Source organism: Lactobacillus sp. 23-2 (assembly GCF_044902225.1).
GTDB lineage: Bacteria > Bacillota > Bacilli > Lactobacillales > Lactobacillaceae > Lactobacillus > Lactobacillus absianus.
The window spans coordinates 1-48,484 of record NZ_JAOQBX010000012.1; the positions used below are offsets into that span (position 1 = coordinate 1).

Annotated in this window: 44 protein-coding genes, 5 pseudogenes and 1 other annotated feature; of the genes and pseudogenes, 28 read left to right on the top strand and 21 right to left on the bottom strand. The window is 48.0% G+C overall.

Features of this window, described 5'->3' with window-relative positions; genetic code table 11:
* Positions 1-195: 195 nt before the first annotated feature.
* Positions 196-765 (top strand): NADPH-dependent F420 reductase, encoded by a 570-nt coding sequence (locus tag OCH80_RS05835; protein WP_404538833.1) that lies wholly within the window; start codon positions 196-198, stop codon positions 763-765.
* An 81-nt stretch (positions 766-846) separates the two neighbouring features.
* Here OCH80_RS05835 and OCH80_RS05840 read toward each other — a convergent pair.
* Positions 847-1,464, bottom strand: a pseudogene (locus tag OCH80_RS05840) (gfo/Idh/MocA family oxidoreductase); the annotation flags it as partial.
* Between the two features lie 172 nt (positions 1,465-1,636).
* Here OCH80_RS05840 and OCH80_RS05845 point away from each other — a divergent pair.
* Complete coding sequence (locus OCH80_RS05845; RefSeq protein WP_404538835.1) at positions 1,637-3,343, top strand: RNA-guided endonuclease TnpB family protein; 1,707 nt, start codon at positions 1,637-1,639, stop codon at positions 3,341-3,343.
* A gap of 340 nt (positions 3,344-3,683) precedes the next feature.
* Here OCH80_RS05845 and OCH80_RS05850 read toward each other — a convergent pair.
* Positions 3,684-4,052, bottom strand: a pseudogene (locus OCH80_RS05850) (Gfo/Idh/MocA family protein); the annotation flags it as partial.
* Complete coding sequence (locus OCH80_RS05855; RefSeq protein WP_404538838.1) at positions 4,045-4,695, bottom strand: ribose-5-phosphate isomerase A; 651 nt, start codon at positions 4,693-4,695, stop codon at positions 4,045-4,047. The gene OCH80_RS05855 and the pseudogene OCH80_RS05850, both read right to left, overlap by 8 nt.
* A 203-nt stretch (positions 4,696-4,898) precedes the next feature.
* On the opposite strand from OCH80_RS05855, the gene OCH80_RS05860 reads away from it, so the two are divergent.
* The 11 genes and pseudogenes from OCH80_RS05860 to OCH80_RS05910 all read left to right on the top strand — a co-directional run bounded on the left by OCH80_RS05860 (position 4,899) and on the right by OCH80_RS05910 (position 15,674).
* A complete protein-coding gene (locus OCH80_RS05860) occupies positions 4,899-5,738 on the top strand; it encodes a MurR/RpiR family transcriptional regulator (RefSeq protein ID WP_404538840.1) in 840 nt (279 codons plus the stop codon).
* Positions 5,739-6,084: 346 nt separating this feature from the next.
* Complete coding sequence (locus OCH80_RS05865; RefSeq protein WP_404538842.1) at positions 6,085-6,903, top strand: hypothetical protein; 819 nt, start codon at positions 6,085-6,087, stop codon at positions 6,901-6,903.
* A 34-nt stretch (positions 6,904-6,937) separates the two neighbouring features.
* A complete protein-coding gene (locus OCH80_RS05870) occupies positions 6,938-7,243 on the top strand; it encodes a hypothetical protein (protein ID WP_404538845.1) in 306 nt (101 codons plus the stop codon).
* 46 nt (positions 7,244-7,289) lie between these two features.
* Positions 7,290-8,063 carry a hypothetical protein gene (locus OCH80_RS05875; RefSeq protein ID WP_404538848.1) on the top strand — a complete coding sequence of 258 codons (774 nt, stop codon included), beginning with the start codon at positions 7,290-7,292 and terminating at the stop codon, positions 8,061-8,063.
* Positions 8,064-8,518: 455 nt separating this feature from the next.
* Positions 8,519-10,522, top strand: coding sequence for an AAA family ATPase (locus tag OCH80_RS05880; protein WP_404538851.1), 2,004 nt, complete (start codon positions 8,519-8,521; stop codon positions 10,520-10,522).
* A complete protein-coding gene (mcrC, locus tag OCH80_RS05885) occupies positions 10,515-11,582 on the top strand; it encodes a 5-methylcytosine-specific restriction endonuclease system specificity protein McrC (RefSeq protein WP_404538854.1) in 1,068 nt (355 codons plus the stop codon). Before OCH80_RS05880 ends, mcrC begins: the two co-directional genes overlap by 8 nt.
* A gap of 546 nt (positions 11,583-12,128) precedes the next feature.
* Positions 12,129-12,659: a GNAT family N-acetyltransferase gene (locus OCH80_RS05890; RefSeq protein ID WP_404538857.1), complete on the top strand. Its 531-nt coding sequence runs from the start codon at positions 12,129-12,131 to the stop codon at positions 12,657-12,659.
* Positions 12,660-12,993: 334 nt separating this feature from the next.
* On the top strand, positions 12,994-13,563 hold the full coding sequence (locus OCH80_RS05895; protein ID WP_404538859.1) for a ribonuclease H: 570 nt from the start codon (positions 12,994-12,996) through the stop codon (positions 13,561-13,563).
* Positions 13,564-13,773: 210 nt separating this feature from the next.
* Positions 13,774-14,415 (top strand): annotated as a pseudogene (locus tag OCH80_RS05900) (IS607 family transposase); the annotation flags it as partial.
* A 54-nt stretch (positions 14,416-14,469) separates the two neighbouring features.
* Positions 14,470-15,156: pseudogene (locus OCH80_RS05905) on the top strand (viroplasmin family protein); the annotation flags it as partial.
* Between the two features lie 209 nt (positions 15,157-15,365).
* A complete protein-coding gene (locus OCH80_RS05910) occupies positions 15,366-15,674 on the top strand; it encodes a rhodanese-like domain-containing protein (RefSeq protein ID WP_404538862.1) in 309 nt (102 codons plus the stop codon).
* Positions 15,675-15,738: 64 nt separating this feature from the next.
* Here the strand turns inward: OCH80_RS05910 and OCH80_RS05915 are convergent, their stop codons facing one another.
* Genes OCH80_RS05915 through OCH80_RS05925 form a run of 3 tightly spaced genes read right to left on the bottom strand, consistent with a single transcriptional unit; the run spans position 15,739 to position 19,696 of the window.
* Positions 15,739-17,508: an ABC transporter ATP-binding protein gene (locus OCH80_RS05915; RefSeq protein WP_404538864.1), complete on the bottom strand. Its 1,770-nt coding sequence runs from the start codon at positions 17,506-17,508 to the stop codon at positions 15,739-15,741.
* Positions 17,508-19,235 (bottom strand): ABC transporter ATP-binding protein, encoded by a 1,728-nt coding sequence (locus OCH80_RS05920; protein ID WP_404538867.1) that lies wholly within the window; start codon positions 19,233-19,235, stop codon positions 17,508-17,510. The genes OCH80_RS05915 and OCH80_RS05920 overlap by 1 nt, the downstream gene beginning before the upstream one ends.
* Positions 19,232-19,696, bottom strand: a complete 465-nt coding sequence (locus OCH80_RS05925) for a MarR family winged helix-turn-helix transcriptional regulator (RefSeq protein ID WP_404538870.1) — start codon at positions 19,694-19,696, stop codon at positions 19,232-19,234. The genes OCH80_RS05920 and OCH80_RS05925 overlap by 4 nt, the downstream gene beginning before the upstream one ends.
* A 203-nt stretch (positions 19,697-19,899) precedes the next feature.
* On the opposite strand from OCH80_RS05925, the gene OCH80_RS05930 reads away from it, so the two are divergent.
* Together OCH80_RS05930 and OCH80_RS05935 are read left to right on the top strand one after the other, a co-directional pair.
* Positions 19,900-20,127, top strand: a complete 228-nt coding sequence (locus OCH80_RS05930; protein ID WP_404538873.1) for a hypothetical protein — start codon at positions 19,900-19,902, stop codon at positions 20,125-20,127.
* Complete coding sequence (locus tag OCH80_RS05935; RefSeq protein ID WP_404538876.1) at positions 20,111-20,311, top strand: hypothetical protein; 201 nt, start codon at positions 20,111-20,113, stop codon at positions 20,309-20,311. The genes OCH80_RS05930 and OCH80_RS05935 overlap by 17 nt, the downstream gene beginning before the upstream one ends.
* A 93-nt stretch (positions 20,312-20,404) precedes the next feature.
* On the opposite strand, the gene OCH80_RS05940 is transcribed toward OCH80_RS05935, so the two are convergent.
* Positions 20,405-22,678, bottom strand: coding sequence for a hypothetical protein (locus OCH80_RS05940; protein WP_404538879.1), 2,274 nt, complete (start codon positions 22,676-22,678; stop codon positions 20,405-20,407).
* A gap of 425 nt (positions 22,679-23,103) precedes the next feature.
* On the opposite strand from OCH80_RS05940, the gene OCH80_RS05945 reads away from it, so the two are divergent.
* Positions 23,104-23,436 (top strand): hypothetical protein, encoded by a 333-nt coding sequence (locus OCH80_RS05945; protein WP_404538882.1) that lies wholly within the window; start codon positions 23,104-23,106, stop codon positions 23,434-23,436.
* A 60-nt stretch (positions 23,437-23,496) separates the two neighbouring features.
* Positions 23,497-24,342: a Fic family protein gene (locus OCH80_RS05950; RefSeq protein ID WP_404538885.1), complete on the top strand. Its 846-nt coding sequence runs from the start codon at positions 23,497-23,499 to the stop codon at positions 24,340-24,342.
* A 42-nt stretch (positions 24,343-24,384) separates the two neighbouring features.
* Here OCH80_RS05950 and OCH80_RS05955 read toward each other — a convergent pair whose 3' ends face one another.
* Positions 24,385-25,023 (bottom strand): NAD(P)H-binding protein, encoded by a 639-nt coding sequence (locus OCH80_RS05955; protein WP_404538888.1) that lies wholly within the window; start codon positions 25,021-25,023, stop codon positions 24,385-24,387.
* Positions 25,024-25,092: 69 nt separating this feature from the next.
* Positions 25,093-25,989 (bottom strand): LysR family transcriptional regulator, encoded by an 897-nt coding sequence (locus tag OCH80_RS05960; protein WP_404538890.1) that lies wholly within the window; start codon positions 25,987-25,989, stop codon positions 25,093-25,095.
* A gap of 109 nt (positions 25,990-26,098) precedes the next feature.
* Between OCH80_RS05960 and OCH80_RS05965 the strand changes: the two genes are divergently transcribed.
* From OCH80_RS05965 to OCH80_RS05985, 5 genes are all read left to right on the top strand, one after another.
* A complete protein-coding gene (locus OCH80_RS05965; RefSeq protein ID WP_404538892.1) occupies positions 26,099-26,323 on the top strand; it encodes a hypothetical protein in 225 nt (74 codons plus the stop codon).
* 15 nt (positions 26,324-26,338) lie between these two features.
* Positions 26,339-27,331: an alpha/beta hydrolase gene (locus OCH80_RS05970; protein ID WP_404538950.1), complete on the top strand. Its 993-nt coding sequence runs from the start codon at positions 26,339-26,341 to the stop codon at positions 27,329-27,331.
* Between the two features lie 23 nt (positions 27,332-27,354).
* A complete protein-coding gene (locus OCH80_RS05975) occupies positions 27,355-27,846 on the top strand; it encodes a cyclophilin-like fold protein (RefSeq protein WP_404538894.1) in 492 nt (163 codons plus the stop codon).
* Positions 27,847-27,937: 91 nt separating this feature from the next.
* The gene (locus OCH80_RS05980; protein ID WP_404538897.1) at positions 27,938-28,189 is read left to right on the top strand and encodes a DapH/DapD/GlmU-related protein; all 252 of its coding nucleotides are present in this window, start codon (positions 27,938-27,940) and stop codon (positions 28,187-28,189) included.
* A 328-nt stretch (positions 28,190-28,517) separates the two neighbouring features.
* Positions 28,518-28,889, top strand: a complete 372-nt coding sequence (locus OCH80_RS05985) for a hypothetical protein (RefSeq protein ID WP_404538900.1) — start codon at positions 28,518-28,520, stop codon at positions 28,887-28,889.
* A gap of 57 nt (positions 28,890-28,946) precedes the next feature.
* On the opposite strand, the gene OCH80_RS05990 is transcribed toward OCH80_RS05985, so the two are convergent.
* From OCH80_RS05990 to OCH80_RS06005, 4 genes are read right to left on the bottom strand one after another with little or no spacing between them, the layout of a single operon-like run.
* A complete protein-coding gene (locus OCH80_RS05990) occupies positions 28,947-32,693 on the bottom strand; it encodes an SbcC/MukB-like Walker B domain-containing protein (RefSeq protein ID WP_404538903.1) in 3,747 nt (1,248 codons plus the stop codon).
* Positions 32,677-33,648, bottom strand: coding sequence for a hypothetical protein (locus OCH80_RS05995; RefSeq protein ID WP_404538906.1), 972 nt, complete (start codon positions 33,646-33,648; stop codon positions 32,677-32,679). The genes OCH80_RS05990 and OCH80_RS05995 overlap by 17 nt, the downstream gene beginning before the upstream one ends.
* Positions 33,636-35,156 carry a hypothetical protein gene (locus OCH80_RS06000; RefSeq protein WP_404538910.1) on the bottom strand — a complete coding sequence of 507 codons (1,521 nt, stop codon included), beginning with the start codon at positions 35,154-35,156 and terminating at the stop codon, positions 33,636-33,638. The genes OCH80_RS05995 and OCH80_RS06000 overlap by 13 nt, the downstream gene beginning before the upstream one ends.
* Entirely contained in the window at positions 35,143-36,207 is a 1,065-nt protein-coding gene (locus OCH80_RS06005; protein ID WP_404538912.1) for a DUF2399 domain-containing protein, read from the bottom strand. The genes OCH80_RS06000 and OCH80_RS06005 overlap by 14 nt, the downstream gene beginning before the upstream one ends.
* Positions 36,208-36,390: 183 nt before the next feature.
* Here OCH80_RS06005 and OCH80_RS06010 point away from each other — a divergent pair.
* Positions 36,391-36,969 (top strand): annotated as a pseudogene (locus OCH80_RS06010) (histidine phosphatase family protein).
* Between the two features lie 138 nt (positions 36,970-37,107).
* Positions 37,108-37,809, top strand: coding sequence for a TIGR00266 family protein (locus OCH80_RS06015; protein ID WP_404538915.1), 702 nt, complete (start codon positions 37,108-37,110; stop codon positions 37,807-37,809).
* A 255-nt stretch (positions 37,810-38,064) separates the two neighbouring features.
* Here OCH80_RS06015 and OCH80_RS06020 read toward each other — a convergent pair whose 3' ends face one another.
* Both OCH80_RS06020 and OCH80_RS06025 read right to left on the bottom strand, forming a co-directional pair.
* Entirely contained in the window at positions 38,065-38,970 is a 906-nt protein-coding gene (locus OCH80_RS06020) for a proline-specific peptidase family protein (RefSeq protein WP_404538917.1), read from the bottom strand.
* Positions 38,971-39,002: 32 nt separating this feature from the next.
* Positions 39,003-40,622: a peptide ABC transporter substrate-binding protein gene (locus OCH80_RS06025; RefSeq protein WP_404538920.1), complete on the bottom strand. Its 1,620-nt coding sequence runs from the start codon at positions 40,620-40,622 to the stop codon at positions 39,003-39,005.
* Between the two features lie 60 nt (positions 40,623-40,682).
* Positions 40,683-40,898 (bottom strand) — a binding site (T-box leader).
* Between the two features lie 148 nt (positions 40,899-41,046).
* Here OCH80_RS06025 and OCH80_RS06030 point away from each other — a divergent pair.
* Positions 41,047-41,796, top strand: coding sequence for a class I SAM-dependent methyltransferase (locus tag OCH80_RS06030; protein ID WP_404538923.1), 750 nt, complete (start codon positions 41,047-41,049; stop codon positions 41,794-41,796).
* 61 nt (positions 41,797-41,857) lie between these two features.
* Here the strand turns inward: OCH80_RS06030 and OCH80_RS06035 are convergent, their stop codons facing one another.
* From OCH80_RS06035 to OCH80_RS06050, 4 genes are all read right to left on the bottom strand, one after another.
* The gene (locus tag OCH80_RS06035; RefSeq protein ID WP_404538926.1) at positions 41,858-43,672 is read right to left on the bottom strand and encodes an ABC transporter ATP-binding protein; all 1,815 of its coding nucleotides are present in this window, start codon (positions 43,670-43,672) and stop codon (positions 41,858-41,860) included.
* A complete protein-coding gene (locus OCH80_RS06040) occupies positions 43,665-46,019 on the bottom strand; it encodes an ATP-binding cassette domain-containing protein (protein ID WP_404538929.1) in 2,355 nt (784 codons plus the stop codon). Before OCH80_RS06040 ends, OCH80_RS06035 begins: the two co-directional genes overlap by 8 nt.
* Positions 46,006-46,410, bottom strand: a complete 405-nt coding sequence (locus OCH80_RS06045) for a MarR family winged helix-turn-helix transcriptional regulator (protein WP_404538931.1) — start codon at positions 46,408-46,410, stop codon at positions 46,006-46,008. The genes OCH80_RS06040 and OCH80_RS06045 overlap by 14 nt, the downstream gene beginning before the upstream one ends.
* 199 nt (positions 46,411-46,609) lie before the next feature.
* Complete coding sequence (locus OCH80_RS06050; protein ID WP_404538934.1) at positions 46,610-46,906, bottom strand: hypothetical protein; 297 nt, start codon at positions 46,904-46,906, stop codon at positions 46,610-46,612.
* 4 nt (positions 46,907-46,910) lie between these two features.
* Here OCH80_RS06050 and OCH80_RS06055 point away from each other — a divergent pair, with 4 nt between their 5' ends.
* On the top strand, positions 46,911-47,033 hold the full coding sequence (locus OCH80_RS06055) for a hypothetical protein (RefSeq protein WP_404538937.1): 123 nt from the start codon (positions 46,911-46,913) through the stop codon (positions 47,031-47,033).
* Between the two features lie 45 nt (positions 47,034-47,078).
* On the opposite strand, the gene OCH80_RS06060 is transcribed toward OCH80_RS06055, so the two are convergent.
* Positions 47,079-47,273 (bottom strand): hypothetical protein, encoded by a 195-nt coding sequence (locus OCH80_RS06060; protein WP_404538940.1) that lies wholly within the window; start codon positions 47,271-47,273, stop codon positions 47,079-47,081.
* A gap of 77 nt (positions 47,274-47,350) precedes the next feature.
* On the bottom strand, positions 47,351-47,650 hold the full coding sequence (locus tag OCH80_RS06065; protein ID WP_404538943.1) for an MATE family efflux transporter: 300 nt from the start codon (positions 47,648-47,650) through the stop codon (positions 47,351-47,353).
* A 27-nt stretch (positions 47,651-47,677) separates the two neighbouring features.
* Here OCH80_RS06065 and OCH80_RS06070 point away from each other — a divergent pair, with 27 nt between their 5' ends.
* A complete protein-coding gene (locus OCH80_RS06070) occupies positions 47,678-47,923 on the top strand; it encodes a MerR family transcriptional regulator (protein ID WP_404538945.1) in 246 nt (81 codons plus the stop codon).
* A 17-nt stretch (positions 47,924-47,940) separates the two neighbouring features.
* A complete protein-coding gene (locus OCH80_RS06075; RefSeq protein ID WP_404538948.1) occupies positions 47,941-48,150 on the top strand; it encodes a hypothetical protein in 210 nt (69 codons plus the stop codon).
* Positions 48,151-48,484 lie beyond the last annotated feature (334 nt).

Here is a 48,484-nt window from a genome sequence, read left to right on the forward strand (position 1 = left end):
ATCTTACCGACAGGTGTGTGACTTGACACCCATCAGTAAGAAATATTATAGAGCCGAATAAACCTAATCCAGTCCACTTTCGGGCTGGATTATTATTTTGCTAACTTTTTGTAATAAAAAAGCTTGACTTTCTTTTGGCAAGCTTGTATTCTTATGATTAACAACTTACAAAAAGAAAGTAGCGAGGTAAAAACAATGAAGGTAACAATTTTTGGCAAGGGCAACATGGGGCAGGCAATCGGCAAGAACTTTGAACTGGCCGGCAATCAAGTAGAATACTTTGGTAGTAGCGACAAGGCAGAAAAGCTTGGCGACCTGGTAATCATGGCTGTGCCATTCAGCGCTTTGGAAAGCATCGCTAACCAATACAAGGACGAGCTGAAGGGTAAAATCGTCATCGACATCAGCAACCCGCTGAACTTCGACACTTGGGACGAATTGGTCGTGCCAGCTGACTCATCCGCGGCGCAATTGCTCCAGTCCTGGCTACCTGACTCCAAGGTAGTCAAGGGCTTCAACACGACTTTTGCCGCAACTCTGCAAAGCGGAAAAATTGGCGACCTGCCAACCACGGTTCTTCTGGCCGGTGATGACCAGGAAGCCAAGGCAACCATTAAGGAAGCTTTAGCTGGCAGTCCTTTGCGGGTCCTGGACGCCGGCGCCTTAAAGCGGGCTAGAGAACTGGAAGCAACTGGCTTCCTGCAAATGACCCTGGCAGCTAGCGAACAAATTGCCTGGACTGGCGGCTTCGGCATCGTTGAATAAGAGCAAAAAAGAGTGGGTTCATCGAACTCACTCTTTTCTTGTACCCAAATTTTTGAGAATAGGAATACTTATCAGATTAAATTAGTCCTGGTCATCTGGAAAACGCATCCCCCATTGCCCTCTAACTGCCGTCAAAATGTGCATCACTTCCCGGGAAGTCTGCAGTTCGCCATCGTCATGGCCCTGCTCTACGTACCGCTGCATGTCGGCTACTTCATAGTCCAGAGCCAGACCGCTTTCCCCAGCCGTGATTGTCTCTTTGCGTTCTTCATGAGCTGAGGCAGTGTAGGTAACTTCCGCCTGCATGGCCCGCGGGTAGTTGCTGATCTCGACATAGCCTTTAGTCCCGGAAATGACGCCCCGTTTTGGCTGCTTGGCCCGCATCGACAGCGCCATCACGGCCAGCTGCTGGCGGTCGTTTTTCAAAATAATGCCGGACTGTTCGTCCACGCCCGTTTCAAAAAACTTCACCGTCGTCAAAATATTGTTAGGCATCTCATCAAGGAAGGTCCGGGCAAAAGCCGTAGCGTAACCCCCGATATCTAAGAGCCCGCCGCCAGCCAGGTCCTTTGAGAAGAAACGGTTGGCCGGATCATAATCCTTCAAACTGCCGAAGTTGACTTGCACCAGCTGGATCTGGCCCAATTTGCCAGAAGCGATCAGCTCCTTGACCTTGCGGTAAATCGGCATGTGGTAGAGGGGAGCCAACAGCTGCAAAAATATGTAATCAAAAATATCAATTTAAGTTTACTAGTATCTATTAGTAGACTTTTCTATTCTAGATCGTGTTTTTAATGTTTTAAGACGAGTTTTATGATAAACTATGGTTGAATGCGAACACATGATCGTGATGAGAAAGCAGGTTCCAAAAATGACCAGAAAAACGAAAAGAACTCAGACTAAAACGATCAGAGCTTATACCGTAAAGCTGACTGATGAGGAAATTAAAGAGCTGGATGAGCTGTTTGCTGGCTACGGCAGATGCAAGGATTTGCTCTATGCTCAGCTGTGCGGCATCAATCACATGACGGACGTCAAACAGTGGCACGGCCCTAGAGACAGAATCCGCAAGCACGACGGTGAAATCAAGAAGGCTCGCAAAGCGGTCAAAGACTGGAAAAAGGTCTATAAGAAGAATAAAGCTCAAGGGCTGAAATCACCTGACGCAAGAACGGTCAGACTTTCAAAACAAAAGCTTCTGAATGAGCAGTTTGGAATTCAAGGCCGCCATGCAACGGAAGCAGTTAAAGACGTGTGCATGAACCTCAATTCCATGTGGTCAAATCTTGGCTTAAAACTGAAAAAGCAGGTGCAAGCCAATGAAAGATTGGCTAGCGCTGAGCGCCAGTATCTTAATTACGTCTTTACTTCACCATATTACTGGCAGCTTATTCTGCAGGGACGCGAAAACGAGGCAAAGCCAAACGAAGAAGTTAGCCAATATCCTTCGTTAAGAACATCTCTAACCGAAGAACAGCTTCGGCATTGTGCTGGATACATCAGACGACTTACCAGAAAGCATAAGCCATACCCTCATTCAAGTTCCGCACGATGCATGCTCTGTGATGAAATAATGTGGCGTGTGGTCAAAAAAGGCGGCTCAAGCTATTTGGAAATCATGACGGCAAAGCGCGGAAAGAAAAAGCAGTTTAAGCTGACCGGACCATACTGCTATGCCAACAAGAAGAAGCGTGGCGACATTCAGCTAATTCTTGACAGAAACAAGAAGCGGCTGGAAGTTCATCGCGCTATCGAGTCGGTTGTGAGCAACAAGCGCAATCTACATAAAAAACTGGGCATGGACAAGGGTCTGGCCACTCTTATTTCGTGCAGCAGCGGTCAAGAATACGGAGCAAACTTCAGCAAGCTTGTAAGTGCCGAAGCCGAACGGATCAATCGCCGCAATACGAATCGCAACAAATACATCCAGCCAGCAAAAGAATTGAGACGGCAAGAATCAAACTTGCAAAAGAAACTGGCAGGTACTCATTCTGCCAAGACAAACAAGCGCATCAGATGCCAAATTGGCAGCATTGAGCGACAAATCGCTCATTTGGAAAAGCACCACCTCGGCAATAAGCTTTATCGTCGGCAACATGAGAGAAAGCAAAACAACATGGAACGGATGATGAACGTAAGCATTAGACAGATGCTTATAACCGAAGAACCAGACGTCCTTGTCAAAGAAGATCTGAGCTTTACCAAAGAAAAGCTGCCAAAAGCATCAAGCCGCTATGAGGCAAAGGTAAGGCGCAAGCTGTCTTCATGGGCAAAGGGAACATTGGACAAGCGCATCGAGTATCTGTGCGCCAGTCAAGGCATTAAGACGGTCGATGTCAACCCAGCATATACGTCACAGTTCTGTCCAAGATGCGGCGCACACTTTACCGAAAGAAAAGGCATGCATCATGAGACCGCAGTCTGTCCAAATTGCGGAGAGATGAATGCAAATACGGCTGCCGCCGTAAATATCTTGCGAAGGATGGATGACAAAGAAATAACGCTGTACACCCCATATCGGAAGGTTGAAAAGATTCTTGAAGATCGTTATGCAAATAAGCAGGCAGTGATGGCATAATCCATCAGTCAAAGCGTCACAAGCGTGGGCTCGCCCCTGCTTCAAGTCTAGGACTGGGCGCTGCCCTAGAGCCTCGGCACTAGGGAAAATTAGGACATATTCCTGCTTGCTTTACAGACATGGCCTCTGGGCTTTGCTTGTGAAGCATGGCGAACTCTTTGACTGTGCGTATGATAACAACATCAGAAGCTAGGGAGCAACTTTAGTGGAGGTGCGTATAACTGAGCGCACAAGGCATTTCCTCGTGAAAAAGCCTAAAAAAATCCTCCGGCTTCGGCTGGAGGACAAGAATGTAGTCATTAATGTTCACTTGAATATTAATGGATATATTTTTGAATTCGGTAAGGCCTTCTGTTAAAATCAAATTCTTTTCTTTAGCCAGGCTTGCCAGGTCTTCCAGCTGCTTTTCATTGATCGTGATCGCTTTTTCGCAAAAAACATGCTTGCCAGCCAAAAGTGCCTGCTTGGCATATTGGTAGTGGAAGTTGTGAGGGGTGGCGATATAAACGATATCTACGTCAGGATCCTTGATCATTTCATCTGGGTCAGTATAAAGATGTTTGATTCCCTTTTCCTGACCAAAAGCTTCCAAAGCCTCTTTATGAGGGTTGGTGGCAGCGTAAACTTCGCCGTTGACCCGCTTTAATGCGTCAGCCATTTCTCCGGCAATCCAGCCAGTCCCGATAATTCCCCAATTGTATTTAGTCATGATCTTCTCCTTTTCCAATTTCAACTGCCTTGCCATCTTGAACAGTGATGACGGAAGTAACTTCTCCTGCAAAAAGCGACGAGGCAACAACTCCATTAAAGGCAAGCAGTTGCTGGTTTACTTCTTCGATCTTGTCCCAATTTTCCGCGTATAGATCAACTAGCTTGTTGCCCAAAATTGATTCGTCTTCTCGGACACTGGCCTTCAAAGCCAAGCCTTTAGCAAACCTAAGCAAGGATTTAACAGCTGGAGCAGCTACTTCAAGGCAGAGCTGGATATCTGGGTCGAGCTTTTCTCTTAGCCGGCCTTCTGGCAAAAGAAGGATATATTCATCAGCCTCTTGCGCGGCGATTTTTTCAAAAAGATGGATTCCGCCCTTGCTCTTGAGTGCCCTTAAGGAAAAATCAACGCTGTCTGCTCCGTCAAAGGCCAGGTCAAGCTGGTCTGCTTCTTCTGCTGTCTTAATTGCCAGGCCGAGACTGTCCCCTAACTGCCGGGTAGCCGGGGCAGGGGAGTAGAGGTCAAGGGCTAGCTTGGCCTTGGCGATTGCCCGGGTCAAGTCGGCCACGTTGCTTCCGCCGCCAAGGGAAACCCTCTGCCCTGGCTGAATCTTCTTCAGCGCGAAATCTGAAATTAAAGTCATCACATTCTCCTTCTAAAAAAACTGTAAATTATTTTCTACATCGCCAGCTTAGCCGAAATTTATTTGCAAGACCATAGTAAGCAAAAGACAGGGAAATGTCAATAAATAAATTTACAAGATTTTAAAACCGATGAAATTAATTTACAAGAGATGCTATAATAGCACTGTAGAATCAAGAAGGAACAGGAGAAAGACTGGTAAACATGGAAAACGAAGAGAGCATCATCGAGCAGATCCTCCGCCAGAAAAATGGTATGTCCCCAAGTGACCAAAAGGTTGCCCAGATTATATTAAACAAGCCAGAGGAAGTGGTTAACTACACGATTTCCCAGCTGGCCCAAGCAGCAGACGTTAGCGGGGCATCAGTGACCCGCTTTTGCCATAATTTGAATTTATCGGGCTTTCACCAGCTGAAAGTCAGTCTGGCCCGGGTAAAGTCACCCGTCTCAAGCTTGGCATCCCTGAACCAGGATGATGTCTCCCAAGCCCTGGACCAGATCGCGACCAGCAAAGAAGACGAAATCGACCGGACTATTCGCCGCTTGCCAGCTGCTACTCTGAAAGAAGTCCTGGGTCTCTTGGAAAATAGCCGCTTGATCCAAGTCGCGGCTGAAGGGGACACCTATCCAGTCGCTGAAGACGCGGTCTACAAGCTGAACCAATTGGGCTTATTGGCTATTTCCAGTCCGACCATGGAAACGGTAATCGGCCAGACCATGAATATGAGCAGCAGCGACTGCCTTTGGCTGATTTCCAACTCTGGTGAATCATCTGGCTTGTTAAAACTGGCTGATTTGGCCAAGGAAAAAGGCATCAAGGTCGTAGCCATGACCAACCGGCCAGACTCGCCCTTAGCTGCTAAGAGCGACTACCATCTGACAACTGCAATTGGCCAGACGGTCTTGCAGGAAGAATACCTCTTTTCCCGCCTGGCATCATCGTCTTTGGTTGAAGCAATCTTCCTCTTGCTTTTAAATCGGGACAAAAAGCGTCTGTCCCACATCCAGGCGCATGAAAAGCTGATCGCTGACCGGAAGGTATAAGGCTATCTATTGATGCGATTTGCTGGAGACATCCCCACGTGGTAATCGGCATCGGGCTGATTTACCTGGTCATGGCTGGAAATATTGTAAGAACTAAAAAGGGCTCTTTAAGGCAAAATAAATACCCGCTGGCTTGTTTTTAGCAAGCTGGCGGGTATTTTTTAGTCACCCTTGTTAGGCATAACATCTTGAGTAGCTACTGACACTTCTGTATAATACATAGTAAGAAGGGCTCCTTGTGTTTTTGTCGTTATTAACATTGTAAGGGACAACCCTTCTTTTTTTATTGCCTATTTTCTATTTACACAAGAATTTATACTGAACCTTTTTTAAAAGAAAAGAGCAGATGATGCAAAATTCAGTATTAACAAAACTTAAGCAAGCTGGTTTCTCAGCTGAGCTGATTGATTTTCTTCTTCAGTTCTATATCGGCGCGGTTAATGTCTACGGGATCATTTCACTGGATGACCTGTACGATCTATTTCAAAAGATCAAAGAGCACAATGCTGCCTACCCAGAAATCACTTCTGAACAGTTTATCAGCTTTGGCGAGCTTACGGGCGGTCAATCAGGAACTCATTATCTTGTTTATAATCCTGCAGTTTTTGACAAATATTCCAAGCAAGTTGACAATCCGCTGACTAGCCCCTTGTTGGTTAACAAGAAAGTTACCTGGACAGAAATAAACATCCAGCAAATTTGGAATCTTTACCTGGAAATTTGCCAAGAGTGCGGTCGACTTTATCTGACTCCTGAAAATCTCCTCGATTACGCAACGCATGAAGAAAATGAAGATGAAAAGAATTTCCGGCAGGCTCTCTCAGAGCTGAAGCTTGACGGAAAAAAGTTGGATAAAGTTGCCAGTCGAATTATACCGGGTGATACGGCCGTAAACGAGATAATTGATTTGGTAACTTACATCTATCAATCAGGCGCTGGTGTCTTATATGATGCCGAGAATGAGCTGCAGTTTGCTTTTGAGTACTATAAGCTCAAGCTCAGCCAACGTGAATTTAAAGAAATGTCCACGCTGATGAAGCAAGCTGTTTACGAGCAGCCTTGCTGGGGTCTTGGTGGTCGCTCTTATGTAGAAGTCAAAGGCTACGATACCGATGATGACTTTGATGAGACATTTTACGACGAAGATGATAACGACTTTTTTTGATTGGGAAGATGATGAGGGGCTCTTGGAGGAAGATGTGGATATTGACTCGAACTCACTGCATGACCTGCTATTAGGATTGGCTGACAGTGACCAGCCGCAGGACAAGACCGTGAATAAAGTCAGCTATCCCAAACGCTTGCTGGACAAAACCATGAAGAAGCGCTACGCCAAAGCTGCTTTTACGGAGGAAAAGCTGGACTTTTTGCACAAATTCTTCCAAGGGGCCGTCAACCTCTACGGCGTAATCGAGATCATTGACCTGTCACAAATCTATGCGGACATTCTACCCAAGGTGAAAAGGCTGAACAGCTTAAAGCCATGCCGGGACTGCTGGGCCTGATCGAAAAGGATAGTTAACATAAAAATCAGTATGCAGCAGAAAAGGAATGATCATTATGGGATGTTCTGTAACGAAACGGGCCAGACAGGTCAAGCAACCAAGGGGCGGATACCTTAATCCGCGTTTTTTTAACACAGAGTCGCTGGGTGAGGGAATGGCTGCGCTCAACCCTGAAGAAAACGTATCCCCCAACCTGATTGGCTTGACGGTAGATTACATGACGCGCTTCATGTCGGGAACTGCTATTGAAGAGGCGTTTAAGATCTCGCTGATTGGCGCGCTCTTTCTCGGTATGGCAGATAAGGCACGAAGACTTAGCTCTGGAATTAAAGGGCTGGATGATGATTCCATCAAAAATGCCGTAAAGCTGACCGGATTTGACGCATGTGCGCGGGCTGGGCTGATAGCCTATAAGCCTGTAGAAGAGATCAACCCAGACGTGGCCACGATCCAGAACGTGCGGACGATGGTAGAGCGGTCACTAAATTTTTTGGATGCCTATGGACCGAAAATTCTCGATAGCTTCACGATGGATGGCGGCTATACCGACACAGTTGATTCGGGGGATGGCGACTTTATTACCGCTGATACCCTGTGGGACTTTAAGGTGTCTAAGGCAAAAGTCAAGAAAGAGGCAACGTTGCAGCTGCTTATGTATTGGCGCATGGGGATGCACTCGATTCATCCTGAATTCAAGAAGCTCAAGTATCTTGGGATCTACAATCCGAGAAGCAATTTGCTTTCCCAGATTTCTGTAGCTGAAATTCCAAGCAATGTGATCCTTGAAGTTGAAAGAGATGTCATTGGATATGCTTCGTAGAGGTGTTTATCGCGTTTCAGAAGTAAAAATCCTGGCAGACAATATTAAAAAACGTCCTTGAGAACATTTCTCGAGGACGTTTTTAAGAAAGCGCAAAGCTGAAATGCCTGGCAAGCCCAACTATCTATGCGTACCCGCTACCCAGAAGGCAATCCTAGGCGCGTTTGGACTGGATGAGGAATGGATCAAGACACAGGCAAGACTGATTGGAAAAGATATCCAGAACGTCGCAATGTCAGAAGAACAGAAGGACGATGAAGAGTATTGAAACTAGTGAAGGTGAGATTCTCGTATTTCTAGAACCGCATGTGAAAATGTGAGAAGCCAGCATTAATTTACCGTGCTATTGAGCTGCTGCATTTTTTCTGTAGCTTAAAGTCCACTGAGTTAGGTCACTGAAGTACAATAGCTATAGAACGTTTTGCACAGTTAGAAATGTGATGAGGAAATTAGAAATGTTGGATAAGATCAGATTTAACGATTTAGTGGAAGAGTACCAAAAAGACTTTGAGTACAGGATTCATAGTGTCCATTCTTTGTGGCTGGCAATAGCATGCTTTCATAGCAATTGGAGTTTAGATGATCAAGATTTTGAAAGCATGTTTGTTGACGTTGTGCAGAATGTAGGAGACATTCTCAATCTTAATACGTTTACGTTTGACCATGATACCCTATTAGAATTGGTTGAGAGATCGCCTAAAATAGTCCGTCGGATGATGTTTAATCTGTTTGACGAAAATCAGGATCTAGTCAATCGAATCAAAAACTTTGAGCATCGAGCTAATGAATTGTTAGGTGGAGACTACGTTTTAGATGAAGAGACGATCAGTATGTTGCTCTGTCTTAATTCATCTAATAGATACAGTGTATTTAACTTGCGAGGCTGTCAAAGACTGGCTAGCTGGCTAAAATTAGACTATGAATTCGAGCAACCAGCTACTGTCAAGAATTTACAAAAATGGTTAGTCTTGGCCCAAGAAATTATTGAGCAATTATCTGATAATCAGCTATTGCTTGATGAGTATAAGTACTATCTTGAACAGAATACTGAAGGCGAGCCAAATTATCTATATTACCTGTGCGATAAGTTTGGATATGATTTTCAATGGTCTGCTGAAAAGGATTCTAATCTTTTTGTTTTAGCATCTGATATCAGCAATTATCTTGCCCAACATCGTGACTTGACTCCTGCAACTGGTCAAAAGCAGTACTGGTGGCTGAATGCTAATCCTAGTTTTTGGAACCTATCTGATTTAAAGATTGGTGAGGAGCGCTATTATACCCTTTATAGTGAAAGTGGCCATAAAAGACGGGTCTTCCAGCATTTCTTGGATGCAAAGGTTGGTGACAAGGTTATTGGCTATGAATCATATCCAAGCAGGAATGTTGTAGCTTTGATGGAAATCAGCCGGGCTAGTGATGGTGAGGCGGTCTTTTTCAAGAAAATCGAAGAATTTGAACATCCAGTGGCTTATAAAGACCTGCGGCAATGCCCGGAACTGAAAGACTTAGAAGTTTTCATCAGCCCAACTGGCTCACTATTCAAGGTAACTGAAGACGAATTCAACTTCATCATGGATAAGGTCAGAGAGCATAACCCGGTGGCATATACTAAAGATAATTTTCTCTCAGAAGTTTACATGCCAGAAGCAGACTATAATCGCTTAACAGCACTGTTAAAGTACAAGAAGAACATAATTCTGCAAGGCGCACCTGGCGTAGGCAAGACTTTTGCGGCTAAGCGACTGGCGTATGCGATGATGGGGCAGAAAAAGAATGAAAATATTGAGCTGATCCAGTTCCACCAAAGCTACACTTACGAAGACTTCATGATGGGCTACAAGCCAACTGAACATGGCTTTGAACTTCACTATGGCAGTTTTTACCGCTTTTGCAAGCGGGCAGCTGAGCATCCAGATGAACCGTTCTTCTTCATTATTGATGAGATAAACCGCGGCAACTTAAGCAAGATTTTTGGAGAGCTGCTTATGCTGCTCGAAAAGGATTACCGGGATCAGCCGATAACTTTGGCTTACACGGCCGAACCTTTTGCTGTTCCAAGCAATGTTTATCTGATCGGTATGATGAATACTGCCGACCGCAGCTTGTCAATAATTGATTATGCTCTGCGGCGGAGATTCAGCTTTTTTGATATGAAACCAGCTTTTGAAAGTACTGGCTTTATGAAGCAACAATTGATTGCTGGAAATGTCATTTTTGACAGATTGATCAACCGAATTGAAGAACTCAACGATGAGATCAGCAAAGATCCTTCTCTTGGACCAGGTTTCTGCATTGGCCACAGCTATTTTAGCAATCCAGAAGGGAAATGGACGCTTGATGAACTAAGACTGATTATTGATTACGATATATTGCCGATGCTGAGGGAATACTGGTTTGATGACCAGGATAAGCTGGAGCATTGGGAAAATGCTCTGCATGAGGTTCTCAATGATTAAGGACAAGAGCGTCTTCATCAAGAACGTCTATTATATGCTGAGCTATGCGTTTGGTAACCTGCATAAAACAGAGTATAAAAATATCGGCAAGGAAAGCTTTGATAATCTGGACAATCTGTTTGCCGCAATCTTAGCTAAGGGGATCGGCAAGCAACTAAAACAGGGACTGTACCGTGAATATGTATCTTGTCATGATAATTTGCCGGCCGTCCGCGGCAAGATTGATCTGGTCGAAACTATCCGTAACCAGCGGGCTTGCCGGAAGCTTGTAGCCTGTGACTTTGATGAGTTATCTGCCAATAACTTATACAATCAAATTCTGAAATCGACTGCCTTACAGTTGGCGCGGTCAAAGAAGGTTGACAAGAAATACCGTGATCTGCTCAAGAAAGAGTTGGTCTTCTTTGGTGAGATTGATATGGCTGATTTGTCTAAAGTGTCCTGGCAGAAGTTTCACTTTCACCGCTACAATCAGAGTTACCGGCTGCTACTAGGAATTTGTGAGCTGCTGACTGAAGGAAAAATCATGGCTGCAGAGCAGGGAACAATGCGGTTAACTGACTTTGCTGATGACCAGCGGATGTCGCACCTGTACGAGAAGTTCATTCTTGAGTATTACGTGCAAGAGTACGCCCAAAAGTACCGTGGCTTTACTGCGAAGGCTGCCATGATTCCATGGCAGTTGGACGATGACAATAAGAATTTATTGCCGGTGATGAAGTCAGATGTGCTTTTGTCATATGGTGGCAGGGAAATGATAATTGACGCTAAGTATTATGCTCATAGCTTGCAGAGCAATTTTGACACGAAGACGATACACTCGGCTAACCTTTATCAGATTTTTGCCTATGTTAAGAATCTGGCGGCAATACGAAGGAATGATACGGTGGCAGGGATGCTTTTATATGCCATGACTGACGAGGAGATTGTCCCCGATGAAGACTATCAGATGAGTGGAAACCAGATTAGCGTGAAGACGCTAGACCTGGGACAGGACTTTTCGTTTATTAAGGAGCAATTGGATAGAATTGTAACAGAGTTCTTTACGGAATTGTGGTAAAACAAATCCCCGTATCTGCACTATCGCAGGTACGGGGATTTTTATGTGTGCGCAAGTGAGGCAAAATAAAAGCCCCCGCAAGAGCGGAGGCCAGGTTGCTACCTAAACAAGTGCTTAAGTAGTTTTTTCAGGTACTTCGGAGGTACCACTACCAAAATTATGAACCAAAGGTTCATAGGGGAAACACCCCCGTTCACACATCCTAGTTTTGAGATTGATGATTTCGATGTGCCTCTTGGCTGTAACACAATTGAATAGTACAATATAGATACCAGGATTATGAACCGGAGGTCACATCTGATGTGCAAAAATGGTACCAGCTGATTACTTGTACCGAACCGGTTGGAGCGCTTAATAGGCGCTCTTTTTTATTTCTATGATGAAGTAGCCGGCCAACAGCCTGATGGCAAAAACGCATCACTTTAACCTCATTTAAGCAGCAATTTGCAAGCTTTCTGCAGGCTCTAGTACTAACTTCCCAATACCAATCAAATTCAAGTCAGCTAATCAAGCGCCATAGATAATTTAAAAATCCAGGAGGGGAAAATGGAACTAACTACTGATAGATTGCGCTTGCGGCCCTGGGAAGACAGTGATGCCGCCTGCCTCTACGAATTAGCTAAGGATCCAGCCGTCGGTCCTGCCGCTGGCTGGCCCTCCCATAAATCTGTTGAAGAGAGCTTGCAGGTGATTCAAGAGAATTTGCAAGCCCCGGAAACTTACGCAGTTTTGCGGAAAGATGACAATCTAATCATTGGTTGCGCGGGCTTGAGATTTGGTGAGGATGCCTGCTCAGAAAAAGACGATGAACCAGAACTCGGCTATTGGATCGGCAAAGAATATTGGGGGCGCGGCTATGCCCCAGAAGCTGCAACTTGCCTAATTGACCATGCTTTCGCCGACCTAAACTGCAAGGCAGTCTGGTGCTGCTACTATGAGGGGAATGAGAAATCAAAGAGGGTCCAGGAAAAACTTGGCTTCACCTATGTCAAAACTGACCCAGAGGGTGATACCCTGCTTGGTTATAAATTGCCAGAAGTCGAAAATGTCCTAAAGCGGGAAAGCTGTCTGAAATAGTTGTTATTACTTTAGCGGGATCGATGCTATGATAAAAAGCATAACAATTTATTGCTAATTGGAGTGGAGTTTAATGTGTTTAGCTGCAGAAGGCTATCTCCTTGGCAGAAGCAAATATATCTAAAAACGTGCTAAACAAGCAGAACTTGTTTGGCACGTTTTTTTGCGCTCTAAAAGGTCGACTTCTTATGTTCGAAAAAAAAAAATATATGACAAAAACGTAAGTAATTGTTGCGGAAATGTATGTAATGTACTACAATTAACTTGTCAGATGAAGAAATGCTTCAATGACATAAACAAGTCCATTTGAAAATTTAGTAAGGAGACTGTCACAATGACTAAAAAAACTTTGACAAAAGAAGAAAAAATGAGCTTTATCGAGAAGCTGGAAGCAGAACAACTTGAATCCGAATACGATGCCTGGATTTTTACCGACGGTGGCTGCCGCAACAACGGCAACAATGCAGGTGAACACGTTTTGCCAACTGACAAGGCAGCATGGGCATACGTGATCTTGCATGATGGACATGCCATGACCACTACTGGCGGCAAAGTCGGAGCTACTAACAACCAGATGGAAATGACGGCTGTTCTTGAAAGCTTGAAGGCTCTTGAAAACATGGGACTTAGCCAGAAGAAGCTGCTGCTTTCCTTAGATTCAGACTATGTTCGCAAAGCCCTCAGTGACTCTGCCGATGGGACTGCTTGGATCAAAGGATGGAAAAAACGGGGCTGGAGAAATTCTAATGGGAAATCAGTTGCCAACAAGGATTTGTGGAAGGAAATTGACAAGGAAATTGCTAAGTTCTCCGATTTGACTTTGCAGCACGTCGACGGCCATGCTGATAGCGATGGCAACAACCTGGCTGATGCCCTTGTTAATGAACAGATGGACGAGATGTAACAATTCTCTTTTCTCATCGACAGCATCCCTCTCGCGCGGATCATTCTGCGAAGAGGGATGCTTTTTTCTTTGCACCTTGAAAAAGTCGGGGCCTAGAAGTTAATTGCAATCAGTGGCAGCAATTCATATCCATTATTATGTGTAACTGCTAACGGCAAGTATGCAAGTCATGTTATACTAGTAGCAAACAATGTGAAGGGGCCTTTTATCGTGAAGAAATACAAAGTAGGCGAAGCTGCTGAAATCCTTGACGTCTCTGTTGCTACCCTGCAAAGGTGGGACCGGGAGGGCAAACTTAAGGCTGAAAGAAGTGCCACAAATCGGCGTTACTACACCCAAGAGCAGCTTAACGAGTATCTTGGCGCAGCCAGCAACGACGGCAGAATAAACGTGATCTATGCTCGCGTGTCGGCTGCTTGGGCAAGCGATGATTTGGCCAAGCAGGAGAATTTTTTGCTGGACTACTGTAACGCCAACGGCATTACTGTGGGCGAAAGTATGTCAGACATTGGCAGCGGTCTGAATTTTAACCGTCCGGAATGGAACCAGCTCTTGCAGAAAGTTGAAGACCGCGAGGTCAACAAGATCTACGTGACCCACAAAGACCGCTTTGTACGCTTGGCTTTTGACTGGTTTGCCAATTTCTGCAAGCGCCACGGAAGTGAAATCGTGGTCATCAATAACCCCACGACCAGCCCCAGCCAAGAACTGGTGGATGACCTGGTAAGCATCATCAATCTTTTCTCCAGCCGCTTGCCTGGCCTAAGGCGTTACAAGACAGAGATCAAGAATGATCAAGAGCTGGAAGTTGCTGATGCTGAAGTGAAGGAAGCAGAAAAAGCTAAAAAAACTTATGCTGTCAGAAAAGGCCGTCAGCCAGGAATCTATTACAGTTGGCCGGAAGCTGAAAAGCAGGTAAACGGCTTCCCAGGAGCTGAATACAAGTCCTTCAGCCGTAAGTCGGATGCCTTGAACTACTTGAAGCTTGATCCAGCTGATCCGCAAAATGCAGTTAAGCAGGAGCCAGAATACGATAAGAAAGATTATTCTGCCGTTATTTATACCGGGGGTACCTGCCGGAGCACCGGCGCGCGCAAGGGCAGCCATGTCCAAGATAGCGATAAGGCTGCCTGGGCCTACATGATCGAGCATGATGGCCAGCGGCTTGCTAATAGTGCCGGCCGTTTGGGCGCGACCAATAACGAAATGGAAATGACTGCTTTTCTGGAAAGCTTGAAGAAGTTGGAACAGTTGGGTCTGACCCAGCAGCCCTTGCTGTTTGTCTTGAACTCCCAGTACGTTATCAAGTCGGTCAGCGACACAAAAGATGGCCCGGCCTGGATGAAGAGCTGGAAAAAGCGGGACTGGAAGACGGCTAACGGAAAACCAGTAGCCAACCAGGAACTCTGGCAGGAGATTGACCGGGAGCTGGCCAAATTCGATAGCTCCAAGCTGAAATTTGCATGGTTAAGAAGCACTGTCAGCGATGCTGGCAGCGACTTTGTTGACAGCTTGCTGATGAAACGCATGGCAGAACGCCCGGGCGATGTACAAGAAGTTGGGCTACAAGGAAATCGGAATCGTTCCTTGTGAATTCAACGGGCTCAAGGATGTCCCGCTGGTCCTTTTGGAAAAGAAGTTGTAAGAGGTCAATATCATCTGACTGGGATATCACCTGGAAGTGGGTTTCAAACAACAGTGGTGAAGAAGGCAATATTGAAATTAACAAAGAATTGAAGCAAAAGTTGGATGATCTAGTGGCACAAGAAAGAACCAAATAAGCAGCAAATTAGGAGAAAAGAATGGACCAACTTCAAGCAAACGACATTAACGCCGGCGTTGAAGAATACCAGAAAACGCCGAATGCCAAACTGATCGACGTCAGAGAAGAGGATGAGTACGCGGCAGGGCACATCCCGGCCAGCATCAACATCCCTTTGAGCAAGATTGAATCTGCCCAAGGCGAGATCACGGATCTTGATACGCCGCTCTTTGTCTATTGCCGCAGCGGCAACAGAAGCGGTCAAGCAGTTGCCTGGCTTAAGCAGGCAGGCTACAGCAAGGTCAAAAACATTGGCGGGATTGCTAACTATAGCGGCAAGACTGAATAAGGCGAGTAATAACAAAAGGACACCCATCACGATTCGTGACAGGTGTCCTTTTTGCATGTTTCTTTTATTCAAAAGCCATCTGGCTGGTGTAGAGCTTGTAGTAGAAGCCGCGCTTCTTGATCAAGTCAGCGTGCGGTCCTTCTTCAATAACCTGGCCGTCTTTTAATACGACAATCTTGTCTGAGTTCAAAATCGTCTTTAAACGGTGGGCAATCACGAAGCTGGTCCGGCCGGCAATCACATTGTCCATGGCCTTTTGGATCTTTTCTTCCGTAACCGTGTCGACGTTGCTAGTTGCTTCGTCCAGGATCAGGAAGGCCGGGTCGACCAGAATAGTTCTGGCGATTGACAAAAGCTGCTTTTGCCCGGTAGAGAAGTTGGCCTGGCCGTTTTCAATTGGCGTGTCATATTGCTCTGGCAGGGTCATGACAAAGTCGTGCAGCTGGGCTTCCTTAGCCGCGGCTATAACTTCATCCATAGAAGCATCCGGCTTGCCGTAGCGGATGTTGTCAGCTACCGTCCCGGAGAAGAGGACTGAATCTTGCAAGACAATCCCGACATTGCTTCTGAGATTTTCCAGCTGCAGGTCCCGGACATCAGTGCCGTCAAAAGTTACGGCTCCGCTGTTTACGTCATAGAAGCGGTTGATCAAATTCATGATCGTCGTTTTACCAGACCCGGTCGGGCCAACGACAGCAACTGACTGACCCTTAGGCACCTCAATTGATACCCCGTGCAGGATTTCCTTGTCTGGAGTGTAGCCAAAGTGCACATCTTCCAGGCGAACGGCTTCATTCACTCCAGAAATGGTCTTCCCATCTGGAACCGTATCCTCTTCAGCCTGCGCTTCAACCGTTTCCAGGCGCCGGGCACCGGTCAAGGCGAGCTGCAGCATGGAGTAGATGGAAGTTACTTGAGTCAGCGGCTGGAAATAGGTCCAGGAGTATTCGGTGAAAGTCACGATCAAGCCCAGGCCGGCCGCCTGGCTGACCTGCTTGGTCATAATCATGTAAGCGCCAGTGGCGATCACGATCGCGAAGTTTAACAGCGAGAAGCCGGAAACCAGCGGGTTCAGGATGCCAGAGTAGAACTGCCCCTTGAACATGGCTTCCCGGACCTTGGCGTTTTCTTTCTTAAAGCCGGCTACAGACTGCTCGCGCAGGCCTTGGGTGATGATAATGTTTTCCCCGTTGAGCTGCTCGTTGATGTAGGCATTGAGCTCACCGACCCGGTCTTGCTGGCGGTCCAGGTAGACCCGGGCTTTTTTCATGATGATAAAGCTCAAGAGCAGGATCAAAGGGGTGGTGATTACCACGCTGATGGCCAGTTTCCAGTTGATGGCGAACATCACGATGATCGTCCCGATAAACAGCATGGACTGGGAAATAATTTCAAAAAAGGCGTTGTTCAAAGCGTTGAAGATGTTGTCCAAGTCACTGTTGAACAAGGAAAGGATCTGCCCGTCCTGGTGGGTATCAAAGTAACGGATGGTCATCCGCTGCAATTTGCCAAACAGGCCCTTGCGCATGTCATTGTTGGCATTGGCGTTAAAGCGCGTCATCATCATCCAGGCAATGTAGGTCGCGATGGAATTCAAGGCATAGAAGGCTGCCATCCAGGTCAAGGCTTGGTAGAAGCGGGTTAGGGTGGCATGGCCTTGGGCGCTTTCTTTGACAAAAGCCGACAAGTCGGTAACCGCCATCCCCAGCAGGGTTGGTGCGGCTACCTGGGCGGCAGTGGCCAGCAGGTAGATCACGACGGAAATCACGATCGGCTTTTGATAAGCGCGCAGGTATTTCCTAAGATAGGCAAGGGACTTCTGGGTGTTGGACATTAAATTTCCTCCTTCCTTTCCTTGGCTCTTTGGGTCTGGTAGATTTCCTGGTAGATCGGCGAAGTCTTGAGCAGCTCTTCATGCGTACCTTCAGCTGCCAGGCGGCCTTCATCCAAGACCAGGATCTTGTCGGCATGCATGACGGAGACGATTTTTTCAGCAATCATGACCGTGGTCGTTTCCGGCAGCTGCTTCTCAAGCGCCTGCTGGACCAGCTTTTCGCTTTCAGCGTCCAAGGCGGAAGTTGAGTCATCCAGAATCAGGATCGGACTGCCGGCGATGATCCCGCGGGCAATTGACAGGCGCTGCTTCTGCCCACCGGAGAAGTTGGCGCTGCGCTCTTCGACTTCATGGTCAAAAGTCTCATCATAGCGCTGGATGAATTCATTGGCTTGGGCAATCTGGGCGGCACGCTCCAGTTCATATGGCGTGGCATCCTGCTTGCCTTGGCGCAGGTTGTCGGCAATCGTGCCTGAGAACAGGATTGCCTTCTGCAAGACATAGGAAACCGTCTTGCGCAGGGCGGTCTCATTGACCTGGCGCAGGTCGCTGCCGCCAATCTTGACCGTCCCCGTGGTCGGATCGTACAGCCGGGCCAGCAGCTGGGCCAGAGTCGTCTTGCCCGAGCCAGTGGCCCCAACGATGCCGACCATCTGTCCCGGCTGGACCTTGAAGGAAATATGCTTCAGGACCGGCTTGGTGCCGTCTGGGTAAGTGAAGGAGACGTCGTCAAATTCAATTGAGCCGCCCAGCACGTCTTCTGGAGCTTTTTCATTAAAGACGACGTCTGGCTGGGTGTCCATGACCTCCTGAATCCGCCGCAGGGAGACGTTCCCGCGGGAAATCTGCATGACCGCCATGCCGACGATCAAGATGGCAAAAAGCATGGTCAAGACATAGTTGACATAAGGACTGATGACCGCCACGTCTGATGGGTGCTGCAGGATGCTGGTCCCGATCAGGTAGACCACCAGGCTGATGACCAGGTAGGAAATCAGTTGGGCGCCGGGCATGATAGTGGAGAACCAGTAGCCCACCTTGATGTTGACTTCATTCAATTCGTCAGAGTCCTGGTTGAACTTGGCGATTTCCTGCGGACCCTGGTTGAAGGACTTGACTACCCGGACCCCCTGCAAAAATTCCCCCGCCCGGCCAGAGAGCTTGTCCATGTACATCTGGAACTGGTCAAACATGGCGGTCATCTGGCGGATGGCAACCGTGCCAAGCGCCAGCATCAAGGCCAAGAGAAAGAAAATTGCCCACCAGTAGCGGGGAATCGTGACCACCGCCAGGACGATTGAGCCGACCAGGATCAAGGGCATGCGGATCAGCTGCATGAAGATGGTCATAATCATGTTCATGATCTGCTGCATATCGTTGATCAGGCGGACGCTGAGCGACTCAGATGAAAATTGCTGCACGTTGGCCAAAGAGAAGGTCTGGATCTTGGCATAGGTGTCTTCGCGCAGGTCGCTGACGACGCCCTGGGTGATCCGGGAGGCAAAGTAGACGTTCAAGACCCCGGTAAGAATCGAGAGCAGACCCAGGCCGATCAAGAGTGCGGTGTCCCGGATGACTGCCTGCTGCTGGTCGGCCATCAGCTCGTTTTGCACCTGCTGGAGCAAGCGGGGCTGGTATAAAGTAGCGAAGGCTGAAAAGACGATCATGACCAAGGCGGCAAAGACGTCTTTCTTATATCGCTTGAAGTAGGGCAATAGCAGTTTCATTGTTTCTGTTTTTCCTCCTTTAAGTTGGCTATTTCTGCGGATAGCAGGTCGGTCCACTCATTTAGGATCTGGCAAGCCAGCTCGGCCCGGTCTGGTCCAAGCTTGTCGATGACGCGCATTTCGAGGGCCAGCAGCGGCGCTTCTTTTTTCTGGGCATAAGCCTTGCCTTCCTTGGTCAAAGCACAGTATTTCACGCGCTTGTCCTGGTCATCGGGGATGACTTCCAGATAGCCTTGCTTACGTAAAATATGGATTCCCTTGCTGATGGACTGCTTGGGGATGCCGCTGCGGTAGACCAGCTCTTTTTGCGAAAGGCGGGGATGGGTGACAAGCTCATAGAGAATGATGCTCTCGTACTGGGTGATTCCCATGAGCTTGTCATATTGCTCATACGCGTAAGTCGCCCGGACGCTGGCCAGGGTTACTAATTCTGAAATGCTTTCGTGGTTCTTGCTAATCATAAAAAGTCTCCTCGTGGACAATAATTAAGATTTTAGTCCGTGTGTGGACTAATGTCAAGAAGGAAGGATTGGCTGAACTAGTCAACTTGTTACAAAGCGTTTACAAACCGCCGGCCTCCCTGTATGCGCTAACAAAGAGCGCTATGATCAGTTCTAAATATATTATCTAAGCTAATTAAAATTGATTATTGAAAGGAAGAAAAATGAAAAATAGTCAGACTTACTTCCCTTGTGTAAGTGTCTCACAAGCAGCCATTGAAGATATCACAGGACAGGATAAGAGCGCCCTGCTTAGCATTCTGCAGCAGTCAACTGGCCTTGGAAAAATGTATGGTACTGTTCGGGCGATCGTCAACCGGGCGGTAAACGACCAGCAGGTAACCTTTTACTTGACCTCCTTGCGCAAGGACAGGGATGCAGACGACGATTGACAAGGGATCAGTTGTGCGGATAATTAACAGTTTCTCAGGTGATATTCTTGAAGAAGAGGCTGAGAAGATCTACCGGATGCTGAAGATGACAGAGGTGACTTTTGTCAAATACAAGGAGTTAAAAGTGTTGCCGTACCCGCTGAAGCTTTTGAAGGAAGCTGCACGGATGGATCTGAACAAATAGATATTGATATCGGTGCACTGAACAATATGACTGGGGCATTTTTGCCTGATGCATAATGAAAGGGAGCTGTCCTGGTGGACAGCTCCCTCATCTTTACTTGATTTTAAATGTAGTCTTTCTTGTTCCTGTGTATAGATTCTTGCCTTTGATAGTAATTGTTGCTTTTCCTTTTTTCTTATTATTTTTGTATGAAATTGTATAGTCGACATTCTTCTTTAATGTCTTTTTTCCTAATTTGACCGTTACATTCGGCTTGATCGCTTTCTTAGTATATTTATAAGTCTTTTTAGGAAGGGTGACCTTTGCTTTCTTCAAAGATGTCTTCTTGACAATCTTGAAGGTCTTTTTGATCTTCCCTGTATATTGTCCGATCCCAGTAATCGTTAATGTGGCTTTCCCAAGCTTGCTATTATTTTGGTAGGAGACCTTATAATCCTTATTTTTGACTAAGGTTTTCCCGTTTAGTTTAAGGGTGATTGTTGGTTTGATGGCCTTTCCAGTAAAGCCATAAGCCGCTAAGAGCTTCGAAACTGTTGCCTTTCGAAGAGAAGTACGCGCTGAAGCATGAGTTGTACTTGATGCTTTGCCTATGATCTTATAATTGATAGACTTATCCCCGTCATAATTACCATCGCCCCTAATGGTCAAGGTTGCAGTTCCAGGCTCAAGATCATTGTCGTAGAAGATATAGTAGTCTCGTTTTCTGTCGAGAAGCTTCGTCCCATCATGAACGATCGGTTCTGGATCCACGGAATACCCTGCAAAGGTATAACTTGACTTTGGTAGAGAAATAGAAAGATCATTTACAGATTTTGGTTCGATATTGAAATCTTTTGTCACAGTGCCCTCAAAACTGTTCATCCCCGTCAGAGTGATGCTAGCTTTCCCGGCATCAATATTGTGACTATAGCTGATGCGATAATCTTTGCCTTCTTCCAAGGTCTGCCCTTCATAAGTTAACGTGCATCGAGGCTTAATTTCTGAACCAGTATAAGTGTACTTGTCGTTTAAACCTGAAATTGTGACCTTATCCATAGGAACAGAAATTCTGGTAACTTTATGATCGCTCAAATTGGTTTGTGAGATTGCATAGAAGCCGATCTCGCTTCCATCGTAAGTGTACCAGATGATCTTTCCATTTGCTGCCAGTGGGGCACAATCTGAAAGTCTTCCTTTCATTGTATAATCTTGAGAAGTACTGTTTCCAGCGTCATCAAATGTTTGGTAATGAATGACGTGTTGATCATTTTCGATATTCTCATAAATGAGCATGAAGGAATTATCGTTCAATTTAACGAGGAATGGGTTGCCTAAATTCTTTGAACTCTCATTCGTCGTAAAATTGGTGATCATTTTGGTACTTACACTTTGGTCACTCTGATCGACGGTTGACAAGAAGACATTCTTACCTTCCGCATTAGATGTCTGGCTAATTGTCGTCCCGGCCACTAAATAATGACTTTTGCCAACTTCAAAGCCACCGACCTCTACGCCGGTATAGTTGTCTCCAAATCCACCTTTAATGGTGAAGATGGTTGTTGTATTAGGATCTTTATAAGTAAAGGAACTGCTTGTGACATTGTCAAACTGCGTCATCACGACCTCGCGTGGGAACGCATCGCCAAGATTGACTTCAATAAGTTTGCCATTGGCAATCTTTACATACTGATCAAAGGAATGCGAGACATAACCTTCAAAGCTCGGTTCTGTTGAACTATGCGTAACAGTCATTTTGTCCGTATCGACTAGAATATTCACATTGGACTGATGGTTATATCCATCACTTGTCTTATACATCGTATGGCAAGTGTGAATTGCTAATGTACTGCCGGATTTGTCCATACGGCAGTTGCCAGCATCAAAAGGAATGTAAGTGTTGGCGCCTTTTACGCTAGCCGCACCTTCCTCTTTCCATGCTGTATCATATTTGGTGATACGATAGACCTCACTATCATCTGACTCTTTCTCATTTTCCTGCCCAGTAACGACATAGTAGTTACTGCCGTCTGAGTAAAAGCCGCCAAAGAGAGGTAAACCCTTTTTTACGTGGACAGTTTTTAAATAATTAAAATTGCTATCATAATATTCTACGACTAAATAATCGTATATATTTGAGGCCTGTACACGCATGTAACCATTTGATACCTTTTCTAAATAAGAGGTCGTAGGGGACGCCCAGAATCCTGGATACGTATCCCCGTTACTTGAATACGTATGGGTACCATAATTATTTTCGGCTAAATATCTATCATCTCCTTTAAACGTATCCCTGCTTGTTTGCGCCTTTGCGTAAGTAGGAATCATGGTACTCATGCTTAAGACCATGAAAAAAGATATAAAAAAACTTAAAAACTTTCTAGAATGCATAAAAAAGCCTCCTCAAAAATCTTACCCTTATAATAACTAGAATAAGGTTGATAAGCAATGGAAAATGTTTATAATATAAATATTTGTAAAGAACTAAGTGTCTTAGCATAACTACCAAATTTAGCCAGACCGATTGGCTGTAGGCGGGGCATAAACATCCTTTGACTGTTAAGTTCAGAAACAGCCGAAAATTTATCGCCATCATTATGCCAAGATATACATATTAATAAGGCGTTATGTATATTTTTCTGAACAACAAATTTCCAGTCAGGTGCGCATCTTTTTCAATTGAATAGATCAGTAATTCTCCTTCATTCCGTCCAAAATGGACTAGACTGAAGAAGCTTCGGCGCTATGATGAAGTTAGAAATGCCGATAGCGGATGCAGAGAAGCGGGCGATATTGCAACCAGAGGAGGCAGCGAGATGAAGCAGAAAAATCCCCGCGACCCCAAGAAAATGACCAGCTACTTCTGGTATGAAGCGCCAATTCTTGTGATCGTTACAATTTCAGGCCTAATCTACAACATCGGCATGGTCGCTGGCCCATACTTTCAAGGGCAGCTGCAACTTTTGATGATCGCCCACAGCATTGTCTGTGACCCGCAGATCTTGCTCTTAGACGAAATGACTGCATCCCTGGACCGGGAAATTGAGGCCAAAGTCCTCAAGGCAATCGATGCCGCCAGCGGCGGGCGGACCGTTCTGTCCATCTCCCACCGCCGCGGGGCCCACGATGGCCGGATCATCAAACTGTAACGGGAATATGCTACAATTAGGCAGAAGAAACAGGTAAAGTATAGACACGGAGGTGAGGGAATGGCTGATTTTGCCAAGCTGACAGAGCTGAAGAATAAAATAGCCAGCCTTCCTCCACTGCCCAAATATGAGCAGGAGCTGCTGGACGCGGATGTAAAAATTGATCACGTTTGGTCATCAAACGCAATAGAAGGTTCAACTCTTACCCGGCATGAGACTGAAGCGATTCTTAAAAAGGGACTGACCATCCACGGGAAAAGCGTTGCTGAAGTATTGGATACGCTTGACTTGAGTGAAGCCTATGACTACATGATGGATTTGGCCAGCCAGGCCCAGACCTTAACCCAGCTGGATATTCGAAATCTGAACAGGCTATCAATGGCGAAAAGCCGGCCAGAAGACGCTGGCGTCTACCGAAGCGTACCGGTCCGGCCGGCTGGAGCGGAAGTCAATCCGTATGCTGACCCTTGGGATATTGCTGTCAAGATGGCAGAATTGGTTGACTGGGCAAATGAGGTGCAGGGCAAGTTGCATCCCGTGGACTACGCTGCCCAGCTGCACTGGCGGTTTGTCATCATTCACCCCTTCATTGATGGAAATGGACGGACGGCAAGATTGCTGATGAACCTGGCATTGACTGAGCACGGTTATCCAGTTGTCAACATTCAGCCAAATAAGGAGAGCCGGCTGCACTACATGGAAGTTTTGGAAGCATGTGACAGAGACGGGTCGGCTGACAAATTGACTGATCTCATTGCTGATTACACTGAAGAAGCCTTGCGAAAGAAGTTGAAAATTTTGGAGCTTAGCGATAAAAATCATACTGACTCCGGCTACATCATCAGCGAAAGGGAACTGGAAGAGTGGCGGAAAAAGCGAAAGCAGGCCAAGCTGTCTGACCAATAACAAAAATACCCCCCTGGCAAGTGCCAGGGGGGTTATTTCATCTTAAACTTCTGCAATAGCTTCACTAATTGGCGTCTCGCCGCCAGTCATATTGATTACCTTGCCGTAGGTGTTTTCCTTGTCAAGAATTTGGGCCAAAACCGTGGCAACGTCGGGAATCGGGTTGGCGGCAAACTTTTCAGGCTTGAAGTTGACCTTGCCAGTCCCAGCCTTTTCTTCCAAAGTAGCCGGGGCCAGGATCGTGTAGTCCAGCTTGCTGTTATTGATCAGCCACTCGTCAGCAAAGTACTTGGCGATATAGTAGTCAGTCAAGCTGGCAAATTCTGCCTTGCCCTGCCACTTGTCCGGGTCGGCCGCGAAAATTGAGCTCAGCTGGATGTAGCGCTTAACGCCGGCCAATTCAGCCGCTTGGATCAACTTTACCGCCCCAAAGGCATCTGTTTGGAGCAAGTCCTTGCCTCTAGAACCTGCCAAAAAGTAAACCGCGTCCATCCCAGCTAAGAGCTTAGCTAATTCAGAAACGCTGGCGTGCAGGTCAAGGCTAACGGGAGTGACGCCCGGCAATTTGACGATCGCGTCCTTGTGCCGGGAACCGGCGTAGACTTGCTGACCTTGGTCAACTAATTCTTGAATAACCGCGGCTGCCACCCGGCCGCTTCCTCCGGCGATAAATATCTTCATTTTTTCTCTCCTTCTTTTTACTTGTTACCCGTATGATAACATGCAGAAGAAAAATCTCCTAACAATTAGTTAAGAGCCACTTGTTTGCTTTTGCCCGAAAGATTTCTTGATCTGCTTTAAAAAGCGTTCAGCGATCGGAGAGAAGGTTTGATACTTCTTCCAAACCAAGTATAAGTTGGTCTCCAGCTTTGGCGTCAAAGGGCGGAAGACCATCCCGCTTTCTGGGGACGTATCGACCAGCTTGTCAAAAGAAAGCAGATAGCCTAAATGTTCTTTAGCAAAAACTGAAGCGTTGTAGACCAGGCCAAAAGAGCCTTCCAGGCGGAGGTCATCCATCCTGTCTTTAGCCCAACGGGGGATGTCATTTTTCCAGGACTGGTCAGAACAGAAAAGGGGCAGGCCAGCCAGGTCGTCTACAGTGATGGCTTCTTTTTGCGCCAATGGAACATCAGCCGGCATGACTACTCCCCAGCTATCGGTTTCCGGGAAAATCAGTGATTCATACTTGCTGGTGTCAGGCATTTCCGCCAAAACGACAAAGTCTAAGAGCCCCTTGTCCAGCTTCTCGGCGACTTGTGAGGTGTCCCCGCTGGTGATGTGGTAGCGCAGGTCTGGGTAGAGCTTTTTGAAAGAATTGATCTCCCGGGCCAGGTAACTGATCTGGTAGGATTCAGCTAAGCCAAAGTAGATGTCGCCGCCGGTAATGTCATCCAAGGCTAAAAATTCCTGTTCAATTTTGTCAGCCATGGTCACCAGGTCCTCAGCCCGGTTTCTGAGAAGAAAGCCTTCATCGGTCAGCTTGATGCTGAAGGACTGTCTGGTAAACAGTTTCTGCCCCAGTTCTTCTTCCAGGGACTTGATCGCCTTGGACAGGGTGGGCTGGGTGACATGCAGGCTTTCCGCCGCCCGAGTCATGTTTTCGTCTCGGGCAACGGCCAAGAAGTAGCGTAAGGTGCGAATTTCCATTTTTGCCTCCTTATTCACAAAAGGAATATCATGAGATAGATTATAACCATTAGCGCATAAAGGAGCAAGCTTTTATACTAATCAATAAGTAAGGCAGAGGAGGTGCGGAATGGACTTGCCGACTATCAAGCAAAGCCTGGCTGACGCGGGCTGCGGGCAAAAATTGTCCACGGAAATTCTTAGGATGTATGAGAGCGGGCAATATGAAGACGCCCTCCGGAAGATAAAGCTGGCAAGGTGCCAAGCCATGTGTGAATTGCACGAGTGCAGCCGCAAGGTCGACTTGCTGGATTATTTAATCAGAAGAGCGGAAAAAGAGAAGATTAGCCAATAATGGAGGCAAAAAATGATGCAAACTGAAGAATTAAAGTTAACGCAAGAATGGGACAAGGTCTTTCCGAAGAGTGACAAGGTTGACCACAAGAAGGTAACTTTTGCCAACCACTTCGGCATCACCCTGGCCGCTGACATGTACACGCCAAAGAATGCCGAGGGCAAACTGCCGGCAATCGCTGTTTCCGGGCCATTCGGGGCAGTCAAGGAACAGTCAAGCGGTCTGTACGCGCAAGAGATGGCAGAAAGAGGTTTTCTGACGATTGCTTTTGACCCATCCTTCACTGGTGAATCCGGAGGCAATGTAAGAGATGTGAATAGCCCGGACATCAACGTCGAAGACTTCCAAGCAGCGGTCGACTTTTTGTCAGTTCAAGATAATGTAGACCCAGAAAGAATCGGGATCATCGGCATCTGTGGCTGGGGCGGGATGGCCCTGCAGACAGCCGCGATCGACACCAGAATCAAGGCAACCGTAACTTCTACTATGTATGACATGTCCAGAGTGACGGGCAATGGCTACTTTGACGCGGACGACAATGAAGAAGCCCGCTACAAGATGCGAGTTGCCTTGAATAAGCAGAGAACGGCTGACTTTAAGGCTGGCAGCTATGCCAAGGCCGGCGGGGTAGTTGACCCGCTGCCAGAAGACGCACCGAAATTTGTCAAGGATTACTACGCTTACTATAAGACTCCGCGCGGCTATCACAAGCGCAGCCTTAACTCGAACAGCGGCTGGAACGTAACGGCTGCTACATCCTTGCTGAACATGCGCCTGTTCACTTATACCAATGAAATCAGAAACGCGGTCTTGATGATCCACGGTGACCAGGCCCACTCCTGCTATATGTCAAAGGATGCCTACGCCGACATGATTAAGGATAACAAGTACACCGACAACAAGGAACTGCTTTTGATCCCGGGGGCAAGCCACACTGACCTTTACGACCAAAAGAACATCATTCCTTTTGCCAAGATGGAAGCCTTCTTTGACAAGTACTTGAAGTAAGCCTTGCATGACGGAAGAATAAAATGAAAGCCCCAAAAATAATTGTTTCTGCTTTAGCCACGATCAGCCTGCTTGTTTTTTCTGCTTGCAGCCAGCAAGAAGAACCAGCTGCCAGTCAAAAGGCAACTAATCTGGCAAAGCAGAAGAGCAAGAAGAAAAAGTCACAGCGAAAGAAGTCAGGTAAAATGCAGTTAACAATTGGCAATAATGAGCTGCCGGTCAAGTGGGAAAAAAATAAGTCAGTTGATGCGTTAAAGAGGTTGACGCCACTGACCATCAAAATGTCGATGTATGGCGGCTTTGAGCAAGTAGGCCACTTGAGCAAGAGCATCATTAGTGATGACCGGCAAACTAAAACAATTCCTGGTGATATTGTTTTATATTCAAGCAACCAGATTGTGGTTTTTTACGGCAGCAATTCTTGGGCGTATACAAAGCTGGGGCACATCAATCTGGGCAAAAAGGAACTGAGGAAGCTGCTGAGCCATGGCTCGGTCAAGTTGACATTGAAGTAAAAAAGCAAAGTTGATGGCCAGAAGATAATTTTTTATCAATACTGGCTGCACCATCCAAGACCAGGGCGGAGTCTATATTGGTGACGGGGCTTTGCTTGGCCACCACGCTATGATCGCGACCTTGAACCATGAGCAAGATCCAGCCAAAAGAGGAGAGCTGCTGCCAGCAGCGGTTCATATTGGCAAAAAAGTCTGGCTCGGCGCGAACGTAACTGTTTTGCCAGGCGTCACGAATGGTGATGAAGCTGTTATCGTGGCTGGTGCGGTAGTAACAAAGGATGTACCGGCCAAAACAATCGCGGCAGGCGTGCCAGCCCGCGTGGTAAAAGAAATAACTGAATAGAGGAGAGCAGCATTCTGGAAATTAGGGATGCTGCTTTTTGGTAATGTGTATTTTTCAAAAAAACATATTGCTTATACTAAAAAGATGTATAATTGCTAATTTCCCAAAAATTACTACTCAAAGTGCTCTATCACTTGATATATCAACCTTTTATAGGATTTCGTTGAGTTTGAGTTACAACTCAAAAAATATTATCTTAAACTTCGAAAAAGGCCGTAATAGTAGGCTTCTTAGACATTGAGGTGTAAAATCCTGGGAAATTAGCAATAATGGATTTGATCAACAGAGGTTGACCTTGCTGTGTAGTAATTGAAGGGGATGAGAAAAATTGTTTACACAGAAGCAAAAGACGATTGCCTATCGGGTTTTGATGGCAATTTACCTAGTTGCTTTGGGGCCAAACTATACTTTTGGCTACGCGACGCAAGACAATCCTACTAACCGCTTTTTCTTGATTGCTAATTTGCTGTCGATTGTCGCGCTGATTCTGGCAGCTGTTTGGATTGACCGGCCTAAGTTTTTCAAGGCAGTGTCTGTTATGATGGTGATTGTGGCTATCTTGGCAGTAGTTCAGCTTGCCTTTCCAGGGCAGTCAGCTTATGCAAGGTACAGCAACGCGTGGGCAATCATTAATATCATCTGGGCTGTGTTAACCGTACTTTACGAAAAGCAGCAGCTTCAGATGAAAAAGCACGCTTAGTTTAATCTAAGAGCCAAAAAGGCATGACTCCGTTAATTCGGAATCATGCCTTATTTTTTAACGATTTTTTCTGACGATGCTCTGTTCAACAGAGATAAAGTGATTCTTGCCATCAACCGTGTGATCGATTAGGGTGAAGTAAGTCGTGTCCTTGCTGTTTTCTGGTACCGCAAGTCGGGCATTGTAGCCAGTAGCAATAAAGTTGTCCGCGATATCGTAGATGTTCTTCAGCAGCAATTCTTGCTGCTCATCATCGATCCCTGAGAAGGATTCGTCCATCAAGATGATCTTTGGAGCAAGCGGATTGGTCATCTTCTTTTCATCCAGTTCCAAGACGATCAAAAGCGGCTCCAGGATTGCCCGGCTTCTTTGTCCTTCCGAAAAGGCGTTGAGCTTCCGGTCAGTCATCTTTTCCGGGGCGTCACCAGCATGGCGGCGGAAGCTGATATTGAATCTATACCATTTCTTGTAGTCAAATTCCTCATAGAAGTGGTCAACCAGTTCATCCCTGGTCATTTCATCGTTATTGTCCTTGATATAAGTCCAGAAGCGGTCCATCAACAGAGTTACGGCGTTCTGGCTTTCCGGACTGTCGATTGACGTATTGCCAAAAGCAGCCAGGTAGTCCTTCTTGTAGTCAGCAATCTCACTGAAGCTGGTATAGAAGGAGATATGGTTGGTCTGTTCTTTTTCCTTTAATGACCGGCTGATCTGCTTGGTCAAGCTGGTGGCTTCGGCGGTCGCCTGGCGGATCTTCTGCAAAATCGTTGAGTTGTTGAGGTAGCGGGCCAGTCGCTGGACCTCATCGTCGGCCGATGCCCTGAAGGATTCGAGCTGCTGGCGGATGTCCTCATACAGCTTGTCAAGTTCCAGTTCCTTGTCCCCAAAGTAGTAGTGAACGACCGCGAGATCATGCATAAGGTTCTGAACTTGGACCAGCAGGTCGTCATTGAGCTCAAGCTCAGCAAATTCCAAGCGCTTGCTGTTGTCGACCCGGTACTCCGTCTTGCCGTTGATGCCGTTGACGGCAATCATGGCCAGGTTGGCCTTGCTTTGGTTGCTGGCCTTGATCTGCTCATTGTTCCAGTCTCCAGGGGATGCATTCCGGACTTTGTCGGTCAGCCCCAGCTTTTCCAGCAGGCCGGTGACCGCCGCATATTCATGATCCAGCTCTTCATACGCGGTCTGCTTTATCGGCAGCTGCGTCTGGCAATCGGCCAGCTGCTGGTTTTCGTGCTCCAAATCGTAGCCGCTTCTGCTGATCTTGTTTTTGACCTCTTCAATCAACCGGTCCAGTTCTTCCTTTCTGGCCAGCTGCTTTTGGGTCTCTGGATCATTTTGAATTTCTGCCAGCTGCTGCTCCAGCGTCTGAATCCGGGTCTGCATTTCGGTCAAGCGGTCCTGCTTGTTCTGAACCTGTGCTTCCTTGTCAGCCAATTCGCTCTTGGCTTGCTCCAAGCGCTTTTCAAGTCTGGCCACCCGCTCGTTTTGTCTGGCCAGGGCTTTTTCCTGTCTGGCCAGTTCGCTTTGCTTGCCTTTGAAGTCTTTCCATTGAGAGGCATAGTCGTAAAAAGCATTGAGCTCACTAGGCAGGTCAGGGCAAAGGCTTGAACGGACCTGGTCGCTTTGCCGCTTGAAGTCAGCCAGTTGCAGCTGCAGCTGCTCTTGCTGCTTGTGCAGCTTGCCTTGATCAGCCAGGGCGTTTTGGTAGGCGATTTGGGCTTCGGTGACTCGGTCGCTCTTTGGGAAGGAGGCCGGATCAGCCTGGTCAAACAGCTCCTGGTAGCTGGCCAGCTGGTCCTGCAGAGCCTGCAGGCGCGCTTCCGCCTGGCTTAGCTGCTCCGTCAGCAGGGCAATCTGTCTTTCCCGCTCTTTTTGCCGGTTGCTTTCACCGATGTGGGTGATGGCCGTGCTTTTTTCGCTGTGGACCTTGACGCTGGCGTAGCTGACGTGGCCGTCCTTGACCGCGATCGTCTTCAAGAAGGCATTGACCCGGTCATCTTGGCTGACTAGGTAGTCAGCCAGGCTTGCTTGTCCTGGGGCGGCTTTGCCGTCAGCTCCCCCGGCGGCTTCCAAGCCGGTCTTGATCCCGCTTCCGTCAAACAGGGCATAGAGCAGGTTGCTGTACTTTAAGTCGCTTTCCAGCTGCAGCTGCAGGTCAGCCGGTACGCCTTCTTTAAAGTCAACCAATTCAAAGAGCTGCTGGCCGGCCTTAAAGTCAGCCGTCGTTTCCGGCTTTGGCTGCTGCTTAAGCTTAGCCAGATCAGTCCGCAGCTGGCTAAGCTGAGCCCGCTCTTCGGCAATGCCATGCCGGCTTTCCACGATCGCTTCCTGGTATTGGGCCCGGGCACTTTCCAGCAGCTGTCGTCTGTCCTCATAGGCGTCTAGGTCAAAGTCTAGAGTCTGGTCAAAGCTGATCTCTCTTTCCCGCAGCCATTTGGCAGTGTCCTGGTCAAGGGCACTCAAGGCTGCCGCGATCCGGTCGGTTAAGTCAGCTTCATCAAAACTGTTGATTTGTTGATTGACCAGATTCAGCTGGCTGAGCAGATTCTCATTCTGCTTGGCCAAGTCCGCCAGCTGCTTCAATAGCCGCAGTTGCTCTTTCAGCAGCTGGTCTGGGTTTGGATAAGCGCGGGCCAGGTCGGCTTGGGCCGGGTAATGCGTCAGTTCAGCCTTAATGGCCTCAAGGCTTTTGGCAATTCCCGCCAGTTCAGTCCGCTCGTTTTCCAGCTCTGCTTGGTTGTCTGCCAGCCGTTTTTGGACGTTTTGATAGTCTTGCTTGGCAGCTGCCAAATCTCTTTTCCGGCTTCCGGCCTCATCCTTGCTTTGCTTAATCTGCCGGGCCAGCTGGTCTAGATTCTTGGCGTCAATCACGGTCTGCAGGGCGTCGCGCTCGCCTTCTTCTGCCTTTAAGTCCTGCTTGAATTCAGCCTGCTGCTTGCTGAAGCGGGCAATGCTTTCCCTGGTTTCCTCCAAGCGGCTTTGCAAGCCAGCAAATTCCCGCTGCCGGCGGTTAAGCTCAGTCTTGGCTTTGGCGTAAAAAGTCTGGATCTGGGCCAAGATCGGCTTGTTGGTCAGGTTTTCCCATTCCTCGGTCTTGGCCAAGGCCGAGTTGAGCTGGTCCAGCTCTGCCTTTTTCTTTTCTTCTTCAACCATGGCCAGGGCATTGTCGATAAAGTTCTCTACCGTTGCCCGGTCCGCATAGTGGTTGAGGTTTGGCAAGGCCGTCTTCAAGGCGCTGTCCAGTTCCGCGGTGCTGCCAGTCTGCTTTAGCGGCGGCTTTTCAAAAGCGGCCAGGTGCTCAAAGTATTCCTGCAGCTCGCTGGGCGACTGGAAGCCAAAGAAGAGGCGGTTGATGGCGCTTTGGTAGTCGGCCTGGGTGTCATAGCGCTGCTCAACCAAGGGCTTGACGGCCCCGCGGAATTCCTGCCAGCTGGTGGAGTAGGGAACCTCATCCCCCTTGACGCCTTGCTTGAGGACATAGTAATAGTGATTGGTATTTGAGCCTTCGGCTGACTTGCTGTAGGCCAAAAGCAGGGTCTGCAGCAAGTCGCCGGCCTTGAATTCCACCCAGGCAAAGCCCGCTTCACCGGCCTTAATGTAGTAGTCCAGGCTGCGCTTGCTGTCGACGACCCGCATGCTGCCCAAGAAGATGGTTGGAAACAGGGAAAGCATGGTCGCGGTCTTCCCGGATCCATTCTCCCCGTTAAAGACGATCGCTTGGGTATTGGCGTCAAACACCTGGTCGCGGTAGTTAAAGTAGTTGTAAAAGCCAAAGCGGTTCAGCTTATAATTCGTCATCATTATCCTCCTCTTCTTTGACGATGATCCCAGTCAGGGAAGTAGCAAACCAGGTGTCCTGTTCCTTGGAAAGCAAGCCGTAGTAGGTCAATTCGCCCAGCAATTCAGTCAGCTTCATCTTCAAGCCCGCGGCCTTCTGAGCCCCGGTCATGGTCTGGTAGCTGGCGGTCTTTTTGGCTAAAGCCATGAGCTCAGTCAGCTGGAAGCTGCTTTGCCCGCTGTCGTTGATCAGCTGGAGCAATTCAACGGCCATGGCGTCCAGCTTGCTTTGAACCGTATTAGGGAAGTCCAGCTGGGAGTAGTTGAGCAAAAGGAAATAGTCATCGACGTTGACCAGGCGCAATCCTTGCCTGGTTTCTGGATTGTAAAAGGGCTCAAAGGAATTCTGCAGGTAGTTGTACTCGCTCTTGCCCATGCTTTCCTTTCTAAAGAAGCCGTTTAAGAGCAGCTCCTGGCGGGCAACGTCGTTGCCGTTCTGGATCCCCTTGGCCAGGTCGATTGGATCCTGGGGCTTGGGCCGCTTGGTCAAGACGTACAAGGAGTCCTTGTCGTCCTGGTCGCGCAGGGCAAGGATGCCGTCTTGCTCCAGCTTGGCGATGACCGGCTTCAGGTACTTGGGCAATTCCGCCGAGCTGGCCGTGAACGAGTTTTCCTGGTCATTGATATAGGCCACGATATCCTGGTAGAGGATAGTCATGCCCACCTGCAGGCTGGACAGTCTCGCCAGCGTCTCATAATAGATCCGGTACAAGAGGGGATCGGCCTGCACGCGCTTGTCGGCTTCAATGCCAACGGGGCGGGTCTTGGAATAAGCCCGCAGATGCAGGTCCTGGTCTAAGACCAGGTTGAACTTGTCTTTCAGATACTTGCTGATCTGCAGGCGGTTTTGCCTGATATAAGCAGTCGTCTTGCCAGCCAAAAGCTGCGGCATGATCTGGCTCCAGTCTAATTCTGCCATCTGTCTTTTACCTCCAGTCTGCACTTGCATAAGATCAGGGTTTGGGCGGGAGAGCTGATGACCATGTCGTCTGCCTGGAACTGCTTCACCAGCAGGTAGTCGCCGGTCGCGGCGCTGGCACTGACCAGGTCCCCGGCTTCTGAGAAGCGGTAGTCAAAATGACTTTGCCCCAGCAGCTTTTGCAAAAAGGCAAACTCTTCGTCAGTCAAATTAGTTAACGGCTTATTGATCAGATTTTGTCCAAGTTGGGCCTGCTTGGCTTGCTCAGCCGCGTGCCTCTTTTGCTCAGCCGCCAGTTCGGCTTTTTCGTCATCAGATAGTTCCATGGACCGGGCCAGCTTGCTTTTCGCCTGCTTGCGTGCTTTGGCCGTAAAGCTGTAGTGGATTTTTTCATCATCCAGCCGGTAGCTGGCATGTTTGGACATGTACCAGTGGTGAAAATGGGGCGTGCCTTCATATTGGTCAAACAAAAGGGCCATTTCTTGGGCACTCATGCCTGCCTGAAACATCTGGGCCTGTGCCAAAAAGCGCTCCGCCCGCTCCTTGCTGACCTGGATTTCTCGGTTTTGGGAGATGAGGTCGATCAAGGCGAAGAACATGTCGCTCAAGCGGTCCAGAAGGCTGGAATACAGGCCGCTGCCCGCCCGCTCGCTTTGGGCAATGTCCGCAATATTGCCGGCCATGATCTCCGCCAGCTCGTCCGGGCTCTTGGTGGCGTTGAAGGCCTGGAGCTCAAGGGCCAGGGGCTGGTAGAAGAGCTTGGGGCCAATTTTGTTCTGGCTGTCTTCCAGGGCATATATAGCCTCCAGCACTTCGGGGATCTTGCTTTCGACCTTATCGAGGACCTCCTTGACCACGTCCCGCAGCTTAAAGAGCTCCTGGTTCAAGTCGCCAGTAGTGTTGGCATCGGTCTCTAGACGAAAGACCTGCATGTTCAGGTCATGGATGTTGGTCGCAAAGCTGTCGATCCGGTTCTTCAAGCGGTTGTAGATCCCGTTGTCATAGCCAAAGGAGCGGTCGTAGAGGGAAATGCCGTCTTCAAAGAGCTTGCCCTTAAGGGCAAGATTGTCCGGATCCGTGAGCAGCTGCTCCAGACTGGTCTTCAATTGCCGCAAGTTCTCGATCAGCTGGTCGGTTTCGGTCATGGACAGGGATTCTCTGATCTGCTTTTGCAGGTTGGCGATCTTGTCAAAGGCCTGGAAGAGCTCCATGCTCTCGCTGGTCAGGGCATAGGCCGTGGTCTGCATGGCTTCCTTCATGGACCGGGCCTTGGCTTGGTTGGTCAGGGGGATGGATTTTAGGTTTTTGCTGGCAGACAGTTTCTTGAGCAGCTTGGTGACGTCATCGTAGTCAGCCTGCAGCTGCTCGCTCAGCTGCAAGGGCGTGTATTCGCCCATGGGATGGCTGTTCAAGAAGACGACGATGTCCCGAGCCAGGCCTGGCGCGGCAACCGCCTTGATAAAGCCGTCCGCCTGGGACATAAAGCTTTCGTCATTATAAAAAATCATGGATTGCCTCCTCAAAAATTACGCGCTGCTTGTGCTGGATTTCTGCCAGCAATTGCTGCAGACCGGGATTGGTGACTTCTTTGATTTGTTTGTCTTTTGCCGGGGGAACGCTGGCTTGGTAATGCTTCTTGTAGGTTGCCAGGTCCATGTTGAGCAGGTGAAGGTCTGGAAACTCCAAGAGCAGGTTGTCCGCGATCTTGATCCCGCTTTGGTCCAAGTCGCCGGAATAATAAAGCTGGCAGTGATTGGTCAAAAGGCGTTTGATCAGCCTTTTCGTGGCCAGGTTGACCTGCCCGCCCGTGCAGACGAAGGCGCGGTCTGGGAACTTGCTGGCCAAAGCGGTGGTCACGCCGGAATTTTCATGCAGGTAGACCTTGATCTGCTTTGGCAGGGGGATGCGGTCAATATCGGGCAGGGCAATGATGTCGTAGGTCAATGGCGTATCCAGCAAGTTGGCCGTCATGGCGAAATTGTAGAGCTGGTCAGGGTAGACATTGAAATCAGCCAAGGTTGCGTCTTCGCCCAGCTGCTGCTGGATGATTTTGTCAAGGCAGCCGCGGCCCTTGCTTCCCCGGTCAAAAGCGTGGGGATTGCCTAGCACCTGCAGGGCAAAGGTTGGCAGCAGGACGCCTTCAGCCGGTCTGTCCCAAGCTTTGGCCATTTCCTGGTAAAAGGGGAGGTCGCTCAGCAGCTGCTTGTCTGAATAATTCTGGGTTAGAAAGGCGGCGTATTCTGGTTGGACTTCCTGTTTGAACTGGGCCAGCTTAGCCTGGTTAGCCAGGCCCTTTTGCTTGCGGCGGTCTTTCTTGGAGAGCAGGGGACCATATTTGTCCTCCAGCTCCTGGTAGACTTCGTCCGGACTTTTGCCGTATTGCTTGAAAATTTGGTAGCAGGGGATGCTGTAGCGGCCATCTTCTTCCAGCTTGCCTTTGCTGTAGAGACCCAGATCCAGCAGGTCAGTCTTTTGCAAGTGCACGCGCCAGTTTTTCAGCTGCCGGTTTTCGCCTTTTTCCAGATATATGTCCTTTGTCAGGGCCAGCCAATCGATCATAAGTATTCCTTCCCTATTAGTTTGCAAGCGACGATTAGCGCTTGGTCTTCAGTACTCCATCATACCAGATTCAGCAGGCGAAACGGCTGAAATGCCGCAGGTAAGTGCTTTTTCACGATTTTGCCAAAAATGCTATAGTTTTCTATGAAAGCGCTATAGGGATGTGAAAAGGAGCAAATTTAGATGGAAAAGATACTGTATCCCATGCGGCATGGCCAGACCTTATTCAACCTTGAACACAAGATCCAGGGTTGGTGCGATTCACCTTTGACTGAATTAGGGATTGCCCAGGCCAAGATCGCTGGCCGCTACTTTACAGATAACAAGATTAAGCTGGACCACTGCTATCCAAGCACGAGCGAGCGGGCATGCGACACCTTGGAACTGGTGACCGGCTGCCGGCTGCCTTATGCCCGGCTCAAAGGAATCAAGGAATGGAACTTTGGCCGCTTTGAGGGCATGGACGACTTTTTGAACCCGCCGCTGCCTTACCGGGACTTTTTCGTCAAATATGGCGGGGAAGACTAGGAAGCAGTCAGCAAAAGAATGGCCCAGACCTTGAGCCAAGTTATGGAGCAGGAAGACCACTATTCAGTCTTAGCGGTATCACACGGCGGTGCCATGGTTTGCTTCCTCCGCTACTACCAGCAGCCTTTGCCGCATGAAATGAAGAATTGTACGATTCTTAAGCTAAAGTATGAGGACGGACAGTTCACCCTGCTGGACTGTTTTGAACCAGATTTCAGCGCACTAGAAAAGTAAGCGCAAGCCCGTCATGACTTAACCTTTCGGCAATAAGAGTATTGTGGGAAAAAGTCGCTTTTTGATATAATATAGGCAAGAATAAATGACATAAATATCAGATTTAACTGAAAAAATAACGAAAGAAGGAGGAAGCCCATGAAGTACGAATTAAGTGGCGGGAACACCTGCCCATTGGCAACCGTCACCCTTGACAAGGGCGAAAGCATCAAAGTCGAAAACGGCGCGATGGTCTACATGAAGGACGTGTCCATTGCCGGGAAGATGAACTCAAGCAAGAAGGGGCTGGGCGGCCTGCTCGGTGCGATTGGCCGGAGCTTGACCAGTGGTGAAAGCATGTTTATCACTCAGGCAACCGGTGATGCCGATGGCGGACAAATTGGGGTTGCGCCAGCGATTCCGGGCAAGATTGAGAAGCTGTCCGTTGGCAAGCAGCAGTATTGCTTGAACACCGGTGCCTTCTTAGCAAGTGACGACAGCGTCAGCTACAAGATGAAAAGTCAAAGTTTTAGTAAGGCAGCCTTTGGGGGAACCGGTGGTTTCTACGTAATGCAAACTGAAGGTGAAGGCGATATGTTGGTCAACGCCTTTGGTGACCTGGTTGAACTGACGGTGACCAGCGACAAGCCGATCTCAATCGACAACGAGCACGTCGTTGCTTGGGATGCAGGGCTTGACTACGACATTAAAGTTGCATCCGGAATGTTCGGCTTCACTTCCGGTGAAGGCCTGGTCAACCACTTTACCGGGAACGGCAAGGTTTTGATCCAAACCCGGAACCTGCACTCACTGGCAGAAGCATTGCAACCTTTTATCGTTGAGAAGGATAGCAACAGTTAACAAATACTGATTGTCATAGACCGTGAAGCGGCTCTAAAAAACTTGTTCAATATCACGCCATTTGGTATGATGCTTGAACAAGTTTTTTTGCTTCTCTGTAAAATGGTCTGACTTAGATGAGTGCTTTCGGGAATCCATTTTGAAAAAACGTGCCAGTTGAAGACTTTTGGGGAACTCGAATTTCGCAAAACAGCTTCAGTTGGGTACTTTTCAAAACAAAAGACCGTCACGATTGTGGCGGTCTTGTTGCTATTTCTACTCATTATTAGCAAACTTTCCAGCTTCAACATCACTGATAAACCTATATAAGGAAGAAAAGAATGCCTGAGGATTATCGATGTGGTGGCAGTGGCCGCCATCTGGAGTAACAACCATCCGGGAGTTTTTCAAAGTCTTGTGCATCCGGCGGACAGCATCGAGCGGCATGGTGTCAAATTCACCGACGGTCAAAAGGGTAGGCAGGGTAATCTGCGCCAAACGGTCACGGAAATCCCACTCCGTCAGCTTGCCCACCATCATGAATTCATTATTGCCTTGGAAGTAATTGTAAACTTGAGTATTGGTCGTGCTGACCACGTGCCGGGTTCCATTTTCCGGGTGGCGGATCAAGTAAACAGAGTAAAGCTTGGCGACCAGTTCTTGGTACATCGCATCATCAAAATTTTCTGCGGCTTCGCATTCGCGCATGTATTCCACTTGGGCCGGACTGAACATTTCGTCTCGTTCCCGGTTGATGTTGACCGTGTATTCATCTAAATTGTCAATCATCGATTCAATAATGACGGCCTTGAGATGCTGGCCATACTTGACTGCATATTCTTGGGCCAATAATCCGCCCCAAGAGTGGCCCAGCAGATAAAAGTTTTCCAAACCGAGCTTCTGGCGGACTTCCTCAAGTTCGTCGACAAAGTAGTCAATGCTCAGATACTTGCGGTTTTCTTCTTTAGAAAAATCTGGCTGATCTGACCAGTATGAACCCAATTGGTCATAAGAGTAGACCTCAACTCCTTTGCCGGCTAAGCCAGCCTTGAAATTGTCAAAGTCTTCATGGTTGTCACCAGGCCCGCCGTGCACGCAGAGCAGCTTGACCGGTCCTTCATTGACCTTACGGGTAAAAAGGTGATAGCCATTGTCTAAAGTAACGATTCTCGTTTGATCCATGATTTTTTCTCCTTCAGTCATAAATTCACTTGTTACTTGAAGTATGCTCTCGTGTAGTCAACCATGCCAACCTTGTGCCAAAGTACCCCCTTTAAATTGGCGTTTACCAGGTGGTCTTCAACCATGGTGTAAAGAGGAAGAACAGGGTAATCTTGGTTCATTTGCTTTTGAGCCTTTAACAGGTGGCTGAAGTAGACTGATCTGGTCGCGGCATTTCTTCTGGCTTGGCTGAGCTCATTGTTGTAGGCAGCACTGGTGTATTTACCGTAATTGTGGCTGTTAGTCTTTTCCAAGGTCTGCAGTTCGCTGTATGGGTCAGCGTAGTCGTTGAGCCACAGGGAAAGGTAAAGGTCATATTTGCCATTGGCAACCAAATTGTAGGCGGACTTGGATGGCAGATTCTTGACAGTCACTTTAAGTCCTGGCAGCTTGCTTTCCAGCTGTGACTGCAGGAATTCACTGACATTCTTGTCGGTAGTTGTATCACTTGCCACCAGGGTCAGTTCAACTTTTGACTTGCCCAGCTGTTTTAAGCCAACCTGCCAGAGCTTTTTAGCCTTGGCAACATTGTAAGTTTCTTTTGGCTGTGCTGCTGCTGCGAAGTCCTTGCCACTGGCTGGATCCTTTGCGGCGTTTGGTGCTGAGAAGGTGTAGGATGGCTTTGAACCATCTGCTAAAACCTTTTTAGACAGCTGAGTACGATTAACAGCCAAGTAGAGGGCTTGACGGAGTTGCTTGTTGGCCAATACGGCGCCCTTAGCCATATTCAGATTTACGAAGTTATTACCTGACCGGTAGAGGTGGTAGAGGTTCTTATTATTTTGCAGACCTTGTGCCGTCGTGCCTGAAACTACCGCATCATCTAAGCTTCCTTGTTGGAAGAGCTGGTGGGCAGTGTTTGAATCCTTGACGACTTGGTAATTTAGCTTTTGCAGCTTGACCGCGCTTTTAGCGTAGTAGTATGGATTCTTGACAGCAGTCCACTTTTCGCTGGTGTTAGTCCACTTGGTGACCTTGAAGGCCCCGTCAAAAGCGGTATACTTGGCAGCCGTACCATATTTGGCACCATATTTTTTAACAAGGCGGGTGTTTTGCGGGTAAAACGCTGGCATAACCATCTTGTCGATGAAGGTCGGTTCTGGATTTTCAAGCTGCACAACCAGTTTATACTTGCCAACGGCTTTGACGCCTAAGCTGCTGACCGCCTTTTTGCCTTGAGAGATCTGGTCAGCATTCTTGATGTTGCTGAAGATGTAGTTGTAACCAGACATTGCTTTGGGAGAAACGCCTTTTCGCCAGGCTGTCACAAAGTCTTGCGCGGTCACAGTATCACCGCTTGACCATTTGGCATTGTGCCTCAGATTGAAAGTATAGGTCTTGCCGTCACTGGACTTATGATAGCTAGTGGCAACCGCGGGAACTGGCTGGTCATTTTTATCTGACCGGTAAAGGCCAGCCATAGTTTGCACCAAAGTGTCCCACTGGGGGATTGAGGCAGTCACTGAGGTATCGAGGGAGCTGACTACGTCAGTCTCCATCAAGTTCAAACTGGTCTTGCCACTGGATGCTTGGGAATTGTTGTTGCCGCAGGCAGCCAACGTGCAAGCTGACATGCCAAGTAATGCAACTGTTGCCATTTTTCTAACTTTCATTTGCGTTCCTCTTTTCATCTTGCATGGAAAAGAAAAGCGCCCCACTGGATCAAATTGATCCAATAGGGCGCTATTAGCGCGGTACCACCTATTTTCGCCGTTAGGCCTTCACGCACAGATAATGCGCTGCCGCTTTAAGGGGCGAACCCCGAAACCACTAATCTCGCAGTTTCCGCTCAAAGGTGATTTTCGCACTTGGTCTGACCGCTTCTTCACACCAACCAGAAGCTCTCTGCAGGTCTCGCCAAAACTACTTTTCCTTTTCAAAGCAATGTTGTTTTGATTTCATGTTTTTTATCTTAATCCTAAATCTGAGAAAGTCAACGGTAAATGGCAAAAAAGTTAAGCCAAAGTTATAAATGCCAGAAAGAATTTTAACGCTGTGTTAAACTAAAACTATTAATTACGTGGAGGAAAAACAATTATGAACTATCAAGACATCAACGCTGAAACGATCGACCGCTGGGTCAAAGAAGGCTGGGAATGGGGCAAGGCAATTGACCACGACACCTTCCAAGCTGCTATAGAGGGAAAGTGGGAGATCAAGTTGACCCCGGTTAAGTATGTCCCGCACAGCTGGTTTGGTGACTTACACGGCAAAAAGGTTCTTGGCCTAGCCAGCGGGGGCGGCCAGCAGATGCCGATCTTGACTGCCTTGGGAGCAAAATGTACAGTCCTGGACTATTCTGACCAGCAGCTGGAAAGTGAGCGCCTGGTTGCAGAACGTGAAGGCTACGATATCGATATTGTCAAAGCCGACATGACCCAGCCTTTGCCTTTTGCTGACGAAAGCTTTGACATGATTATTCAACCAGTTGCCAACTGCTACGTTGAAAAAGTTAAGCCGATCTGGAAAGAATGCTACCGGGTTTTGAAAAAGGGTGGGGTACTCCTGGTTGGCCTGGACAACGGGATCAACTACCTGTTTGACAGCGAGGATGAAAAGTATGTCGTCAACTCTTTGCCTTTTAATCCGCTGAAAAATCCTGACCAGATGCAGCAGCTGGAAAAAGATGATTCTGGCGTTCAGTTCTCTCATACCTTGGATGAACAGATCGGCGGCCAGCTGGAAGCTGGCTTTACTTTAACCAATCTCTATGAAGATACCAACGGCGAAGGCCACCTGCACGAATTGAATATCCCGACTTTTATCGCGACCAGAAGCGTGAAATAGCAAAAGCCACCAAGTTTGAGCTTGGTGGCTTTTAATGTATCCAAATTGATTTGCTTTTTTCTTATTCTTCGCCATGTTCAAACTGTGATTGGTAAAGGTCGGCGTAAAAGCCCTTCTTTGCCATCAAGCTGTCATGGTTGCCAACTTCAACGATATCCCCGTCCTTCAAGACGATGATGCTGTCTGCATCCCTGATCGTTGACAAGCGGTGGGCGATAACAAAAGCCGTCCGCCCCTGCATCAGCCGGTCCATCCCTTGCTGAATCAAGAGCTCAGTCCGGGTGTCGACTGATGAGGTTGCTTCGTCCAGAATCAAGATCTTCGGATCCTTGACAAAAGCCCGGGCAATCGTCAAAAGCTGCTTTTGCCCGGCGGAGATATTGCTGGACTCTTCGTTAATCATACTGTCATAGCCCTCTGGCATCTGCTCAATAAAGTGGTCAGCATGGGCATCAATTGCCGCCTGCCGCAATTCTTCATCGCTGGCATTGAGATTGCCATAGCGGAGGTTCTCCTTAATCGTACCGTTGAAGAGCCAGGTATCCTGCAGGACCATCCCAAACATTGACCGTAGATCTGACCGCTTCATCTTGCTGATATCTTGGCCGCCAATCGTAATCTTTCCGCTGTTTAACTCGTAAAAACGCATCAATAGCTTGACCAGGGTTGTCTTGCCGGCCCCGGTAGGTCCGACGATAGCAATCTTTTGCCCGGCAGAAACATCCAGGCTGAAGTCCTTAATAATGATCTTGTCTGGATTGTAGCCAAAGCGGACATGGTCAAAAGTCACATCGCTAGGCAGCTTGGCTACTTCTTCGGTAGAAATTTCCACCTCTTCTTCCGGCATCTCTTCTGCTTCCAGGAAGTCAAAGACCCGTTCACTAGCCGCGGCCGTTGACTGCAGCATGTTCATGATCTGCGCCATCTGGGTAATTGGCTGGGTAAAGCTCTTTACATACTGGATAAAGGCTTGAATATCACCAATCGTGACCACGCTGTTGACCGCCAGGAAACCGCCGGCGATACAGATGCCAACATAGCCGATATTGCCGACCAAGTTGGAAATTGGCATCATCAAAGAGCCAAAGAACTGGGACTTCCAGCCGGAAGTGTAAAGTTCGTCATTGTACTTCTTAAAAGTTGCCACTGACGCGGCTTCACCGTTAAAGGCCTGAACGATCTGGTGGGCACCGTACATTTCTTCGATGTGACCATCCGCGTCACCTAAAGCCTTTTGCTGGCCGATATAGTACTTTTGCGACCGGCTCATGACCATTCCCAAGATGCCGAAAGTCACTGGCAAAATCGCTAAAGCAATTAGGGTTAATTGCCAGGAAATCGTAAACATCATAATCACGACGCCGGCTACGGTCACGGTTGAAGTAATGATTTGGGCCATGGACTGGTTCAATGACTGGGCAATCGTATCCACGTCGTTGGTAATCCGAGACAAGATGTCACCGCTGGCATGCTTGTCAAAAAAGCTGAGCGGCAGGCGGTCGATTTTTTCCGAAATGTCTTTTCTAAGAGAGTAAGCAACCTTCTGGGAAATACCTGAAGTAATCCAGCTTTGCACGTAGTTGAAAAGCATGGACAGGAGGTAAAGGCCCAGCAGTAGCAGGAGGATCTTATTGATGTAGGTAAAATCAATTCCACCGGTATTTTGGATCTTGGCGCTGATCCCGGCGATCAGCTTGTCAGTTGCCTTGGATAAAATTTTCGGCCCGATAATCGAGAAGACGGTCGAAGCAATCGCGAAAATGATTACAGCGAGCAAGGACCAGTAATAGGGTTTTAAGTAGCGGAAGAGTCTGGCAAAAGTTCCGGAAAAGTCCTTTGCCTTCTCAGTTCCTCTTGCTTTGCCATGGTTATGCATCGGCTAATTCCTCCTTTGAAAGCTGTGAGTAGGCAATTTCCCGGTAGACCTGGCAATTCTTAAGCAGGTCCTGGTGCTTGCCCTTGCCGACAATCTTGCCTTCATCCAAAACGATGATCTGGTCGGCATCCATGATTGACGCGATCCGCTGGCCAACCAAGAGGATGGTCTTCTTTTCCTTAGCGGCCATCTTGGTCAGCTCCCGGCGGACCTTGGCGTCAGTCTTAAAGTCCAAAGCACTGAAAGAATCGTCAAAGACCAAAATCTCTGGATCCTTGGCCAAAGCGCGGGCAATTGCTAAACGCTGTCTTTGCCCGCCGGAAACATTGCTGCCGCCTTGAGCGATCGGGGCGTCCAATTTGCCTGGCAGACGGTCAACGAATTCTTCTGATTGTGAGACCCGCAAGGCTTTTTCTAGGTGGGAGTCATCTTTTGCCCCATATAAGACATTAGATTTAACCGTCCCGGTCAAAAGCTGGCCCTTTTGCGGCACCAATCCGATCCGCTCGCGCAGGTCGCTAAGGTCATAGTCCTTAACATCTATTCCGTCAACCATGACTTTACCGCTAGTTGCATCATAGAAGCGGGGGATCAAGTTGATCAAGCTGGACTTGCCCGACCCGGTTGAACCAATGAAGGCGGTCGTCTTGCCAGCTGGGGCAGTGAAGCTGATATGCTCTAAAGCCGCTTCCTGGCTGCCTGGGTAAGTGAAGGTCACATCGTCAAAAACAACACCCGTATTTTCCTTGCCTGACTTACTTGCAGCTGGAGATTCAATCTCAGCTTCGGTTTCCAGGACTTCCGCCACCCGGCCAGCTGAAATGCTGGCCCGGGGGATGAAGATAGCAATCATAGCCACCATCAAGAAGGCCATAATAATCATCATCGCGTACTGCACGAAGGCCATCATTGACCCGATTTGCAGCTTACCCAGGTCGATTTGCTTGGCGCCGGCATAAACGATCACCAGAGCAATCGTGTTCATGATGAACATCATAATCGGCATCAAGGTTGACATGACCCGGTTGGTAAATAGGTTGACCTTGGTCAAGTTGCGGTTTGCTTCGTCAAAGCGGTCTTCACTGACTTTTTCATTGCCAAAGGCCCGGATGACCAGCATCCCCGTCAAGTTTTCCCGCATGGACAGGTTCAATTTGTCGATCAGCTTCTGGACGATCTTGAACTTTGGCATGGCCAGGCCCATGGTAATCATGAGGATGACAAAAATCAGCAGAATTACCAGGCCGATAATCCAAGTCATTGATGGAGAAGAGTCCAGGGCATGCAGGAGGGCCCCGATGCCCAAAATTGGCGCGTAGGCCACCATCCGGATCATCAAGACAATGACCTGCTGGATCTGGGTGATGTCATTGGTTGACCGGGTGATCAAGGATGCGGTTGAGAAGCGGTCCATTTCCGTGTTGGAGAAGGATTCGACTTTTTCAAAAAGCTTCAGCCGCAAGTCCCGGGCCACACCAGCCCCGACTCTGGAAGCTAAAAGGCCAGCCAAAATGGTAATGACTGAGCCAATCAAGGCAATGCCCAGCATCTTCAGGCCCGCTGTTTGAATATAGCTGGTCTGCACCTTACTGGTTGAAGCACCCAGGCGTTTGTATTCAAGCTTGACCGCCCGGCCGCCGGCCATGTTCATGGTGCTGGTCCCCATCTTCTTCATCTGCTTGTCGATAGAATCGTAGATCTTCTGCTTTTGTTTGGCGCTCATCTGCTTGAAGAAGTAGGCCAGGTCCTTTTTCTGATAAGCAGTCTCCATTTCGCCAATCTGCTTTTTGGCCTGGTCCAGCTGCGTCTTCATTTTTACGGCCTGGGGAGTGGCCGGGGCAACTTTGGCCAGTTGCTGATAAGTTTTTTCACCCTTGGCGTATTTGTCTTTAGCAGTCTTGATTCCCTTAGAGATATTCTTGAGGAACTTCTTGCTGGTATCTGAGTTCTTATTGCCGGTGAGGGTGTAGTAGAGGATCATCCCCCGGAGCATGGCCGTGTTCAGCTTATCCCGGTCAACGTTTTTCTTTAAGACATAGAGATTCTTGCCTTTAGGAAAAGTCTTCTTTAAGTCACTGGAGACATCAGCTACTTTGACATAGCGGTAGCTGGCCTTGATCGTCTGCTGGTGACTCTTAGTTGAGTAAGTCATGATCTGCCGGTAGGTCTGAGGCGACAGGACATCAGCAACGCTGTCTTTAAAGCCGCCCGCCTGGATCCCGTTAGTTACAATATCACTCATGTAGTCCGGCAGGGCCAGTTCAGTTTGGGCCTCACCAAAGATAAAAGCAATTGCCAACAGAATCGGCAGCAGGTAGGGCAGGATATATTTTCTAAGCTTGATCATCCGCTTCCTCCTTGATCATTGCCTCCAGATTCTGGCAAACCTGTTCATGAATCCGGATAATCTCCTGGAAATCTTTGTCGGTCAGGCCTTGGAACATCTGCTTATTGCACTTCTTCATCTTAGCTATGACTTCATCCAGCTCCTGGTTGGCCTTGGCGGTCAATTCCAGCCGGTACTTGCGCCGGTCATTTGGATCTGTCACCCTGACCAGGTAGCCGTCCCGCTCCAAACGTTTGATCCGGCCGGACAGGCTGGCCTGGGTAATGTGAAAGAGGTCGGCCAGGTCGGTCTGGTTGTAGTTGGTTTTCTTGATCGCGAACAGCAAGCCTCCGGATTCCCGGGTTAAATGAATATCCTTGAACTCCTGCTGGTACAACTTATGCATGAGCATGTTCAAATAGGCTCTTTTTTGGATGATTTCTCCCAAACGGGGGTCCTCAAAATATGTGGGCTCCATTCTCCACCTCGCTTAAAATATTACTTAGCTTCCTAATAATTAACATACTAAGCATTTTACTTAGCTTGCTAAGTAATTGCAAGGGCATTTTTCAATTTATACAAAAAACGCCAGCAAATGCTGACGTTTAAAACTATTGAGTATTGAGGAATTTAGTTTCTACAGCTTGGTGATGTCGACCAAGGAGATCTTGTTGTCGTGCTTGGCTTCCAGGGCGTGGATCAAGGGAAGTGTAGATCGGCACGCCGGCTTCTACGGCAAAGCGGCGGATCAGGAAGCCGTCCTTCAAGTTGTTGTTTCTGGTTGGGATGTCGATGACCAGGTCGACCGTTTCTGTCAAGATCAAGTCAAAGATGGTGTTCTCCTTGTCATTGATCCGGTTGACCAGGCGGGCAGGGATGCCATGACTCTGCAAGAAGTCGGCTAACATTTCTTTGGTCGGCTCAGTCCTGATTTTCTGCGTTGGGGTCAACCTGCTCTACCAGGCAGACAAGGCCATGCGGAAGTCCAAGGAGGAATTCTACAAGAAAGCCGAGAACGACCGCCGGGCCCGGTAATCTTCTTTCTTTACTACATTTATGACTGTAGATAAAAAGCCGGTATTAACCGGCTTTTTCCATTGCTTCTAAAGCTTGCATTTCCTTAATAACCAAGATGGTTGAGCCCAAGACGCAGATGATTCTGGCACCTAGTTCCGCGCTCCAGAAGGCATTAGTCTGAAGAGGCGTTAAAAGCAGCCAGGTCGCGGCCAGCTTAAGGGCCAATTCACCCAAGTTGCAGTAGAGGTATTCCTTCATCAAAACCATGCTTCTTAGCAGTTCAAGAACTTGAAGATGGAGAAGAGCTGGATGCCGACAAAAGCATAGAGGTAAACTCAGAAGAAGGAGTAAGCTGCCTGGTTTTGGCTTGGATCAAAGAACATGCCTGCCAAAAGCTGGCAGAAGATGACCGACAGGGCTGAGCTGACCAGCCAGTAAATAAGGGAGACATTGCTGCAGTAGCGGTAAACTGCTTTAACAGCTGAGTACTTTTTTGCCGCTAATGACTGAGCCGTCATCAGAGTTAACGTCTGGTCAAAGCCAACTAGGACGATCCGGGCTAGGTTCATGACTTTGACGATGGCGACATAGCCTAAGATGGCTTCCTGGCCAAAGGGGTTGACCCAGGCTTGCACTAGGGTAGCGCCAAAGGTAATCGCAAATTGCTGAAAAATAGTTGGCTGGGCAATGAAGCAAAAGGTATTTTACAGCCGGCGGTTGTCAAAGATAATGGCTACCGCTACTACCGGCTGGAACAGGTGGACCAAGTTGCGACAATCCGCCTGCTAGAGAAACTGGGCAGCAGCCTGCAGGAGGTTGGGGACTTTTTCGCCTTAAAGGATTTGAATGAACGGCAGAAGTATTTGGCTAAGCAACAGAAAGAAGTTGAGAAAAAATTGCTGAACTAGTTAAGATCAAGTCCAGCTTGGAATTTTTTGACCAGCGGATCAGTGACTTGAGACAGACCGGTTTGAACAAAGTGACAATTGAAACATGCCCAGAAGAATACCTGGAAGTCAGTCCATTCAAGAACGGCGTATCTCTGAACCCAATCAGCTTCGGGCCTAGATACGGGGTGATCGTTGATGATTTTGAAAGAGCAGAAATCAGCCGCTTTTTTAAGCTGGATTTGTAAGCAAATAAGCAGCATCCCTGCATGTTTTTTGCGTGGGGGGATGCTGCTTTTGAATTTGCGGATGTTTTCAATCGCAAAAGGAGCGTAAAAGCGATTGAAAGAATAATCTATCACGTTTGCAATCTCTTTAGCTCAAAAAAGCGCTCCAAAACGAGCGCAAATGTGATTGAAAAGATAATCTATCGTTTTTTTCGCTCCGATTGCTATAATTAGGGGGAGGTGAGAAGCATGCGTGAGACCAAGGAACTATTATCCCGTTTGATACTTGAAGGCAAGAATCAGACTTTTGATAGCCTGCAAGCCCAGGACCAAAATTTAACTTTCTCTAGCTTGG

Coding starts and splice junctions, on each gene's coding strand:
- OCH80_RS06035 (WP_404538926.1), bottom strand. CDS start 43,672: ATGCATAACCATGGCAAAGCAAGAGGAACTGAGAAGGCAAAGGACTTT.
- OCH80_RS06030 (WP_404538923.1), top strand. CDS start 41,047: ATGAACTATCAAGACATCAACGCTGAAACGATCGACCGCTGGGTCAAA.
- OCH80_RS05855 (WP_404538838.1), bottom strand. CDS start 4,695: ATGACTTTAATTTCAGATTTCGCGCTGAAGAAGATTCAGCCAGGGCAG.
- OCH80_RS06050 (WP_404538934.1), bottom strand. CDS start 46,906: ATGTTAGCCGACTTCTTGCAGAGTCATGGCATCCCTGCCCGCCTGGTC.
- OCH80_RS05875 (WP_404538848.1), top strand. CDS start 7,290: ATGATCATTATGGGATGTTCTGTAACGAAACGGGCCAGACAGGTCAAG.
- OCH80_RS05995 (WP_404538906.1), bottom strand. CDS start 33,648: ATGGCAGAATTAGACTGGAGCCAGATCATGCCGCAGCTTTTGGCTGGC.
- OCH80_RS06025 (WP_404538920.1), bottom strand. CDS start 40,622: ATGAAAGTTAGAAAAATGGCAACAGTTGCATTACTTGGCATGTCAGCT.
- OCH80_RS06005 (WP_404538912.1), bottom strand. CDS start 36,207: ATGATCGATTGGCTGGCCCTGACAAAGGACATATATCTGGAAAAAGGC.
- mcrC (WP_404538854.1), top strand. CDS start 10,515: ATGATTAAGGACAAGAGCGTCTTCATCAAGAACGTCTATTATATGCTG.
- OCH80_RS05975 (WP_404538894.1), top strand. CDS start 27,355: ATGAAAGCCCCAAAAATAATTGTTTCTGCTTTAGCCACGATCAGCCTG.
- OCH80_RS05895 (WP_404538859.1), top strand. CDS start 12,994: ATGACTAAAAAAACTTTGACAAAAGAAGAAAAAATGAGCTTTATCGAG.
- OCH80_RS05920 (WP_404538867.1), bottom strand. CDS start 19,235: ATGAAACTGCTATTGCCCTACTTCAAGCGATATAAGAAAGACGTCTTT.
- OCH80_RS05960 (WP_404538890.1), bottom strand. CDS start 25,989: ATGGAAATTCGCACCTTACGCTACTTCTTGGCCGTTGCCCGAGACGAA.
- OCH80_RS05955 (WP_404538888.1), bottom strand. CDS start 25,023: ATGAAGATATTTATCGCCGGAGGAAGCGGCCGGGTGGCAGCCGCGGTT.
- OCH80_RS06015 (WP_404538915.1), top strand. CDS start 37,108: ATGAAGTACGAATTAAGTGGCGGGAACACCTGCCCATTGGCAACCGTC.
- OCH80_RS05915 (WP_404538864.1), bottom strand. CDS start 17,508: ATGTCCAACACCCAGAAGTCCCTTGCCTATCTTAGGAAATACCTGCGC.
- OCH80_RS05930 (WP_404538873.1), top strand. CDS start 19,900: ATGAAAAATAGTCAGACTTACTTCCCTTGTGTAAGTGTCTCACAAGCA.
- OCH80_RS05965 (WP_404538892.1), top strand. CDS start 26,099: ATGGACTTGCCGACTATCAAGCAAAGCCTGGCTGACGCGGGCTGCGGG.
- OCH80_RS05910 (WP_404538862.1), top strand. CDS start 15,366: ATGGACCAACTTCAAGCAAACGACATTAACGCCGGCGTTGAAGAATAC.
- OCH80_RS05835 (WP_404538833.1), top strand. CDS start 196: ATGAAGGTAACAATTTTTGGCAAGGGCAACATGGGGCAGGCAATCGGC.
- OCH80_RS06020 (WP_404538917.1), bottom strand. CDS start 38,970: ATGGATCAAACGAGAATCGTTACTTTAGACAATGGCTATCACCTTTTT.
- OCH80_RS06000 (WP_404538910.1), bottom strand. CDS start 35,156: ATGATTTTTTATAATGACGAAAGCTTTATGTCCCAGGCGGACGGCTTT.
- OCH80_RS05845 (WP_404538835.1), top strand. CDS start 1,637: ATGACCAGAAAAACGAAAAGAACTCAGACTAAAACGATCAGAGCTTAT.
- OCH80_RS05970 (WP_404538950.1), top strand. CDS start 26,339: ATGCAAACTGAAGAATTAAAGTTAACGCAAGAATGGGACAAGGTCTTT.
- OCH80_RS05990 (WP_404538903.1), bottom strand. CDS start 32,693: ATGATGACGAATTATAAGCTGAACCGCTTTGGCTTTTACAACTACTTT.
- OCH80_RS05940 (WP_404538879.1), bottom strand. CDS start 22,678: ATGCATTCTAGAAAGTTTTTAAGTTTTTTTATATCTTTTTTCATGGTC.
- OCH80_RS05865 (WP_404538842.1), top strand. CDS start 6,085: ATGATGCAAAATTCAGTATTAACAAAACTTAAGCAAGCTGGTTTCTCA.
- OCH80_RS06060 (WP_404538940.1), bottom strand. CDS start 47,273: ATGAAGGAATACCTCTACTGCAACTTGGGTGAATTGGCCCTTAAGCTG.
- OCH80_RS05925 (WP_404538870.1), bottom strand. CDS start 19,696: ATGATTAGCAAGAACCACGAAAGCATTTCAGAATTAGTAACCCTGGCC.
- OCH80_RS05945 (WP_404538882.1), top strand. CDS start 23,104: ATGAAGCAGAAAAATCCCCGCGACCCCAAGAAAATGACCAGCTACTTC.
- OCH80_RS05860 (WP_404538840.1), top strand. CDS start 4,899: ATGGAAAACGAAGAGAGCATCATCGAGCAGATCCTCCGCCAGAAAAAT.
- OCH80_RS05935 (WP_404538876.1), top strand. CDS start 20,111: ATGCAGACGACGATTGACAAGGGATCAGTTGTGCGGATAATTAACAGT.
- OCH80_RS05880 (WP_404538851.1), top strand. CDS start 8,519: ATGTTGGATAAGATCAGATTTAACGATTTAGTGGAAGAGTACCAAAAA.
- OCH80_RS05890 (WP_404538857.1), top strand. CDS start 12,129: ATGGAACTAACTACTGATAGATTGCGCTTGCGGCCCTGGGAAGACAGT.
- OCH80_RS06040 (WP_404538929.1), bottom strand. CDS start 46,019: ATGATCAAGCTTAGAAAATATATCCTGCCCTACCTGCTGCCGATTCTG.
- OCH80_RS06045 (WP_404538931.1), bottom strand. CDS start 46,410: ATGCTCATGCATAAGTTGTACCAGCAGGAGTTCAAGGATATTCATTTA.
- OCH80_RS05950 (WP_404538885.1), top strand. CDS start 23,497: ATGGCTGATTTTGCCAAGCTGACAGAGCTGAAGAATAAAATAGCCAGC.